Origin of the sequence: Vibrio bivalvicida (assembly GCF_001399455.2) — a bacterium.
Classification (GTDB): Bacteria; Pseudomonadota; Gammaproteobacteria; order Enterobacterales; family Vibrionaceae; genus Vibrio; species Vibrio bivalvicida.
Genome location: NZ_LLEI02000026.1, coordinates 1 through 56,630, shown reverse-complemented (window position 1 = coordinate 56,630; position 56,630 = coordinate 1). Strand labels below are relative to the sequence as shown.

The 56,630-nt window shown below is 45.3% G+C and carries 46 protein-coding genes and 6 tRNA genes; 34 read left to right on the top strand and 18 right to left on the bottom strand.

Annotation, left to right across the window (positions count from 1 at the left end):
- Positions 1-56: 56 nt before the first annotated feature.
- Complete coding sequence (gene arcA / locus APB76_RS10040; RefSeq protein WP_049844379.1) at positions 57-1,277, bottom strand: arginine deiminase; 1,221 nt, start codon at positions 1,275-1,277, stop codon at positions 57-59.
- Between the two features lie 565 nt (positions 1,278-1,842).
- Between arcA and rraB the strand changes: the two genes are divergently transcribed.
- Positions 1,843-2,253, top strand: a complete 411-nt coding sequence (gene rraB, locus APB76_RS10030; RefSeq protein WP_049844377.1) for a ribonuclease E inhibitor RraB — start codon at positions 1,843-1,845, stop codon at positions 2,251-2,253.
- A gap of 138 nt (positions 2,254-2,391) precedes the next feature.
- On the top strand, positions 2,392-3,192 hold the full coding sequence (locus APB76_RS10025; protein ID WP_054962775.1) for a glycosyl hydrolase 2 galactose-binding domain-containing protein: 801 nt from the start codon (positions 2,392-2,394) through the stop codon (positions 3,190-3,192).
- On the opposite strand, the gene APB76_RS10020 is transcribed toward APB76_RS10025, so the two are convergent.
- The 5 genes from APB76_RS10020 to argR form a co-directional block, all read right to left on the bottom strand.
- A complete protein-coding gene (locus APB76_RS10020; RefSeq protein ID WP_049844375.1) occupies positions 3,189-3,581 on the bottom strand; it encodes a DUF2061 domain-containing protein in 393 nt (130 codons plus the stop codon). The two genes, APB76_RS10025 and APB76_RS10020, sit on opposite strands and share 4 nt — an antisense overlap.
- 148 nt (positions 3,582-3,729) lie before the next feature.
- Positions 3,730-4,170: a universal stress protein gene (locus APB76_RS10015; protein ID WP_049844374.1), complete on the bottom strand. Its 441-nt coding sequence runs from the start codon at positions 4,168-4,170 to the stop codon at positions 3,730-3,732.
- A gap of 100 nt (positions 4,171-4,270) precedes the next feature.
- The gene (locus tag APB76_RS10010; protein ID WP_049844373.1) at positions 4,271-6,850 is read right to left on the bottom strand and encodes a TRAP transporter permease; all 2,580 of its coding nucleotides are present in this window, start codon (positions 6,848-6,850) and stop codon (positions 4,271-4,273) included.
- A gap of 225 nt (positions 6,851-7,075) precedes the next feature.
- Positions 7,076-8,044: a TAXI family TRAP transporter solute-binding subunit gene (locus tag APB76_RS10005; protein ID WP_049844372.1), complete on the bottom strand. Its 969-nt coding sequence runs from the start codon at positions 8,042-8,044 to the stop codon at positions 7,076-7,078.
- A gap of 331 nt (positions 8,045-8,375) precedes the next feature.
- Positions 8,376-8,846, bottom strand: coding sequence for a transcriptional regulator ArgR (gene argR, locus APB76_RS10000; protein ID WP_049844371.1), 471 nt, complete (start codon positions 8,844-8,846; stop codon positions 8,376-8,378).
- Between the two features lie 333 nt (positions 8,847-9,179).
- On the opposite strand from argR, the gene mdh reads away from it, so the two are divergent.
- A complete protein-coding gene (gene mdh / locus APB76_RS09995) occupies positions 9,180-10,112 on the top strand; it encodes a malate dehydrogenase (protein ID WP_049844370.1) in 933 nt (310 codons plus the stop codon).
- Positions 10,113-10,213: 101 nt separating this feature from the next.
- Positions 10,214-10,405 carry a hypothetical protein gene (locus APB76_RS09990; protein ID WP_049844369.1) on the top strand — a complete coding sequence of 64 codons (192 nt, stop codon included), beginning with the start codon at positions 10,214-10,216 and terminating at the stop codon, positions 10,403-10,405.
- A gap of 61 nt (positions 10,406-10,466) precedes the next feature.
- Here APB76_RS09990 and APB76_RS09985 read toward each other — a convergent pair whose 3' ends face one another.
- The 5 genes from APB76_RS09985 to APB76_RS09965 form a co-directional block, all read right to left on the bottom strand.
- A complete protein-coding gene (locus tag APB76_RS09985; protein WP_049844368.1) occupies positions 10,467-10,856 on the bottom strand; it encodes a RidA family protein in 390 nt (129 codons plus the stop codon).
- 140 nt (positions 10,857-10,996) lie between these two features.
- Complete coding sequence (gene pyrI, locus APB76_RS09980; protein ID WP_049844367.1) at positions 10,997-11,458, bottom strand: aspartate carbamoyltransferase regulatory subunit; 462 nt, start codon at positions 11,456-11,458, stop codon at positions 10,997-10,999.
- Positions 11,459-11,472: 14 nt separating this feature from the next.
- A complete protein-coding gene (pyrB, locus tag APB76_RS09975) occupies positions 11,473-12,402 on the bottom strand; it encodes an aspartate carbamoyltransferase (RefSeq protein ID WP_049844366.1) in 930 nt (309 codons plus the stop codon).
- A 249-nt stretch (positions 12,403-12,651) separates the two neighbouring features.
- A complete protein-coding gene (argF, locus tag APB76_RS09970) occupies positions 12,652-13,656 on the bottom strand; it encodes an ornithine carbamoyltransferase (protein ID WP_054962774.1) in 1,005 nt (334 codons plus the stop codon).
- Between the two features lie 119 nt (positions 13,657-13,775).
- Positions 13,776-15,152 (bottom strand): PhoH family protein, encoded by a 1,377-nt coding sequence (locus APB76_RS09965; RefSeq protein WP_049844364.1) that lies wholly within the window; start codon positions 15,150-15,152, stop codon positions 13,776-13,778.
- Between the two features lie 475 nt (positions 15,153-15,627).
- Between APB76_RS09965 and rapA the strand changes: the two genes are divergently transcribed.
- The 3 genes from rapA to APB76_RS09945 all read left to right on the top strand — a co-directional run bounded on the left by rapA (position 15,628) and on the right by APB76_RS09945 (position 20,409).
- Positions 15,628-18,537, top strand: coding sequence for an RNA polymerase-associated protein RapA (gene rapA / locus APB76_RS09955; protein ID WP_054962773.1), 2,910 nt, complete (start codon positions 15,628-15,630; stop codon positions 18,535-18,537).
- Positions 18,538-18,671: 134 nt separating this feature from the next.
- A complete protein-coding gene (gene rluA / locus APB76_RS09950) occupies positions 18,672-19,409 on the top strand; it encodes a bifunctional tRNA pseudouridine(32) synthase/23S rRNA pseudouridine(746) synthase RluA (protein ID WP_054962772.1) in 738 nt (245 codons plus the stop codon).
- Positions 19,410-19,446: 37 nt separating this feature from the next.
- Positions 19,447-20,409, top strand: coding sequence for a D-2-hydroxyacid dehydrogenase (locus APB76_RS09945; RefSeq protein WP_054962771.1), 963 nt, complete (start codon positions 19,447-19,449; stop codon positions 20,407-20,409).
- Here APB76_RS09945 and APB76_RS09940 read toward each other — a convergent pair.
- Positions 20,406-21,116 (bottom strand): substrate-binding periplasmic protein, encoded by a 711-nt coding sequence (locus APB76_RS09940; protein WP_237767899.1) that lies wholly within the window; start codon positions 21,114-21,116, stop codon positions 20,406-20,408. The genes APB76_RS09945 and APB76_RS09940 overlap by 4 nt on opposite strands.
- Positions 21,117-21,442: 326 nt before the next feature.
- On the opposite strand from APB76_RS09940, the gene APB76_RS09935 reads away from it, so the two are divergent.
- Together APB76_RS09935 and APB76_RS09930 are read left to right on the top strand one after the other, a co-directional pair.
- Positions 21,443-22,618: a YjgN family protein gene (locus APB76_RS09935; protein WP_054962769.1), complete on the top strand. Its 1,176-nt coding sequence runs from the start codon at positions 21,443-21,445 to the stop codon at positions 22,616-22,618.
- Positions 22,618-23,610: a M48 family metallopeptidase gene (locus tag APB76_RS09930; protein ID WP_054962768.1), complete on the top strand. Its 993-nt coding sequence runs from the start codon at positions 22,618-22,620 to the stop codon at positions 23,608-23,610. The genes APB76_RS09935 and APB76_RS09930 overlap by 1 nt, the downstream gene beginning before the upstream one ends.
- A 57-nt stretch (positions 23,611-23,667) precedes the next feature.
- Here APB76_RS09930 and APB76_RS09925 read toward each other — a convergent pair whose 3' ends face one another.
- The 3 genes from APB76_RS09925 to pepA form a co-directional block, all read right to left on the bottom strand.
- Positions 23,668-26,541 carry a valine--tRNA ligase gene (locus APB76_RS09925; RefSeq protein WP_054962767.1) on the bottom strand — a complete coding sequence of 958 codons (2,874 nt, stop codon included), beginning with the start codon at positions 26,539-26,541 and terminating at the stop codon, positions 23,668-23,670.
- A 99-nt stretch (positions 26,542-26,640) separates the two neighbouring features.
- On the bottom strand, positions 26,641-27,090 hold the full coding sequence (locus APB76_RS09920) for a DNA polymerase III subunit chi (RefSeq protein WP_049844356.1): 450 nt from the start codon (positions 27,088-27,090) through the stop codon (positions 26,641-26,643).
- A gap of 80 nt (positions 27,091-27,170) precedes the next feature.
- Positions 27,171-28,679 (bottom strand): leucyl aminopeptidase, encoded by a 1,509-nt coding sequence (pepA, locus tag APB76_RS09915; RefSeq protein ID WP_049844355.1) that lies wholly within the window; start codon positions 28,677-28,679, stop codon positions 27,171-27,173.
- 191 nt (positions 28,680-28,870) lie between these two features.
- Between pepA and lptF the strand changes: the two genes are divergently transcribed.
- Together lptF and lptG are read left to right on the top strand one after the other, a co-directional pair.
- Positions 28,871-29,974 carry an LPS export ABC transporter permease LptF gene (gene lptF / locus APB76_RS09910; protein WP_049844354.1) on the top strand — a complete coding sequence of 368 codons (1,104 nt, stop codon included), beginning with the start codon at positions 28,871-28,873 and terminating at the stop codon, positions 29,972-29,974.
- A gap of 3 nt (positions 29,975-29,977) precedes the next feature.
- The gene (lptG, locus tag APB76_RS09905; RefSeq protein WP_049844353.1) at positions 29,978-31,048 is read left to right on the top strand and encodes an LPS export ABC transporter permease LptG; all 1,071 of its coding nucleotides are present in this window, start codon (positions 29,978-29,980) and stop codon (positions 31,046-31,048) included.
- A 74-nt stretch (positions 31,049-31,122) separates the two neighbouring features.
- On the opposite strand, the gene mutS is transcribed toward lptG, so the two are convergent.
- Positions 31,123-33,660, bottom strand: a complete 2,538-nt coding sequence (gene mutS / locus APB76_RS09900; RefSeq protein WP_054962821.1) for a DNA mismatch repair protein MutS — start codon at positions 33,658-33,660, stop codon at positions 31,123-31,125.
- A gap of 127 nt (positions 33,661-33,787) precedes the next feature.
- On the opposite strand from mutS, the gene APB76_RS09895 reads away from it, so the two are divergent.
- The 20 genes from APB76_RS09895 (at position 33,788) to luxS (ending at position 52,395) form a co-directional block, all read left to right on the top strand.
- On the top strand, positions 33,788-34,282 hold the full coding sequence (locus APB76_RS09895; RefSeq protein ID WP_049844352.1) for a CinA family protein: 495 nt from the start codon (positions 33,788-33,790) through the stop codon (positions 34,280-34,282).
- A 191-nt stretch (positions 34,283-34,473) separates the two neighbouring features.
- Positions 34,474-35,520 carry a recombinase RecA gene (gene recA, locus APB76_RS09890; protein WP_049844351.1) on the top strand — a complete coding sequence of 349 codons (1,047 nt, stop codon included), beginning with the start codon at positions 34,474-34,476 and terminating at the stop codon, positions 35,518-35,520.
- A 73-nt stretch (positions 35,521-35,593) separates the two neighbouring features.
- Positions 35,594-36,058 carry a recombination regulator RecX gene (recX, locus tag APB76_RS09885; RefSeq protein ID WP_054962766.1) on the top strand — a complete coding sequence of 155 codons (465 nt, stop codon included), beginning with the start codon at positions 35,594-35,596 and terminating at the stop codon, positions 36,056-36,058.
- 142 nt (positions 36,059-36,200) lie between these two features.
- Positions 36,201-38,783 carry an alanine--tRNA ligase gene (gene alaS, locus APB76_RS09880; RefSeq protein ID WP_049844350.1) on the top strand — a complete coding sequence of 861 codons (2,583 nt, stop codon included), beginning with the start codon at positions 36,201-36,203 and terminating at the stop codon, positions 38,781-38,783.
- A gap of 196 nt (positions 38,784-38,979) precedes the next feature.
- Positions 38,980-40,167 (top strand): aspartate kinase, encoded by a 1,188-nt coding sequence (locus tag APB76_RS09875; protein ID WP_054962765.1) that lies wholly within the window; start codon positions 38,980-38,982, stop codon positions 40,165-40,167.
- A 92-nt stretch (positions 40,168-40,259) separates the two neighbouring features.
- On the top strand, positions 40,260-40,457 hold the full coding sequence (gene csrA, locus APB76_RS09870) for a carbon storage regulator CsrA (RefSeq protein WP_004415691.1): 198 nt from the start codon (positions 40,260-40,262) through the stop codon (positions 40,455-40,457).
- Positions 40,458-40,640: 183 nt separating this feature from the next.
- Positions 40,641-40,733 (top strand) — tRNA-Ser (locus APB76_RS09865).
- Positions 40,734-41,003: 270 nt separating this feature from the next.
- Positions 41,004-41,080 (top strand) — tRNA-Arg (locus APB76_RS09855).
- 64 nt (positions 41,081-41,144) lie between these two features.
- Positions 41,145-41,221 (top strand) — tRNA-Arg (locus tag APB76_RS09850).
- 64 nt (positions 41,222-41,285) lie between these two features.
- Positions 41,286-41,362: transfer RNA gene (locus APB76_RS09845), tRNA-Arg, on the top strand.
- A gap of 64 nt (positions 41,363-41,426) precedes the next feature.
- Positions 41,427-41,503, top strand: a tRNA-Arg gene (locus APB76_RS09840).
- Positions 41,504-41,952: 449 nt separating this feature from the next.
- Complete coding sequence (locus APB76_RS09835; RefSeq protein WP_004748148.1) at positions 41,953-42,210, top strand: oxaloacetate decarboxylase subunit gamma; 258 nt, start codon at positions 41,953-41,955, stop codon at positions 42,208-42,210.
- A gap of 31 nt (positions 42,211-42,241) precedes the next feature.
- Positions 42,242-44,029 carry a sodium-extruding oxaloacetate decarboxylase subunit alpha gene (oadA, locus tag APB76_RS09830; RefSeq protein ID WP_049844348.1) on the top strand — a complete coding sequence of 596 codons (1,788 nt, stop codon included), beginning with the start codon at positions 42,242-42,244 and terminating at the stop codon, positions 44,027-44,029.
- 9 nt (positions 44,030-44,038) lie between these two features.
- Positions 44,039-45,169 (top strand): sodium ion-translocating decarboxylase subunit beta, encoded by a 1,131-nt coding sequence (locus tag APB76_RS09825; protein WP_049844347.1) that lies wholly within the window; start codon positions 44,039-44,041, stop codon positions 45,167-45,169.
- Between the two features lie 123 nt (positions 45,170-45,292).
- Entirely contained in the window at positions 45,293-46,243 is a 951-nt protein-coding gene (locus APB76_RS09820; protein WP_054963608.1) for an NADP-dependent oxidoreductase, read from the top strand.
- Positions 46,237-46,698: a YqaA family protein gene (locus APB76_RS09815; RefSeq protein ID WP_049844345.1), complete on the top strand. Its 462-nt coding sequence runs from the start codon at positions 46,237-46,239 to the stop codon at positions 46,696-46,698. The genes APB76_RS09820 and APB76_RS09815 overlap by 7 nt, the downstream gene beginning before the upstream one ends.
- Before the next feature lie 9 nt (positions 46,699-46,707).
- Positions 46,708-49,566, top strand: coding sequence for a M16 family metallopeptidase (locus APB76_RS09810; protein WP_049844344.1), 2,859 nt, complete (start codon positions 46,708-46,710; stop codon positions 49,564-49,566).
- A 108-nt stretch (positions 49,567-49,674) separates the two neighbouring features.
- Complete coding sequence (gshA, locus tag APB76_RS09805) at positions 49,675-51,243, top strand: glutamate--cysteine ligase (RefSeq protein ID WP_049844343.1); 1,569 nt, start codon at positions 49,675-49,677, stop codon at positions 51,241-51,243.
- 9 nt (positions 51,244-51,252) lie between these two features.
- Positions 51,253-51,852 (top strand): transglycosylase SLT domain-containing protein, encoded by a 600-nt coding sequence (locus tag APB76_RS09800; protein WP_049844342.1) that lies wholly within the window; start codon positions 51,253-51,255, stop codon positions 51,850-51,852.
- Positions 51,853-51,876: 24 nt separating this feature from the next.
- On the top strand, positions 51,877-52,395 hold the full coding sequence (gene luxS, locus APB76_RS09795; protein ID WP_049844341.1) for an S-ribosylhomocysteine lyase: 519 nt from the start codon (positions 51,877-51,879) through the stop codon (positions 52,393-52,395).
- A 60-nt stretch (positions 52,396-52,455) separates the two neighbouring features.
- On the opposite strand, the gene APB76_RS09790 is transcribed toward luxS, so the two are convergent.
- Complete coding sequence (locus tag APB76_RS09790) at positions 52,456-52,932, bottom strand: RDD family protein (protein ID WP_049844340.1); 477 nt, start codon at positions 52,930-52,932, stop codon at positions 52,456-52,458.
- 131 nt (positions 52,933-53,063) lie between these two features.
- A complete protein-coding gene (locus tag APB76_RS22570) occupies positions 53,064-53,813 on the bottom strand; it encodes a substrate-binding periplasmic protein (protein WP_054963607.1) in 750 nt (249 codons plus the stop codon).
- 218 nt (positions 53,814-54,031) lie between these two features.
- Between APB76_RS22570 and APB76_RS09780 the strand changes: the two genes are divergently transcribed.
- From APB76_RS09780 to APB76_RS09770, 3 genes are all read left to right on the top strand, one after another.
- Positions 54,032-54,116 (top strand) — tRNA-Leu (locus APB76_RS09780).
- 350 nt (positions 54,117-54,466) lie between these two features.
- Positions 54,467-54,874 carry a VOC family protein gene (locus APB76_RS09775; protein ID WP_049844338.1) on the top strand — a complete coding sequence of 136 codons (408 nt, stop codon included), beginning with the start codon at positions 54,467-54,469 and terminating at the stop codon, positions 54,872-54,874.
- Positions 54,875-54,994: 120 nt separating this feature from the next.
- Positions 54,995-56,257: an HD-GYP domain-containing protein gene (locus APB76_RS09770; RefSeq protein WP_054963606.1), complete on the top strand. Its 1,263-nt coding sequence runs from the start codon at positions 54,995-54,997 to the stop codon at positions 56,255-56,257.
- The last annotated feature ends 373 nt before the right edge of the window (positions 56,258-56,630 follow it).

Here is a 56,630-nt window from a genome sequence, read left to right as displayed (position 1 = left end):
TTCTCGCTTCTCGCTTCTCGCTTCTCGCTTCTCGCTTCTCGCTTCTCGCTTCTCGCTTAGATGCCATCTCTTTCAATAGGGCAGCTCATACAACGAGCGCCACCACGGCCACGGCCTAATTCATTGCCTGGAATGGTAAGAACCTTGATGCCCGCTTGGTCATACTTCTCGTTAGTATAGACATTACGCTCGTAACCAATCACAACGCCCGGTTTCACCGTTAGCACGTTGTTAGCATCGTTCCATTGTTCACGTTCCGCTTCGTAGCTGTCACCACCAGTGGTAATTATCTTGAGGTAATCCAAGCCCAATGCTTCTTCAATCGCGTGAATAAAGCTAGGTACTTGTTCGACCTTCATTTCGCCGTCGTTTTTAGGTGTCAGACGCCAAGTGTTGAGATCTTTACGCATGATTTCTGGGTAAACCGAGAAGGTATCGATATCCATGTGCGTCATCACGGTATCTAAATGCATACAGGAACGGTGTTTAGGTAGTTCGATGGCAATAACTTGCTTCGCCTGACCGTGTTTAAATAGTTTTGCAGCAAGGTTTTCGACACCTTGAGCAGTTGTCCGCTCTGACATACCAATAAGCACAGCACCTTTACCAATAACCAGTACGTCACCGCCTTCAATGTTGGCGTTGTCGTAGTGCAGGTCTTCATCACCGAAGTACTTAATAAAGTCTTGACCTGCGAATACCGGATGCCAGCGATAAATAGCACGCAAGTGGTTGGTTTCACGTTGACGGGCTGGTTTCATCATAGGGTTGAGTGACACGCCACCATATACCCAACAGGATGTGTCGCGGGTAAACAGATGATTCGGTAGCGGTTCAATCACGAAATCCAGTGGACGATGCATACGTGGTAGCATAGAAGAAGATTGAATTGGTAACTCTGAATACGCCAAGCCACCGAGCAATACAGTGGCGAGATGCTCATTGTCCATCTCTGATAGGTAATGGCGCAAATCTTTGGCAAAAGTTGGACCATAGCGGAAATCTGAAATCTGGGTATTAAGAAGCCAAGTTTTCGCCTCGTCAACGGTAAGGGTTTCGACAAGTAGATCGTGAAGCAGTAATACCTCGACATCTTGGCTACGCAGAGTATCGGCAAACTTGTCGTGTTCTTCACCCGCTGCCTCAACAGCCAATACATCATCAAACAACAGCTCATGACAGTTTGACGGGGTGAGGTGGGTGAGTGCTCGCTCTGGACGGTTTAACAGTACTCGTCTTAGTTGACCAACTTCAGAGCCTACGTACAACTTACTCATTTCGTATCCTTACAATTAGTTCCTGAGCGTATTTATGACAAGTTTGTTATAAAGATGCAAGTTAACATACTGGTTGGTAGTACTGTGTTTTGTTTATTTATTGGTTATATGTTTCACGCTTTCCTACTGGAGTGCCTGCTTGTGCTGTTTTGTGATTTCATAGAGTGCAAGGAAAGATGCGTTGCTATGCGATTACTAACGCTGGAAAGGATTGCTCTTTTCGAGGGTCCTAGAGCATAGCTATGCACAAATTGGAGTCTGTAAGGTTTATCGTTACCTATTTATTCATTTGGCCATTTGTCCAGTCTATGCATAGGCTAGAGATAAAAACGCAGTTCGCGTCATTTGCAAGGATGTTTAGAAATAGAGAGAAAGTTCTGAATTGTGACAATGATAAAAATTTGTTAATTCCTATAACTGTGAAGTGGATCTTAATTGATCTAACTTGAAGTGGTGAAGAAAGATCGGGATCGAACCATATTCTGGGTAGTAATTTCTCTGGATCCATGCGATATTTCGTCGCGGTATATAATGATCAATTTTGTCACTATCTGGAGCACGACTTATGTCTCACGAAGATGAATATCTATCTGTTGAAGCGTTAATTGAGATTCAAAAGGAAGATACTCGCGAAATCATCCAAGCTTTGTTAGAAGACGGCAGTGATCCAGATGCTTTGTATGAGATTGAGCACCATCTGTTTGCTGAAGATTTTGCTACGCTAGAAAAAGCTGTTGTTGAAGCCTTTAAGATGGGCTTTGAAGTACTTGAAGCAGAAGAAACAGAAGATGAAGATGGCAACAAGTTGCTTTGCTGTGATGCAACGATGGAATCTGCACTAAACCCAGAAGCGATTGATGCACAAGTTGAAAAGCTGGTACATCTTGCAGAGAAGTTCGACATCATTTATGACGGTTGGGGCACCTATTACGAAGGTGAAGATGCCTTGTACCCAGAAGAAGACGATGAAGAGTAAGTTCATCTACTGATAGAATCTTGAAAATACCAGCTAATCGGCTGGTATTTTTGTTTTTGCCTTAAACGAGATATATCTTTTCTTGCCGAGTTGGCATTATAATCGACTCAACTTTGATCCAGGACAAGATATAGATATATGGAACTCTCCCTTGCTGGCCTGTGGCAAGTCTCCCCCTTGACTGATTTATCCATCCCACAAGATGATGTGACATTTCCAGCACCAATAAGTCAGGTTTTGCCTGATTATCTATCTGAATCGGATATTGCCGAGCAAGAATGGCATTTAATGCATGATATCGAAGTCGATGAAGCAATGATGGCTTTTCCTGCGGTGGACTTAGTACTAGGTGGGGTAGATTATCACGCAGAAGTGCGCCTCAACGGTGTCGCGCTATTTGACTGTGATGGTACTCAAGCAGAATACAAGAAAGATATTCGTCCTTACCTACAACTTGGCCGTAATCGTTTTGAGATTCTCTTCTTAGAAGAAGAGGAAGATCTGCTATTTGAAGAAGATCAGTTGGGTCTGTGTCAGCTAGGTGAAGATGCGTATAAAAAATTCGACAATCGTTTGGGGGTTTGGAAAGAGCCCTACTTACAGTTTATCCGTCATATGCGATTGGAACATGTGACCACTGAGCAAATATGGCACCATGGTGGTGGATGTGAGTTTTTAGTTGGTTTGCACTACAAGACCTACTCATCGGGCTTAGTCTCTGCGTCAGTCAAGTTTAATGGCATGACTTACCATTTGCCTATTGATGTGCGAGACAACCGTGCCAGCGCCTTATTTCAAATTGAAGCACCAATCTATGCAGATAGTGACGCCCCCAATCTAGAAGACTTATACCTGCTCGAAGTTAATTTAGACGGTCAAACCCAGCGTTTCAACGTTGGGTTAAGTAAGGACATGTGCGTTACCCACTACCCGCTTTAAGCGTGAGCGCATCCCCAGTACTGGTTATCTTGCTGTTTACGCAGCCACATTTTCTCATGGAAGTAATAAGCAATGGTGTTAATGGTTGGCTCAATCGCCGCCATTATTCCACCAATCAACGCATCTCCAGTCATTAGGTAAACAACGCCAAAAGCAACACTGAAGTGAACAATGGCAAAGCTGGTGGTTTTAATTTTCGCCGAGCGAGATAAAGTCGCTAGCAATTTGTTTTTTGCCCATACGCGCTCGTGGAGATAAAAAGCGACGGTGTTGACTGAAGGTTCAATCATCGCAATTAGGCTACCAATCAGAATGTCACCTGTCAGTAGGTAAACGACGGTGAATGCAATGCTAAAGTGAATGGTTGCGAATGTGATTGTTTTCTTCATCTTAATAACCTGTATCTTGTCTTGCCATGAGGTTATTATTGATAATTATTCGTATTGATGAAAACGGCTTTTGTCGATATGATTGATAGGATATAGCTATTAAAAAGGCGCTCGTAATTGAGCGCCTTGGATTTCCGTTGTACTTTGGTTATGAACCTTGAGGCTTTACAACCAAGACATTGATAGGGGAGTTCTGCACCACTTTGCTTGCTACAGAACCAAGCACCACTTTGTCTATCTTCGAGCGTTTATGACTCGGCATAACGATAAGATCTGCGCCGAGCTTTTCAGCAAAGTCCAAAATGGTTGAATACGGCTTGCCTTCTGCAACATGAACCTTGTATACCACATCTTCATCAATGTGCTTAATAGCAAAGTCTTTTAATTGGCTTTCGACGTCTGCTTTCATTTTTAGTGCTGCGTCTTTTGGGAAATAAGTCGCAACCATCGACATGTGAATTCCTGGTAACACGTTAAGTAGGTGCACTTGTGCGTTTGAGTGCTTAGCGTGCCAGACCGCGAGTTCTACCGCCTTGTCAGAAAAGCCTTTGTCATTGAGATCGACTGGAACAAGAATTTGCTTATACATTGTTATTTCTCTTTGTCGTCACTTGCTGCGAACACACCAAGTGGAATTAATGCATCCTTAGTTTAATTGTAGCCCCACATTGACAGTGGGGCTGACTAAGTTACGCGCTCATCTGTTCCTTTCGAGCTCGTCGTTTCTGGTTAAGGCCAAGGCCAATCAACAGCATCAGCGCAGGGACAAATACCCATTCTTTCATCGGACGATCGGCTTCAACAACCACAGAACGAATCTCCCAGTCAAAATCGACACCAGCAGATTCGGCTGGGCTGCCAAATTCCACCATATCGACTAACATACGTCCGTTGGCGCTATTAAGCATCAGGCCCATAGAGGAAATACGTTCTTCGGCTGTTGTTGCTTTATCTTCAAACGGCAGACGAACCGTTTTAGAGACGTAGTCACCTTCAAGGTTTTCACCTGCTACTAGCAGTTCTATCTCTTCACCAACGTTTAGATCTTCGGCAATCTGTGCGATTTCAGTACCAGGGTATAGGACTTTTGCCGGATAGATTTGATCCCACCAGAAACCAGGGCGGAAGAAGGTAAAGGTCAAAGCAAGCAGCAGGAGCGTTTCCCACCATTTGTTTTTAGTAAACCACCAGCCTTGTGTTGCTGCAGAGAATATCAGCATTGCGATCACAGAAGATATGATCGTGAGCAACAAATGCCACCATGAATCGATACCCATCAACAGTAATTGGGTGTTGAAGATAAACATAAACGGCAAGATTGCGGTTCGAATATCGTAAGTGAAGCCTTGAATACCAGTCCGGATTGGGTCTGATTTAGCGATTGCCGCCGCTGCAAAGGCCGCAAGACCTACTGGAGGTGTATCATCGGCAAGAATACCGAAGTAGAACACAAATAGGTGGACGGCGATTAGCGGGATGATCAAACCACTTTGTGCACCTAAGGTGACGATTACCGGAGCCATCAGTGTTGAAACAACAATGTAGTTTGCTGTGGTAGGGAGTCCCATACCTAAGATCAGGCTGATCACAGCGGTGAACAATAGCATTAAGATGATGTTACCGCCGGAGATGAACTCAACAAAGTCGGTCATTACCAAGCCGATACCTGTCAGCGTCACGACACCGACAACTGTCCCTGCGGCGGCGGTAGCAACACCGATACCGATCATATTGCGCGCACCAGCAACAAGACTTTCTAATAGATCGACAAAGCCTTCTTTGGTCTGCTCGGCAATAGATCCTTGTTTAGACAATACGGCCATAAGAGGACGTTGGGTGATCAAGATAAAGATCATGAATACCGTTGCCCAGAAGGCGGATAAGCCTGGAGAGAAACGCTCTACTGTCAAACACCAGACCAGCACCACGATTGGTAGTAGGTAGTGCAAACCTGACTTAATCGTTGGACCCGGATCGGGTACTTCCGTCAGCTCTGCATCAATTTCAATTGCGCCTTCTTTAGCGTACTTGGCTGAAATGTTGACTAGAGCAACATAAGCCAGAAGTAGTGCGACAGTTACAATTGGAGTGGCCGCTTCACCGAATACATCTTTGGTCCAGCCAACACCGTAGTACACAGCAGCACTTATCACACACAAGCCAAGAATGGTGCCAGTGAAAGAGAGCAAGCTAGCCAGTAGCGTTGGGTTGTGGCGGCGAGGTAGGCCTGTCATGCCTGCTTTACACGCTTCTAAGTGGACGATGTAAATCAAAGCGATGTATGAGATCAGGGCTGGAAGAATCGCTGCCTTGATAACTTCGACATAAGAGATACCGACATATTCCACCATCAGAAAGGCTGCGGCGCCCATGATAGGCGGAGTTAGCTGACCGTTAGTAGAAGCTGCAACTTCTACTGCACCAGCTTTAGTGCCGGGGAAACCGACACGTTTCATCAGTGGAATGGTGAATGTGCCTGTGGTCACTACGTTAGCGATGGATGAACCAGAAACCAGTCCTGATAGGCCAGATGCGACCACGGCAGCTTTTGCAGGGCCGCCTTTCATATGACCGAGTAACGAGAAAGCCACTTTAATAAAGTATGCACCAGCTCCCGCACGTTCTAGCATGGCTCCGAACAGAACAAACAGAAATACGAATGACGTTGATACACCAAGTGCAACACCAAATACGCCTTCAGTGGTTAGCCATAAATGCGACATAGCTTTATTGAGGCTTGCCCCTTTGTGGGCTATGACGTCTGGCATGTATGGGCCGCCAAAAGTGTACAGTAAGAAGACTGCCGCGACAACCATCAGTGGTGGGCCTAAAGCCCGGCGTGTTGCTTCAAGGAGCAATAGCATACCCATTACAGCAATCACAATATCTGGCGTTGTAGGTGCACCGGAGCGACCAGCAAGCTCGGTGTAGAAAATGTAGATATATGCGGCAGAAAAACTTCCCGCTAACGCTAACAGCCAGTCAACGGCTGGGATGCGGTCTCTTGGCGAGTTTTTCATTGCTGGATAGGCAGTAAATGCTAGGAATACTGCAAACATTAGGTGAATTGAACGCGCTTCAGTATCGTTGAGTACGCCAAAGTTAAAAATGAACGGCAAAGGGGATGCGTACCAAAGTTGGAACAGTGACCAACATAGCGGCACAAACCATAAGATGCGACCAGGAAGCCCTGAAGGGGCACGTGCACCAGTATCGGATTGAGCTACCATTTCTTGCACATCTTGAGACGGAGTTGTTGTCTTCGACATGTACTTAATCCTTATTATAAATGGTCCATGTATTTATGATTATCAGAACCTTTATTTAGCATCTTTCAGTGTAGTGAAAAGATGAAATATTACTCAGTTGTGTGATTTTCTTAGGTGTAAAACGAGGGTGAGTTTCAAGAGTGTGAAACTCAAAATTTGAATGTAGCTTTAACCAGACAGCGACTACGAACCAAGGAGGCATGTGCCTCCTTGGCAAAAGAGGGTTTACTTAAGTAGACCGATCTCTTTGTAGTACTTCTCTGCACCTGGGTGTAGAGGGATAGAAAGACCAGCTTTCACCATGTCTTCTTTCTTCAAACTTGCAAACGCTGGGTGTAGGCGCTTGAAGGTATCGAAGTTTTCAAATACAGATTTAGCAACGTTGTACGCAACTTCGTCTGAAACGTCAGTGGTTGTCACCATAGTTGCTGCAACACCAAAGCTGTTTACGTCCTTGTCTGTACCGCGGTACATGCCGGCGGGTACTGTGCTGTATGCGTAGTAAGGATTGTTGGCAACAATTTCATCGATTTTCGCGCCCGTTGCTGAAACGAGTTTAGCGTCACATGAAGTGGTTGCTTCTTTGATAGATCCATTCGGATGGCCAACAACATAAACAAACGCATCAATCTTGTTATCACAAAGTGCTTGTGAACGCTCAGAACCTTTCAGCTCAGACGCTAGTTTAAAGTCATCGTTAGTCCAGCCCATTGCTTCCATTACAACGCCCATTGTTGCACGGTCACCAGAACCTGGGTTGCCGATGTTGACACGTTTACCCTTAAGGTCTGCAACGTTTTCAATCCCAGCGTCGCTGCGCGCGATGATGTTGAATGGTTCTGTGTGTAGAGAGAAGACTGCACGTAGTTTCTTGTACGGGCCTTGCTCAGCAAACTTACTTGTACCGTTGTAGCCGTGGTACTGCCAATCAGACTGAACGATACCGAAGTCTAGCTCGCCAGCGCGGATAGTGTTCACGTTGTAGATTGAACCACCAGTCGACTCGACAGAACAACGAATGTTGTGTTCTTTACGGCCTTTGTTTACTAGCTTACAGATTGCACCACCCGTAGGATAGTAAACACCAGTCACAGAACCCGTACCAATAGTGATGAACTCTTGAGCGTTAACTGCGCCAGCGCCCATTACAGCAGCTGCAATCGCACCAACCTTAATAAGTTTGTTCAATGCCATGAATGTCCCTTCCTTATTCATTATTAACCCCTAGCAAGTGTAGTTGCTAGGGGCGTTTCCTATTACTGGAAACGGCATCTTTTTCAATCCGTATGTTGAAAAAGTGGCTGAATAATAGCAAAAAATTGGCACATAATTACACGGATGTTAAAGAATATAGACAAAATGCCTGAATATTAACCCAATGCATCTGGAATATTTTCAAGGTAAACCTTATATAAATCATTGGCTTATATTGAGAGCTTAGCTAAGGGAAGATTTTTTTAAGATGTGATCTCAATCACGCCGCGAATTTGGCGGCGTGATTTGTATTTTGTCGATGTATATGAAACTAACCTGTGTACTCAAACAGGTCGCACACCGAGGCAAAAAGTTGCTCTGTGGTAATCGAAAGGGTTGGGGTGATAAAGATAGTATCGTCACCAGCTACGACGCCTAAGATACCTTCAGCTTTACCAAGAGAATCAAGTAGGCGGGCAATAAGTTGGGCAGCACCAGGACCGGTGTGAATGACGACCAACGCATTGTTGTGATCGATGTCTAGAACCAGTTCACGTAGCGAGCTAGACACAGTCGGTACGCCCAACTCGGCAGGAAGACAGTAAACCATCTCCATTTTGGCGTTGCGAGTACGCACAGCACCGAACTTGGTCAGCATACGAGAGACTTTCGATTGGTTGATGTTCTCAAACCCTTCGTTCTTCAGAGCTTCGACAATATCGCCTTGGGATCCAAAACGTTCTTCTTTGAGTAGGGACTTGAACGCACGAACGAGGTTATCTTGTTTTTCAGAATGGCGCATGGTTCTCTTTCTATGTTGGTTTTTATAAAAAGCAAGTGAATATTCTCGCATAGCTATGCAGATAGTGCCAATGTGAAGCCTGATTTCTGTCTAGTATATCACTGTAAATTTGGCAGAAATTATTGACAGAAATCTTGCTTAAACCTTTGTCATTAAAGGTGAAGGAGACGATAATAGCCTCGATGCATGTGGCACGTTTTTGTCGGATTGCGCAAGGTCGCAAAGCTGACGTTAATTGATTGTAATCAGGTTGTGATTACTATAGTTTGACCTAGTTGATTACAAATCGCTCTACAAAACATATATAAGAGAATCGTCTCAAGGAGAACTACGATGAAAGTAGCCGTTATTGGTGCCGCTGGTGGCATCGGTCAAGCCCTAGCCCTACTACTGAAAAACCGTCTTCCTGCTGGTTCAGATCTAGCCCTGTATGATATCGCACCTGTTACACCAGGGGTTGCTGCTGATCTAAGCCATATCCCAACGCCAGTATCAATTAAAGGTTATGCAGGTGAAGATCCAACACCAGCATTAGAAGGTGCTGATGTAGTGCTTATTTCTGCGGGTGTTGCGCGTAAGCCAGGTATGGATCGTGCGGATCTGTTCAACGTGAATGCGGGTATCGTTAAATCTCTAGCGCAAAGAATTGCGGATGTTTGTCCTAAAGCGCTTGTCGGTATCATCACAAACCCAGTGAACACCACTGTACCAATCGCAGCTGAAGTGCTTAAGCAGGCGGGTGTTTACGATAAGCGTCGTTTGTTTGGTGTAACGACTCTGGATGTGATTCGTTCTGAGACTTTCGTAGCTGATCTAAAAGACAAAGATCCTGGTGATGTTCGCGTTCCTGTTATCGGTGGTCACTCGGGTGTAACGATTCTTCCTCTGCTTTCTCAAGTTGAAGGTGTTGAGTTTAGTGATGAAGAAGTAGCAGCACTGACTAAGCGTATCCAAAACGCGGGTACTGAAGTGGTTGAAGCGAAAGCAGGCGGTGGCTCTGCGACTCTATCTATGGGTCAAGCTGCTTGTCGTTTCGGTCTTGCTCTGGTCAAGGCTCTTCAAGGTGAAGAGGTGATTGAATACGCTTATGTGGAAGGTGACGGTGAACATGCTCCATTCTTCGCTCAGCCAGTGAAGTTAGGTAAAGAAGGCGTTGAAGAAGTACTGAGCTACGGTGAGCTAAGTGACTTTGAAAAGTCGGCACTCGACGGCATGTTAGAAACACTGAACGGTGATATCCAAACAGGTGTTGATTTCGTTAAGTAGTCAAACCTAAGCTTAAACCGAAAGCCGACTTTTCTAAGTCGGCTTTTTTGATCCTTTTTACGCACCTAGATGTAAACTTAATAACAACGGAGGAACGTAAAATGGATATTAGTAAAATCGAGAAAGGCATGTTGGTTGAGTGTCAGCAAGGGATCGGAACTGTGCTTGAAGTTGATCAGGAACATGGAGCCGTGGTGATTGAAGAGCGGAATTCTCACCAAAAATTCGAGGTAGATATCAAGGATTTGATGGAAGATCCTCAACTTCATCAGGGATGCGATAAGTACTACTAGCGCTGAAAGTACCAACAAAAAAGCGAGCTAATCAGCTCGCTTTTTCAATCTATATGTCGGATTACTTGCGTACAGCAATCGCTTCGATTTCGATACCGACATCTTTAGGCAAGCGAGCAACTTCAACACATGAACGGGCAGGGTAGTTAGCTACCTTGTGCTCATCGAAGAACTGACCGTAAACCTCATTCACTGTGCCGAAATCGTTAAGGTCTTTAACGAATACCGTCATTTTTACGATATCTGTGACAGCTAGGCCAGAAGCCTCTACTACAGCTTTTACGTTGTCTAGAGACTGACGAGCTTGCTCTGCGATATCTGCAGATACTTCACCAGTAGCTGGGTTTACTGGGATTTGGCCAGAAGTCAGTACCATATTACCTAGGTCAACACCTTGTACGTATGGACCGATTGCTGCTGGAGCTGATTCTGTGTGAAGTACTTTAGTCATTATTATGTTCCATCTATTTTGGGGTGAACAGAATTTAGGGGATTCAGTGTGCCGCGAAATAGCGGTTGGGTAAAGTAAAAATCCTCGCCCTAAACGAGCGAGGATAGTCAATTTATGCTTATTGAGTAACCAGAGTTTGTTTAGCGCTCAGTGACGATTTCACGTGAGAAGACTTTCTCGCAGTATTTACATTTCAAGCGAATATCTTGTTTCTTCTCAAATACCTTAAAGCTACTTTCTACTGGCTCACCGTGGGTAATACAGTTGGTATTTGGGCATTCAAATACATTATTCACTTGTTCCGGTAGCTCAAGCGGCAGCTTCTTCACTACTTGGTAGTCTTCGATTTGATTGACCGTTGCGTGTGGTGCGTACAGAGCAAGCTTACTTGCTTGTTCCTCGCTGATAAACACGTTTTCAATCTTAAGCAGATCTTTGTGCCCTAGGGCTGATGAAGGTAGATTGAGACCGACTGTCACACGTTGTTGCGACTTATGCATTGAGAACAGCTTGAGAACCTTAATACCAATTTGTGCCGGAATGTGGTCGATTACGGTGCCGTTTTTAATTGCTTCAACCTGCAATTGAGTTTCTTTAGTCATGATGATTTCCTCGATTACAGTGTTTCGTTTAAGACAAGGGCAAGCAACGCTTGGCGAGCGTAAACGCCGTTTTCTGCCTGTTCAAAGTAGTAAGCATGCGATGTTTTATCGACATCAACTGTAATTTCGTCAACACGTGGCAGTGGATGAAGTACTTTCAGGTTGTCACGCGCGCCTTCTAATAGTGCGGCGGTTAGAATGTAAGCTGACTTGATATGAGCATACTCAGATTCGTCGAAGCGCTCTTTCTGTACGCGAGTCATGTAAAGCACGTCTAGCTCGGGAATCACGCTTTCCATATCGGTATGTAAACTGTATTCGATACCTGACTCATCTAACTCTTCACAGATGTAATCTGGCATCGCCAGCGCTTCTGGAGCGACAAAGAAGAAGCGAACATTATTAAATTTCGCTAGTGCTTGAGTTAGAGAGTGAACGGTGCGGCCGTATTTCAGGTCACCGACGAAAGCAACATTGAGCTTATCGAGACGGCCTTGCGTCTCAGCTATTGAGAATAAGTCGAGTAGCGTTTGGGTTGGGTGTTGGTTTGCGCCATCGCCACCATTGATGACTGGGACACCGTTGGAGAACTCAGACGCTAGTCGTGCGGCACCTTCTTGAGGGTGGCGCATAACGAACGCATCAACATAAGAAGAGATTACCTGCACTGAATCTGCCAACGTTTCCCCTTTTTTAGCCAGCGAGGTGTTACCGCCATTATCGAAACCAATCACATCACCACCGATACGCTGAATGGCAGTTTCGAAAGACAAACGAGTACGGGTAGATGGCTCGAAGAAGCAACTTGCAACGACTTTATTTTTAATCAACTCTGGCTGAGGCTTAGCCTTTAATTCTCCCGCCGTTTTGACAATCAATTCTAGCTCTTCACGAGAAAGCTCAGGAATCGAGATAATATGCTTGTTATAAAGCGTGTTTGTCATAGTCATCTTCCCAGTCATGAATTTGAGGCACAAAAAAGCCCCCCATTACGGGAGGCTTTAGAAATCGGTAGAAATAGAAAAACCAGCGCCGATAAGCATTTTGGCTTACCTAATGTAATACGCTTTTTAGAGCACGAATTACGTGGCATTGTTTTACTACCTCCAGACAAATTGCCGAGCATTATACGCCGAAGATTTGTTAACGCAAGCGATTACATCGAGGGTTTTGTTGTCACTTGTTTGCTAAGTTCAAGCGCCGAGTGTGGCAACCATCACAGCTTTAATTGTATGCATGCGATTTTCCGCTTCATCGAAGACAATAGAGTGCTCTGACTCAAATACCTCTTCGCTGACTTCTAGGCCATTCATGCCGTATTTATCAGCGACCTGCTTACCTATTACTGTCTCGTCATTATGGAAAGCAGGAAGGCAGTGCATAAATTTAACCAGCGGGTTGCCCGTTTTGCTAATCATATCCATGTTGACTTGATACGGAGTCATCTTGGCGACGCGCTCATCCCAAGCTTCGGGTGCTTCGCCCATTGATACCCAAACATCGGTATAGAGGTAATCACAACCTTTAACGCCTTCTTCGACATTTTCAGTGAGAGCGATTTTAGCGCCAGTGTGTTGTGCTATCTCCCGGCAGGTTGCAACCAGCTCCTGTTCTGGCCAAAAATCTTTTGGTGCGACTAAGCGAATGTCCATGCCCATCTTAGCTGCGCCAACTAGTAAAGAGTTACCCATGTTATTACGCGCATCACCTAAGTAGGCAAACTTAATTTCATGCAGGTATTTACCGCGACCGTGCTCAAGCATAGTGAGGAAATCAGCAAGGATCTGGGTTGGATGAAACTCATCGGTGAGGCCGTTCCATACAGGTACACCTGCATGAGCGCCAAGTTCTTCAACAATTGACTGACCAAAACCACGATACTCGATCCCATCGTACATACGACCTAAAACACGCGCAGTGTCTTTCATTGACTCTTTGTGTCCGATCTGAGAACCCGACGGGCCGATATAAGAAACTTGTGCTCCTTGATCAAATGCCGCAACCTCAAAAGCACAGCGAGTACGCGTAGAGGCTTTCTCAAAGATCAAAGCGATGTTTTTGCCGACTAGTTTTTTTTGCTCAGTTCCAGCGTATTTGGCTTTCTTCAAATCAGCCGATAGATCGAGCAAAAACTGGATCTCTTTAGGGGAGAAATCGAGTAGCTTAAGGAAGTTTCGGTTACGTAGATTAAAAGCCATGCTCCAGTCCTTGAATGTTCATTCATTATTATGGCCTTAGTTAATCATACTTAACCACTGCTTGTGAATAATTATTTAAATAAAATGCCGAGATATGAATTATATCTCGGCAAGTGTGACTATAAATTCTCTTCGGCATATTCCGCTAGGCGGCTGCGAACCACACCATTGAGGTGAATGTTGGCACTACCTTCGAAGTTTTTGAAGCGTTCAACCATGTAGGTTAGGCCTGATGTCACAGGGGTTAAGTAGTGTGAATCTATCTGAGCTAAGTTACCTGAGCATACGATCTTGGTTCCTTCACCACAGCGTGTGATGATAGTCTTGATTTGTGATGCGGTCAGGTTTTGACATTCATCGAGCAACACAAACGCATTTTGGATCGAACGTCCGCGCATAAAGTTGATCGACTTAAACTGAATGTTGGCTTTATCACAGATGTATTTTAGCGAGCCTTCAGTACAATGATCATTCTTATGTAACGCCTCTAAGGTGTCGGTGACGGCAGCAAGCCAAGGCAGCATCTTCTCTTCTTCGCTACCGGGCAGAAAGCCAATCGACTCACCAATATCTGGCGTGTTACGTGTCACGATGATCTTATCAAACATGCCTTGCTCAATAGTCTGCTCAAGAGCAGAAGCCAGAGCGAGAAGAGTTTTACCACTACCAGCTGCTCCGGTAAGGATCACCAAGTCGATGTCGGGATCGAGTAAGGCATCAAGCGCCATGCCTTGGTAGATGTTTTTCGGTGTAATATCCCATGCGCGACGGTGCATCATTCGTTCACGGCTGAGATCTTTAATCGTGACAGTATCGTCTTCGATCTCTTCGACACGCCCGGCAAAGTCGCTTTCCTCATCAATCACATATTGATTGATGTAAGTGGGTTCGAATGGCTCTCTATCAAGGGTGTGGTATGTTCGACCTGCGAGGTTCTTACTCTCTACATTGTGGATATTGCTCCAGAACTCTCCCTCGATTTGTTGAAAACCTTTGGTGAGATATTGAACATCATCAATCAATTGGTCGGTTCGGTAATCTTCAACAAAACGAACGCCGGCTCCCTTGGCACGAAGACGCATGTTGATGTCTTTGGTGACCAAGATGACTTCACGCGGAGCGCGTTTGTTCTGTAAATAAAGCACACCGTTGAGAATACGATTATCACCCGCTTTGTCGGCAAAGGCCTTAACGGTTTCTTGCAGTTCAAAGTCAGCCAGAATCGCGATATGACCTGTTCCCTCTTTGTCTTTGTTGATAGGGATGCCTTCAGAAATTTCATCTGGTGTGGCGTCTTTAAACATGGCTTCGAGTGCTCGTATTGCCACACGGGCATCGCGAGCAACATCGCGTTTACTGTCTTTGATCCTGTCGAGCTCTTCGAGGACAGTCATCGGGATGACGACATCGTGTTCTTTAAATGAGTAGATGGCTAGTGGTTCGTGTAGCAGAATATTGGTGTCGAGGACAAAAAGCTTCCGGTCTGTGTCACCCATAAGCGTCTCCTTGCCGCGCTGCGGCTTGCTTACCCTTCATACTTTTGCATGAAGTGGTCTACCTGCGGTTGCTTGCAGTAATGTAGCCTGGCAATCAGAATACGCTGATGGTTTGACTACAAAAACTGCAAACCCGTGTTGATCGTCATCCTATCAAATGCATCTCTCGTGCCAGTCAGAAACTTGACGCGAAATGATGTACTTTCATCAATAAGTATAATCTCGTTTTTCAACACTCCTGTTTAGAAGTGCCACTGATTTCTTACACTTTGATGTCATCCTCAAGTTGGATAAAAAATTGTTGGTTTTTGAGGCCTTTGTACGTGACCAATGTCACAGCTTCGAGTAAGATTAGCGACCTTTTTCCGCGCAACGGCTGACACCATTGTTTCCTCGTCAGTTGCCTTTCAAGTTGCGTAAGAGTTACTAAAATAAATAGACCCATTTTTGAATTAATAGATGAGGTAGTCGATTCATGACATTTGCTTTGGGCCAGCGCTGGATCAGCGATACGGAAAGCGACCTAGGTTTAGGAACCGTTGTAGCATTGGATGCTCGTACTGTGACATTAATGTTTGCAGCTTCTGAAGAGAACCGAGTTTACGCTCGAAATGATGCGCCCGTAACCAGAGTAACCTTCAATATTGGTGATGTGATTGATAGCCAGGAAGGGTGGTCTGTTAAAGTTGAGCAAGTGGTCGAAGACCAAGGGTTATTTAGCTACGTTGGTGTGCGTGAAGACAGCGGCGAAGAAGGCGTGATTTTACGTGAAATCATGCTCAGCAACCAGATTCGCTTTAACAAGCCTCAAGATAAGTTGTATGCCGGTCAGATCGACCGCATGGATAACTTTGTGCTCCGTTATCGTGCATTGATGAACCAATATCAGCAGCATAAAAGCCCAATGCGTGGTTTATGTGGCATGCGTGCGGGTTTGATTCCTCACCAGCTTTACATCGCACACGAAGTGGGTCGTCGCCACGCCCCTCGTGTTCTGCTCGCAGATGAAGTTGGTCTAGGTAAAACCATTGAAGCCGGTATGATCATTCATCAGCAAGTATTGGCTGGTCGTGCTGAGCGTATTCTGATTGTGGTACCAGAAACGTTGCAGCATCAGTGGTTGGTAGAGATGATGCGTCGTTTCAACTTGCACTTTTCTATCTTTGATGAGGAGCGCTGCATCGAAGCATTTGCCGACTCAGATAACCCTTTTGATACGCAGCAATATGTACTGTGTTCACTCGATTTTCTGCGTAAGAGCCGCAAGCGCTTTGAACAAGCCCTAGAAGGTGAGTGGGACCTATTGGTCGTCGATGAAGCGCATCACCTAGAGTGGAGCCCTGAGAAACCGAGCCGAGAATACCAAGTGGTGGAAGGGTTAGCGGAACGTACTCCAGGTGTTTTGCTGCTAACTGCAACACCAGAACAGCTAGGTCGTGAAAGTCATTTTGCCCGTCTACGTCTATTAGACTCTGACCGTTTCTTTGATTACCAAGAGTTTGTCAAAGAAGAAGAGCAGTACGCGCCAGTAGCCGACTCGGTCAGTGCGCTGTTCTCAGGTCAATTATTAGAGAATGAAGCAAAGAACCAAATCACAGAGCTGCTTTCAGAGCAGGATGTCGAGCCATTGTTCCGCATCATTGAAAGCGATTCAGATCAAGAAGCAAAAGCAACGGCACGCCAGGAATTGATCGATAACCTGATGGATCGGCATGGTACAGGTCGCGTTCTATTCAGAAATACTCGTGCGGCAATAAAAGGTTTCCCGCAGCGCTACGTCAACCTACTACCGATGCCAATCCCGCAGCAGTACAGCACGTCTATGCGCGTATCCGGCTTGATTGGTGGCAAGATTAGCCCTGAAGCTCGTGCACTGAAGAACCTATACCCAGAGGAAATCTTCCAAGAGTTCGAAGGCGATGATGCAAGTTGGTGGCAGTTCGATAGCCGCGTAAACTGGTTACTGGAAAAAATAACAGAGAAACGTAGCGAAAAAATTCTAGTTATCGCTTCTCGCGCCAGTACAGCGTTGCAACTTGAACAGGCGCTACGTGAGCGCGAAGGCATACGCGCCACTGTTTTTCATGAAGGCATGTCTATTCTTGAGCGTGACAAAGCGGCGGCTTATTTTGCTCAAGAAGAAGGTGGTGCGCAGGTTCTGATCTGTAGCGAAATTGGTTCAGAAGGTCGCAACTTCCAGTTTGCTAACCAACTTGTGATGTTCGATTTACCATTTAACCCTGACCTGCTTGAGCAGCGTATAGGCCGCTTAGACCGTATTGGTCAGAACCGCGATATTGATATTCATGTGCCTTATTTAGAAGGTACATCGCAGGCTATCTTGGCGCGTTGGTTTGAAGAGGGGCTCAATGCGTTTGCTGAAACCTGTCCAACGGGGCGTACAGTTTACGATAAATACTCTCAGCGTTTAATTGAGATGCTGGCTTCGGGTGACACCAGCGACCTTGACGAAGTGATCGCTGAGTCTGCAGCACTTAATAAAGAGCTGAAAGCACAACTTGAACAAGGCCGTGACCGTCTGCTTGAGATGCACTCGAATGGCGGCGAAAAAGCGCAGGCTATAGTGGATAAGATTGCTGCGACCGATGGTGACACTAATCTAGTCACTTTTGCTTTGAGCCTATTTGATACCATTGGCTTAGACCAAGATGACAAAGGTGAAAACGCTCTAGTGGTCACCCCATCGGAGCATATGCTAGTACCAAGCTACCCTGGTCTGCCGTATGAAGGTGCAACGATTACCTTTGATCGTGAAACGGCTCTGTCGCGTGAAGATATGAACTTTATCAGTTGGGAACATCCAATGATTCAGGGGGGGATCGACTTGCTAATGAGCGAGGGTGTGGGTACAACCGCGGTTTCACTCCTTAAAAACAAAGCACTACCCGTTGGGACTATGCTGCTTGAGTTGGTGTACAAGGTTGATGCACAAGCACCAAAGCGCAGTGGTATCAGCCGTTTCTTACCTACGACGCCAATCCGAATGATGCTTGATGGTAAAGGCAATGACCTATCTTCTCAGGTAGAGTTTGAGAGTTTCAACCGTCAGTTGAGCCCAGTCGGTCGCCATATTGCGACCAAGCTCGTTGCTTCAGTTCAGGCGCAAGTTCACCAGTTAGTTGAGGCTGGCGAAAAGCTTATCGTCGACAAAGTTGAGGCGATTCGCAATCAGGCGCAACAAGAGATGCAAGCAAGCTTGAATAGCGAGCTAGAGCGTCTGCAAGCGTTGAAGGCGGTCAATCCTAATATCCGTGATGAAGAGATTGAAGCGATTGATGAGCAGATTAAACTGCTGACAGGTTATATCAGCGAAGCTCAGTATCAGCTAGATTCTTTACGCATGATTGTTGTAAGTCATAACTGATTTTCGTCATATACATCATTGCTGAATCAAGGAGCGAGATGTCAGGAATCTTTCCAGTGGGCAGAGATTCCTGGCTGCACTCCTACATCGATAGTGGGAATGATGCTTCTGTTTTTTAGGAAAGAGATTCTTTCATGGCAATGACTGAATACAACCCACCGCAAGATCCTTGGGTTGATGTGGTGTTCGAAGATGAACATATCTTGGTGGCTAATAAACCATCGGGACTCTTGTCTGTGCCAGGGCGTTTAGCAGAACATTACGATAGCTTGTGGTCTCGTTTGGTGGATATCTACCCCGAGATCCAAGTGGTGCATCGCCTCGATATGGACACTTCAGGTCTGATGCTTTTTGCAAAACACAAAGAAGCTGAACGCTCGCTTAAGAAACAATTTCAGTATCGGTTGACGCACAAAGTGTATTACGCGCGTGTTTGGGGTCATGTCGAGCAGTCAGAGGGAGAAATTGACCTGCCTTTAATTTGTGACTGGGAAAAACGCCCTAGACAAAAAGTTTGCTTTGAAGACGGCAAGCCATCAAAGACTTTGTATCAAGTGGTAAAACATGAAGAAAAAACCACGATTGTCAGGTTGCTACCGATTACTGGTCGATCCCATCAGCTTCGAGTTCATATGCAAGCGTTGGGTCACCCCATCGTTGGTGATGAGTTTTACTCGCACGCTGAAGCGTTCGCTTATTCTTCGCGCTTGGAATTGCATGCGACAGAACTCAGTTTTTATCACCCTGATACCGAGTTACTACAAACTCGCTTTGTACCGTGTGATTTCTATCTTGAAGCAGAAGCGATGATCTTTAACTATTTTTCACTTGTGCGAGAATTACCAGACTACAAATTGCTGCCACGCCCATAATAATTCAAGGATAGATTCGGCAGCGCAAGGAGATCTTATGTCGCTGCCAACTATTGTTTTTCTAGATCGTGCTACGATCCCAACTCAAATTGAATTGCCTCATCTACCTTTCGATCATCAGTGGATCGAGTATGATTTCACCGCACCAGAATTAGTTGTCGAGAGGGCCAAAGATGCCCAAATCGTCATTACGAATAAAGTCGTCTTGGATCGAGATGTCTTAGCTCAGTTACCTAATCTAAAGCTTGTTGCAGTCTCAGCCACAGGTTTCAACAACGTCGATACGCTTAGCTGTCAAGAACGCGGGATCGCAGTGACTAATGTTCAAGGCTATGCAACGCAATCTGTACCAGAACATGTTATAGCTATGATGTTCGCATTAAAGCGCAACTTAAAAGGCTATCACAACGATATCGCTGCCGGAGAGTGGCAGCGTAACAAACAGTTTTGCTTCTTCACTCACCCAATTAGCGATACTGCGGGCTCGGCAATGGGTGTGATTGGCGCCGGTGCGTTGGGTCAAGCAACAGCAGCCTTAGCTAAGGCATTGGGCATGCATGTATTGTTTGCTGAGCATAAAGGTGCGAAGAAGTGTCGCGAGGGTTATTTGCCTTTTGAGCAGGTCTTAGCTGTTTCTGATGTACTTACTCTGCATTGCCCACTTAACGAGCAGACAGAGCACCTTATTGGTCGACAAGAACTGTCATCGATGAAACCTTCAAGTATAGTCATCAATACCGGACGTGGCGGCTTGGTCGATGAAGAAGCACTTATCGATGCACTCAAGCATGGCGTAATAAGAGGTGCGGGTTTTGATGTGTTTACTGATGAGCCTGCGGATGAGTCCAACTCTTTGATTGCTAACATGCATTTGCCAAATCTACTTCTTACACCACATGTCGCTTGGGGCAGTGACTCATCGATTCAAAAACTGGCCGAGATTCTGATCGACAACATCGTCGCCTTTGTTAAAGGTAGACAGCAGAACCGCGTAGTCTAGTTCTCAAGCTTTTTGGGTAATGCCTTAAGTTGTGCTAAGCCTTGATTGAATACTTCCATTAAGGCTTGCGCTTTTGGGTGGGCTTTAGAAAACATCAAATAGCTGTCGTTAGTGAGAAAAGGTTTTGGGTGATAAGTGATTAACTTTTGTGTTTCAAGCGGCAGTTGGCTAAGCGCGTACATGCCAATATGTTTCTCTTCCGGAACTAATTCCACTCTACGGTATTTGAGCAGCTGAAAAGCTTTTTCTGGGCTCTCGACACGGTTCATGCTGATACGCTTATGTTCTAGCATTTGGTCTAACTCGGCACCATAACTATAACCTAAACCACCACCAAGCTGTTTTCCTTCTATATCAGCCAATGATTGCCAGTCAAAGGGTATCTCTTGTAAGTGGAAAAATACGAATTGCTCCTGAGCAACGGGATCGCTGTACTTAAAGAACTCCGTTCGTTCTTCGGCATACATCCAAACTGCGGTGGCGACATACTCTCCTTCGCTGGCCTTTTTATAAGCCCTTTTCCAAGGGTAAAAGTGAAACTCTACTTGGTACCCTTGGTTGGCGAAGGCTTGCTGAATGGTATCACCTACGTGACCGTAGTTTTCAAGCGTTTCACCAATAAAGGGAGCCCAGTTTCCTGCTGCAATTTGTATTACTTCTGGTGAGCTTTTGGCATTTGCGTCAAAACACCAAAAGCATTGAAGTATAAAAAAACTGAGTAAAGTTTTTACCAAGGCACTCGTTTCCTGTCTGACTATCTTCTTTAATTCTAGAAGAGCTGGATTTTTATAAGTATTTAAAGCTACCACAAAGCCAATAAAAGACAGTAAACGAACCCAAATAGTTGAGTCATAAGTCAATATAGCTATGCAGGCTGAGTAGTATGTAAAATTTATGTATTAATCTGTATTGCTATATGTGATGAATATCAATTAGTTGCATTTTGTTGGCTCTAAGGAATAGACGTTGAGAATGAAATGTAAGAGATTGTTTAGCTTATATAATTAGCTAACAACGTCAGGATATTAACAATATGGAAGAAAAACGTATCACTAACCCGGTTGAGTTTCAGGGAAAAGGGGGAGAGTTCTTCGGCATTTGGATAGTCAATGTTCTACTTTCTATTATAACATTGGGTATTTACTCAGCTTGGGCGAAGGTCCGAACAAAACGTTATTTCTACGGTAATACCTATATTAATGGTGATAACTTTGAATATCACGCCCAGCCGATGCAGATCCTCAAAGGACGTCTTGTCGCAATCGCGGTGCTGATCGCTTGGGGTGTGGCAAACGCCTTTTTCCCTGCTGTGAGTGCTGCTCTCCTTCTGGCTTTTTATGCTGCTCTTCCTTGGTTGTTATGGAGCAACGCTCGCTTTGATGCCGCGATGACAAGTTACCGCAATGTTCATTTCTCTTTTGATTCGTCTTTGAAAGAAGCGTATTTGTCGCTAATGGGGCGGGGCTTGGGTGCTTTGCTGGCCATGGCTGCTTATGTTGCGGTGATAGTCGCTGTGTCTAGTATCTCTAAAGTTGCCGCTACGGTATTGGGGATCGCGTCTTTGGTTTTCATGGCTGCGGTGTATGCATGGGTCGTGGTTGGCGCGCATAAGTATTTTGCTAACGGGTATCGATATGGAGATTGGAAGTTTAGTGCCGAACTGGAAACTGGCTTCTTTATTAAAACATACCTCAAAGCGATGGGATTAGGTATTGCCTTGACTATTGTCCTTGTTATTGCAATGTCTTTAACGGCATTCAATGGTTTTGATTTTTCGGCAATTCAGAATGGCGATTACAGTTCTTTGATGGGCACTTCTCAGTTTTCGGTATTCATTATTGGTTACCTAGGGCTCATCACTTTGACTATTGGTCTGACAGCGTACACAACGACACGAGTACGCAACTACGTCTTTGATCAGTTACAAGCTAAGTTAGATCAAGAGTCAGACAATTCCTACACTTTCAAATCGTCATTTACCGCAAGAGGGTATACAGGGCTGGTAATTACTAACTTTTTACTCCAGGTCGTCACGTTAAGTATTGCCAGACCATGGGTGATGATCCGCACTACGCGTTACGTTGCCGACAACACAGCCGTATTTGGTGATATGAGTGTACTAAAGGCGACAGACCAAGATTCAAATGTAAAATCTGCTGTATCGGATGAAGTAGCTCAAGCCTTTGATCTAGGAATTGGAATTAACTAATGCTGTTTGATGGGGTAGCGTTTCCACCCCGTAGCTCAGAGCGCCATCCTGCTCAACTGGATGTGACACAAGCTAACGCGTTAAGCTTGCGCGTTGACGGTAAAATCATCAGTTGTGATCAACAGTACGCCGACATCAGCGTTCCTGTTGGTAATCTTCCGGTGCGATTTAAGTTTCCCGATGGCTGGGTATTTGTTGTTGAAAGAACAGCAGAAGTCAGTCATTGGCTAGAGTGTAATCGTAGAAGCAGTAAGGTTGATAAGATAGAAGCCAACTGGATCGCGTGGTTGTTGTCGGCGTTTGTATGCATCGGTGTGGTGCTGGGCAGTTATTTCTATGTGCTGCCATGGGCCAGCGATAAGGTCGCAAAAACGATCCCTGACTATGTTGCCGTGGCGCTGGGCGATAAGATTCTCGAGAGCTTTGACAATAGCTGGCAAGAGAGTGAATTAAGCCCACAAGCGCAGCAAGAGATTCGCCAGCGTGTCACTCAACATGTCGCGCACCTCGAAGCGGTATCATATCCGGTTGAGGTGGTATTTCGTTCCTCAGAACTTGGTGCTAATGCTTTTGCGTTACCGGGCGGTAAAATAGTCTTACTCGATGATCTGGTCGCTTTAGCTGAGAATAAGCAGCAACTCGACAGCATTATTCTTCACGAGCTTGGTCATATTCATCATCGCCATATGATCAAGAAGTTGGTGCATTCTAGTTTACTTTCGGTTGGTGTTGCACTGTTAACTGGGGAAGGCTCAGGAGTGGTAGATAACTTAGCTGGTTTGGGGGTCTTCTTTATTTCTAATGGTCACTCTCGCGAGGCTGAACTGGAAGCTGACGCTTACGCTAGGCAAGCCATGCTGACTTTGTATGGTAGCAGTGAGCCTATGGCGGAAATGTTTGAACTTTTCAAACAGCAAGAAGTATTGGAACCACCAGAGTGGATGAGCACTCACCCCGACTTCGAGCAGCGTATCCAAGCTGCGCGTGAATAACAGAGACAAAAAAGGCAGCGAACTCGCTGCCTTTTTTTGTCAGTAATGCTGGCTTATTTACAGCGCAGCAATTGTAGTCTTCTGCTCTTCAAGTTTAGCTAGAGTTTCTTTGTAACCTTCTAGCTTCTCGCGCTCTTTTGCTACCACAGCTTCAGGAGCTTTAGCAACGAAACCTTCGTTACCTAGTTTGCCTTCGATGCGCTTTATTTCACCGTGAGTTTTCTTTATTTCGCCATCTAGACGAGCAAGCTCAGCGTCTTTATCGATCAGACCTGCCATTGGGATCATCAGTTCAGACTGACCCACTAGCTTAGTCGCACATGCTGGAGTCTCAGCACCATCAGCAAGAATCGTTAGGCTATCTAGCTTAGCAAGAGAGTTCAGAACAACCTTGTTTGCTTCGATACGCGCCGCGTCTTTCTCGCTAGCAACCTTGATCATCACTTCTAGGCCTTTGCTAGGCGCAATGTCGTATTCTGCACGTAGGTTACGGATAGCCGTGATGAAAGTCTTAACCCACTCGATGTCTTCTACGATCTCAGCGTTGAAGTTCTCTTCGTTAAACTGAGGAAGCGCTTGAGTCATGATAGTGTCGCCTTCAACACCGTCTACTAGTGGCTTAACGCTCTGCCAGATAGATTCAGTGATGTAAGGAAGCACTGGGTGAGCAAGACGTAGCGTCTTCTCTAGCACAGTGATCAGCATGTAGCGAGTCGCTTGTTGCTGAGCTTCTGTACCTTTCCAAAGGACGGGTTTAGTTAGTTCTAGGTACCAGTCACAGAATTGGTTCCAGATGAATTCGTAAAGCGTGTTCGCAGCCATGTCTAGACGGTAGTTGTCTAGGTGAGCGTTAAACTCTTTCGCTGCTAGTTCAAACTGAGATTCAATCCATTTGTCCGCTAGAGAGAATTCCATGTTTGCACGTTCTTCAGCCGACAGTGACATGCCACAATCGTGCTCTTCTGTATTCATCAGTACGTAACGGCTTGCGTTCCATAGCTTGTTACAGAAGTTTCGGTAACCCTCTAGACGTTTCATATCCCAGTTGATGTCACGGCCTGTCGAAGCCATAGCAGCAAGTGTGAAACGCAGTGCGTCAGTACCGTATGGTTCGATACCGTTTTCGAAAGTCTTACGTGTGTTCTTTTCGATCTTCTTCGCTAGCTGAGGCTGCATCATATTGCCACAACGCTTCTCTACTAGAGACTCAAGGTCGATACCATCGATCATGTCGATAGGGTCAAGTACGTTACCTTTAGACTTAGACATCTTGTCGCCGTTTTCGTCACGGATTAGGCCCGTTACGTAAACTGTCTTGAATGGTACTTGAGCTTTACCATTGTCATCTTTGTTGAAGTGCATAGTCATCATGATCATACGCGCAACCCAGAAGAAGATAATGTCGAAGCCCGTTACTAGCACGTCTGAAGGGTGGAATGTCTTCAGATCTTCAGTTTGCTCAGGCCATCCCTGAGTACCAAACGTCCATAGCGCAGAAGAGAACCATGTATCGAGTACATCGTCGTCTTGGCGAAGAACAACGACAGGTGCAAGGTTGTTGTTTGCACGTACTTCTTCTTCAGTACGACCTACATAAACATTGCCGTCGTTGTCGTACCAAGCAGGGATACGGTGACCCCACCAAAGCTGACGAGAGATACACCAGTCTTGAATGTCACGCATCCAAGAGAAGTACATGTTTTCGTATTGCTTAGGAACGAACTGGATCTCACCATCTTCAACCGCTTTAACAGCAGGTTCAGCAAGAGGTGCAGCACGTACGTACCATTGGTCAGTTAGCATTGGTTCGATAACTACGCCACCACGGTCACCGTAAGGTACTGTTAGGTCGTGATCTTTGATTTCATCAAGAAGACCTAGTTCTTCAAACTCAGCAACGATCGCTTTACGAGCAGCGAAACGCTCCATACCGTGGTATTTAGCTGGTAGCTCAGTAGAGTAAACATCGCTTGCTTCACCGTTAGTGGTGAATACTTCAGCCGCATCACGGATGTCTGCGTTGAACGTTAGGATGTTGATCATTGGTAGGTTGTTGCGCTTACCAACTTCGTAGTCATTGAAATCGTGCGCAGGGGTGATCTTCACACAACCTGTGCCTTTTTCCATATCTGCGTGCTCATCGCCTACGATAGGGATCAGACGGTTAACGACAGGAAGTAGGATCTCTTTACCGATAAGATCTTTGTAGCGAGGATCTTCTGGGTTTACAGCAACACCTGTGTCACCAAGCATGGTCTCAGGACGTGTTGTCGCAACAACAATGTAGTCTTTACCTTCCGCTGTCTTTACGCCGTTTGCTAGCGGGTAGCGGAAGTGCCACATGTGGCCTTTTTTGTCTTTGTTTTCAACTTCAAGATCAGAAATTGCAGTGTGCAGTTTAGGATCCCAGTTAACCAGACGTTTACCACGATAGATTAGGTCGTCTTCGTATAGACGTACGAAGACTTCTTGAACTGCGTTAGATAGGCCGTCATCCATTGTGAAGCGCTCACGGTCCCAATCTACAGATGCGCCTAGACGACGAAGCTGCTTAGTGATTGTACCGCCAGATTCGCCTTTCCATTCCCAGATTTTATCGATGAAAGCATCACGGCCGTAATCGTGTTTCGTTTTGCCTTCTTCAGCTGCAATTTTACGCTCTACAACCATCTGAGTAGCGATACCAGCGTGGTCAGTACCTACTTGCCAAAGGGTGTTTTTGCCCTTCATACGCTCAGCACGGATTAAAGTATCCATGATTGTATCTTGGAACGCGTGGCCCATATGTAGGCTACCAGTGACGTTCGGCGGCGGGATCATGATGCTGTAAGCTTCTTTAGTCGTGTCACCGTGTGGCTTAAAGTAGCCTTTCTCTTCCCAAGCTTGGTATAAAGCTTGCTCGATTGAAGTTGGGTTGTATGTTTTTTCCATAGCTATAGATATTCTGCAGATAGGTCTGGTTTAATTCTAAGTCAATCTTTATAAGTGAGGCATCTCTAATAAGATCGCCTTAACTATAAGGATTGACCGCTAGTTGTGTTTGATCTCGATCGTTTGTAGCTGATAACCAGCTTGGCGGTAGATTTTATATCTTTCTCGCGCCAGTTGCTTGGCTTTTTCTTCGCAAGGGACGAAGTCTACCACCTCAGCAAACTTGTTCGCAAAGGTTGTCTCATTTTCCGCTAAATTTATTATCAACTGCCTATTCCAAGATGGTTTAACCCCTTGGTAGCCAATTTCGATGTTGGTTCCATATCTTGGTCCTTCACCAACAAGATTATGAGCAACAAACTGTTTGGCGTCGACTTGCCAGAAAAACTCCGCAATTTGCTCAGCATGCGATTTATCGCTGCAATTGAGATAAACTTTAGCGCCTTGCTTGGCGAAGTGGTGTGCAAGAAATAACACATATAAGCCAAACCCTTCCGCATCCGCTTGAGGTGAGTCTGGGTTAATAATGTAAAATGTTGCGTTCGCCATAACTGCTCGCCTTTAGTCGAAACGACAGAGACTAGAAAATACAAAAAAGGGCCTAGCGGCCCTTTTTAAGACGGTGAGGATTATTCCTCTGTCTCTTGGCCACTGCGGTTTAGCAGGAACTGGACAAGCATTGAGACCGGGCGGCCAGTCGAGCCTTTCGCTGCACCTGATTTCCACGCAGTACCTGCGATATCGACGTGCGCCCAGTGATACTTTTTGGCGAACTTGGATAAGAAGCAACCTGCAGTGATAGTGCCACCTGGGCGACCACCAATGTTTGCCATATCAGCAAATGGGCTCTTCAACTGTTCGTGGTACTCGTCTGCCATAGGTAGACGCCATGCGCGGTCGCTTGCTTGCTCCGACGCATTGACAAGTTCGTGAGAAAGTGGGTTGTGGTTTGAGATAACGCCACTGATGTGATGACCTAGTGCAATAACACATGCACCAGTTAAGGTCGCAACGTCTACCACGCACTCAGGCTCGTAACGCTCAACGTAAGTTAGTGCATCACATAATACTAGGCGGCCTTCAGCATCGGTGTTAAGCACTTCTACTGTTTGACCAGACATCGTTGTCAGGATGTCACCTGGGCGGTAAGCATTGCTGCCTGGCATGTTTTCACAACCCGCAAGGATCGCGACGACGTTGATAGGTAGGTTGAGTTTAGCTAGTGCTTTCATGGTTCCGAATACAGATGCCGCACCACACATGTCGTACTTCATCTCATCCATACCTTCACCAGGCTTGAGTGAGATACCGCCTGAATCGAAAGTTAGCCCCTTACCAACCAGTACAATTGGTTTCGCTTCTGAGTCTGGGTTGCCCTTGTACTCCATGACAGACATCATAGATTCGTTCTTAGAGCCACGACCTACCGCTAGGTAAGAGGTCATGCCCAGCTTTTCCATCTCTTGCTCACCAATGATCTTGGTCGTTACTGTTTCGTAGTCGTCAGCTAGACGACGAGCTTGCGAAGCAAGGTAAGCAGGGTTGGCGATGTTCGGTGGCATGTTGCCAAGATCTTTTGATGCTTTAACACCAGAAGAGATGGCTAGACCGTGTGCGATCGCTTTCTCACCTAGGTTTAGCTCACGACGTGTTGGGACGTTAAACACAAGTTTACGTAGTGGTCGACGAGTCTCTGGCTTTTGGCTCTTGAATTGGTCGAAGGTGTACAGACCATCTTTTGTTGCTTCAACAGCTTGACGAACTTTCCAGTAAGTATCGCGCCCTTTAACGTGCAGCTCAGTGAGGAAACACACGGCTTCCATAGAACCTGTCTCGTTCAAAGTATTGATGGTTTTCTGGATGATCTCTTTGTACTGACGTTCACCCAATTCACGCTCTTTACCACAACCTACGAGTAAAACGCGCTCAGATAGGACGCCTGGTACTTGATGAAGCAGTAGCATCTGCCCCGGTTTTCCTTCTAGATCACCACGGCGAAGTAGTGAACTAATATAGCCATCGCTGATTTTATCTAGCTGCTCGGCAACTGGAGAAAGGCGACGTGGCTCGAACACGCCTACAACGATACATGCGCTGCGCTGTTTCTCTGGACTGCCACTTTTTACACTGAACTCCATGCGTACTCCTACATCCTGAAGACAAATAGAACTAAATGTTAGATAATGCAGTCTTACTTGTTGATTCCTTACTCGGAACTATCCTTAAATAAGCGCATTAACAGTTAGCCAAAAATTTAAAAAATAAAAGGTTCAACGGGAAATTATAGTGATTCAATTAAAAAAACAAGTTTTGTATAGGTAATTTCAGCGTGATTATTGTTAGATATTTGATCCGCGAGACACTCAAAAGCCAATTAGCGATATTTTTTATCCTGTTTTTAGTGTTCCTTAGCCAAAAATTGATCAAAGTTTTGGCCGATGCTACGGATGGAGACATTCCCGCCAGTTTGGTCATGCACTATGTTGCTTTAAGCATGCCTTCGATGGGACTGTTGATGTTGCCGTTGAGTCTTTTCTTAGGGATCTTGTTAACTTTCGGCCGTTTGTACGCTGAAAGTGAAATAACCGTGATGAATGCAACGGGGATCGGTAATAAGTTCTTGATCCGAGCTGCCTTGTACCTTGCCGTAATTACCGGTGTTGTCGCGGGCTTTAACTCATTCGTTTTTGCTCCTTATAGCCAAGACCAACTGGTTAAACTGCAAGAAGAAGTGGAAGCTGAGAACAGCGTCGACTTGCTTAAAAAAGGCCACTTCCAAGGTACACCAGACGGTTCTTCCGTAGTCTTCATTGACGATATTGACGGTAAGAAGCTCAAGCATGTATTTGTTGCTCAAATGCGTCCACGTGACTCGATTTTACCGAGCGTTTCTTTCTCTCAATCAGGTGAAGTGAAAGAGTTGAGCGATGGTCGACAAGTGATTCGTATGTATGATGGCACTCGCTATGAAGGGGTTCCAACACGTGTTGATTATATGGTGACCGATTTCGACCAGTACGAAGGACTGATTGGTCAGCGTGATGTGAAACCAAAAGGTCGTGACTGGGAAGCTATTTCAACTCTCAAACTACTAAAGAACTCAGATCCTCGCGCCCAAGCCGAAGTTCAATGGCGTATCTCACTGGTGATTTGTATTCCACTGTTGACTATGTTGGTAGTACCGCTTTCGGCAGTTAACCCACGTCAGGGGCGATTTGCAAAAATGGGCCCTGCGATATTGATCTATCTTGCTTACTTCTTGGCGATTAGTGCCACTAAGTCAGCGATAGAAGACGGTTCTATTCCGACCTTCATTGGGATGTGGCCTATTAATGCCGCGCTACTATTGACTGCAATTGGTATTAACTCAATGGACAGTATTCCTGTTCGTCGCTTCAAAGACAAACTAAGACAAAGAAAAAAGGCAGCGTAAGTCGTGTTTAAGATTCTCGATCTCTACATAGGTAGAACTATTATCGCCACGTCATCTTTGGTGCTGGCAACCTTTGTCGGCCTCTCTGCCATCATTAAATACGTCGAACAGTTGCGTAAGGTGGGTGAGGGTACTTATGACTTGTTGCAGGCTTTGCTGTTTGTTTTGCTAAGTATTCCACGTGATATTGAGATGTTTTTCCCAATGGCGGCACTGCTTGGAGCCTTGATCGGTCTTGGCATGCTAGCTTCTAGCTCTGAGCTGGTAGTTATGCAAGCGGCAGGTTTCTCGAAGTTAGACATTGGTTTATCGGTACTGAAAACCGCAATTCCACTAATGATTATGGTGACCTTGCTCGGTCAATGGGGAGCCCCTCAAGCTCAGAAAGCGGCACGTGACTTACGTGCATTTGCGACCTCTGGCGGGGCGATTATGTCAGTGCGAACTGGGGTTTGGGCACGTGATGCCAATGACTTTATCTTTATCGGTAAGGTCGAAGACGACAAGATCTATGGCATGAACATGTGGCGTTACGACGAAAACAAGCGCTTGGAAAGTGTGGTTTATGCAGCAGAAGTGGAGTATGTGTCTGATAACACTTGGATGATGAAAGACGTCCAAGTGACAGAAATGGTTGATGAGGTAGAAATCTCTAAGCAAAGTCTACCAAAATATAGTTGGACGACCTCTTTGGCTCCAGACAAACTTGCGGTGGTCACCGTTAAACCAGAAGAGCTATCACTCGGAGGTTTGTACGATTACGTCACCTACCTGAAAGCGTCTGAGCAAGATCCGTCACGCTATGAACTGGCTTTTTGGCGTAAAGTAACTCAGCCATTTTCAATTGCAGTGATGATGTTGATGGCGTTGTCATTTATCTTTGGTCCACTGCGCAGTGTGACCATGGGGGCACGTATTCTATCGGGCGTTGTAGCTGGGTTTACTTTCTATATTTCGAGTGAGTTCTTTGGCCCACTCAGTTTGGTCTATAACATCCCGCCAGTGTTTGGTGCTGTGATGCCAAGTATCGTGTTTTTAACTGTTGCATTGATGCTATTACGCAGGAAGCTTTAAGCTTAAGACTTTTACAATAAAGAAAACGGCAGCCAATCCAATTGGCTGCCGTTTTGTTTTTATGGCATTAGTTATTACATCAATTTTTTCAGTCGATAAAGTTCTTCTAGTGCCTGCCTTGGTGTTAGGTCATCAGGGTCTATTGCAGAAAGCGCTTCTTCAACCTCACTTGGCTCTGGGATCAGGCTAAGTTGGTTGGCGATGTCTACTGCGCTTGAACGAGGTGAACCTTCACCTTCTTGGCCCAATTGTTCCAGCTGTGTCAGCTTAGCGCGCGCGTTTTTAATCACACTCTTAGGTACACCCGCTAAACCTGCAACGGCAAGACCGTAAGACTTACTTGCAGCCCCTTCTTGGACTGCGTGCATGAAGGCAATGCTGTCACCATGTTCGACCGCATCTAGGTGAACGTTTGCTAAGTGTGGGATCTGGTTGGGTAGCTCGGTCAACTCAAAGTAGTGGGTGGCAAACAAGGTCATTGAACCAAGCTCTTTAGCTAGCCACTCGGCACTGGCCCAAGCGAGAGAAAGGCCGTCATAAGTACTGGTGCCACGACCGATTTCATCCATCAGTACCAAGCTGTTGGCTGTTGCGTTATGTAGAATGTTAGCCGTTTCTGTCATCTCAACCATAAAGGTAGAGCGTCCAGAGGCGAGATCGTCAGAAGCACCAATACGGGTAAAAATGCGATCTATCGAGCCTATTTGAGCCGATTCGGCAGGCACATAAGAACCTATGTGTGCCATCAGCGCAATCAACGCAGTTTGGCGCATATATGTTGATTTACCGCCCATGTTCGGACCAGTAATGATCAACATTTTACGTTGCGGGTTTAGCTCAATTGGGTTGGCAATAAATGGGTCATCCATAACTTGCTCAACCACAGGGTGACGACCTGCTTGAATATGGATGCCCGCTTCTTTAGCCAAAGTTGGACGACAGTAATCTAGGCTGTCTGCACGTTCCGCTAAGTTTTGCAGTACATCGATTTGCGACACCGCAGAAGCGACGTTTTGCATTTGTTCTAGGTGAGGCATTAAGAGATCAAATAGCTCTTCCCATAGTTGCTTTTCCAGAGCGAGTGCTTTCGATTTAGAGTTAAGCACTTTATCTTCATGCTCTTTGAGCTCAGGAATAATGTAACGCTCGGCGTTTTTTAGTGTCTGACGGCGAACATAATGAGGAGGAACGAGATGGCTTTGACCACGGCTGACTTGGATAAAGAAGCCATGTACATTGTTGTAGCCCACTTTTAGGCTGTCGATACCGTGTCGTTCACGCTCGTCCTGCTCCATTTGTTCGAGGTACTCGGTGGCACCGTCAGCCAATTTACGCCACTCATCGAGCTCTGAGTTATAGCCTTCGGCAATCACCCCTCCATCGCGGATGACGACAGGTGGATTGTCTTTAATTGCTCGTTCTAACAGCTCGCACACTTCATCCATTGGTGCTGCATATTGCGCCAGTTTCACTAAGTATGGGTGGGCTAGTGATCCCATTGACTCTGCCAGCTCAGGCAGTTGCTGCATGGCAAAACGAAGGCGAGCCATATCTCGTGGCCTCGCACTGCGCAGAGCTAAGCGAGCCAGAATACGTTCAATGTCACCAACCTGCTTAAGTACAGGGTGAAGGTCGGCGAACAGAGACATCTCTTTCAGCTCAGAAATTGCATCTAAACGATGATTTAGAGTATCGATATCGCGCATTGGTTGGTGTAACCAACGCTTTAGCATGCGACTGCCCATTGCAGTGGCTGTGTGATCGAGCACTTCAGCTAAAGTGTTGTCGGTCCCACCGGCAAGATTATGAGTAATTTCCAAGTTGCGTCGCGTCGCTGCATCCAAAATGACAGAGTGATCTTGTCTGTCAAAAGTGAGTGAGCGAATGTGTGGTAGTGCGGTACGTTGGGTATCTTTGACATATTGGATCAAACAACCTGCCGCGCATAGACCTAGGTTGGCATGCTCAACCCCAAAGCCAACTAAATCGCGAGTACCAAACTGTTGGTTTAATTGCTGCTTAGCGGTATCGAGTTCGAACTCCCAAACTGGGCGACGGCGGTTACCATTGCGAGAAGACATTAGATGGACAGGTTCAAAGTCTTCCGGGAACAGCAGTTCACGTGGTGAGGTGCGTTGTAACTCTGCAGCCATCGCTTCTTCGGTTTGCGGCTCCATCAATTGGAATCGACCTGAAGTGACATCTAAGGTGGCATAACCAAATTTGCCGTCGTGATAATAGATAGCGGCAATAAGGTTATCTAAACGCTCAGACAGTAGTGCTTCGTCGGTCACAGTACCTGGCGTAACAATGCGGATGACAGCACGCTCTACAGGCCCCTTACTTGTGGCTGGATCGCCGATCTGCTCACATATAGCAACAGATTCGCCGAGTTGAACCAGCTTTGCCAGATAACCTTCCACGGCATGAAATGGTACACCCGCCATAGGGATGGGTTCGCCAGCAGAAGCGCCTCGCTTAGTCAGTGAAATATCGAGTAGTTGAGATGCTCGCTTAGCATCATCGTAGAAAAGCTCGTAGAAATCCCCCATACGATAAAACAGCAAGATATCTGGGTTCTCAGCTTTGAGCTTGAGATATTGCTGCATCATGGGCGTGTGTTTTTGCTTTTCTTTTTCAGGTAACGCTTTCACAGTTGGGATCTTTCGTTTATTTCTATTGCGGCTTAGGATACGTCAATAGCCAAAGGGCGAAAAGGTGTAATAAGGGGTTTTAGACATGGAATCACAGCAAACTTTGTCACAGCAGCTAGGTGCGTTGCTAAATCATCATAAATTAGTTATGACTACTGCGGAATCTTGTACTGGTGGCGGTGTTTCTGCGGCAATTACCGACATTGCGGGCAGCTCAGCTTGGTTTGATCGTGCATTTATCACCTATAGCAATGAAGCCAAGATGGAGATGCTAGGTGTATCAGCAGCAACACTCGAGCAATTTGGTGCTGTCAGTGAACAGACAGTCGTTGAGATGGTTGAGGGCGCAATCCATAACTCAAATGCCAATATTGGTGTTTCAATTAGTGGCATCGCAGGCCCAGGTGGAGGCACAGAGTTAAAACCAGTAGGAACCGTTTGTTTTGCTTGGGCCGATTCAATTGGTTGGAAAAAAGTCGAAACACTGTGCTTATCAGGTGACCGCGCACAAGTTCGTCAACAGGCGGTTGAACATGCCTTAAAAGTACTGCACGCAGAATTGCTCGCAAGAGATATCTGAACAACCTAAAATTTTAAATACCTTTAAAATTAGGACGATATCACCAAAAGTTAAAAAAAAGCCATACAGGTATGGACACTGTATGAATCAACAGTATAATGACTTGCATTGATTGTTCAGTAACATGGCTGAACGGAAGAATTAGATTGATAATCATCAGCACGAAATAGATGAGTCATTTGGAGAAAGTGATGAACGAGAACAAACAGAAAGCACTTGCCGCTGCGCTAGGTCAGATTGAAAAGCAATTTGGTAAAGGTTCAATCATGCGCCTAGGTGATAACCGCGCAATGGATGTAGAAACAATCTCTACAGGTTCACTTTCTTTGGATATCGCATTAGGTGCTGGTGGTCTTCCGATGGGCCGTATCGTAGAAATCTACGGCCCAGAATCATCAGGTAAAACGACGCTAACACTTGAGTGTATTGCTGCAGCGCAAAAGCAAGGTAAAACTTGTGCCTTTATCGATGCGGAACACGCACTTGATCCAGTTTATGCTAAGAAGCTAGGTGTTGATATTGATGCTCTACTAGTTTCTCAGCCAGATACGGGTGAACAAGCTTTAGAGATTTGTGACGCATTAGCACGTTCAGGTGCTATCGACGTAATGGTTGTCGACTCGGTTGCAGCGCTTACTCCAAAAGCAGAAATTGAAGGTGAAATGGGCGATAGCCACATGGGTCTTCAAGCGCGTATGCTTTCTCAAGCTATGCGTAAGCTAACAGGTAACCTAAAGCAATCTAACTGTATGTGTATCTTCATCAACCAAATCCGTATGAAGATTGGAGTGATGTTTGGTAACCCTGAAACAACCACGGGTGGTAACGCACTTAAGTTCTACGCATCTGTTCGTCTTGATATTCGCCGCACTGGTTCTATCAAAGAAGGTGACGAAGTTGTCGGTAACGAAACTCGCATCAAGGTAGTTAAGAACAAGATCGCTGCACCGTTTAAACAAGCTGAAACGCAAATCCTGTATGGCCAAGGCTTTAACCGTGAAGGTGAGCTTATCGACCTCGGTGTTAAGAACAAGCTTATTGAGAAAGCAGGTGCTTGGTACAGCTACAACGGTGATAAGATTGGTCAAGGTAAAGCGAATGCAGGTAAGTTCCTACGTGAAAACCCTGAAGCAGCAAAGACTATCGATACTAAACTACGTGAATTGTTGCTTTCGCCAGCTGAAGTTCAGCCAGATGATGCTGAACTAGGCCAAATGCCAGAGCAAGAAGAACTGTAACACTACTTTTTGAATAGAAAGCCCTGCTTATGCGGGGCTTTGTCGTATTTAGAATATGAGAATTTAATCCGACATGTTTCAACGAAAACCCCCAACACTATCGAGTAAAGAAGCAGCGATTCAACTACTCAGTCGCCGCGATCATGGTGAGTATGAGATGTATCAGAAGCTCAGCTTGAAAGGTTACGAAGATGACGCTATTCAAGAGGCGATCAATTTTTGCTTAGATAATAATTATTTAGATGATCTTCGTTACGCTAAAAGCCAAGTGAGACAGCATGTCTATAAAGGACATGGTGAGCGCCGCATTCGCCAAGAGCTGAATCAAAAGCGAGTTGCAGAATCAGTGATTGAAAAAGCCATAGAAGAAGAGCCGCAAGATTGGTTTGAACTCGCTAAAAGTGCTGCAGAGAAGAAATTTAAAGGAATGCAAGCGAAAGACCAAAAAGAGTACGCCAAACAGGTGCGCTTTCTCCAGTATCGAGGCTATAGCTTTGAGCAAATCAGCTATGCACTCAGCTCAGAAAGCGAGGATTGAAAGTTAAAACTCCCTTCAATTTGACTATTTAGTTTCAATTCCTCAAGCGAAAAGCTCTTTTCTACAAGAAAACTAGTCGTAGCGCTAACCATGATCTACAATAGCGCAAAATTCTAACTCGACTATTTTCAGGAAGAGCTGCATGTACATGAGCACTGATGAGGTTCGTAACGCGTTCCTTAAGTTCTTTGAAAGCAAAGGACACCAAATCGTAGACAGTTCATCGTTGGTTCCGCATAACGATCCGACCCTGCTATTTACAAACGCAGGTATGAACCAATTTAAAGATTGCTTCTTAGGCGCCGAAAAACGTGCCTACACACGAGCAACTACGGCTCAGCGTTGTGTACGTGCGGGTGGTAAACATAACGACTTAGAGAACGTTGGCTTCACAGCTCGTCACCACACTTTCTTCGAAATGCTAGGTAACTTTAGCTTTGGTGATTACTTCAAAGAAGACGCGATTGCTTTTGCTTGGGAATTTCTAACGGAAACTCTACAACTACCAAAAGATCGTCTGTTGGTTACGGTATACGAGACAGATGACGAAGCATTCGATATCTGGAACAAGAAAGTAGGCGTGCCTGCTGATCGTATCGTACGCATCGGCGATAAAGAAGGCGGTAAGCAGTTCGAATCAGATAACTTCTGGACAATGGGTGACACAGGTCCTTGTGGTCCATGTACTGAGATTTTCTACGATCACGGTGAGCATATCTGGGGTGGTCGTCCTGGTACACCTGAAGAAGACGGTGACCGTTTCATTGAGATCTGGAACAACGTATTTATGCAGTTCAACCGTCATGCCGACGGCACAATGGAGCCACTACCTAAGCCTGCTGTTGATACAGGTATGGGTATTGAGCGCATTTCTGCAATCATGCAAGGCGTTCACTCAAACTACGAAATCGATGTATTTCAAAAGCTAATTAAAGCGACAGCAGAGATCGTTGGTCACGAAGACCTATCGAACCAATCGCTACGCGTGATTGCTGACCACATCCGCTCTTGTTCATTCCTTATCGCTGATGGTGTGATGCCTTCAAACGAAGGTCGCGGTTACGTCCTGCGTCGTATTATTCGTCGCGCAGTTCGTCACGGTAACAAGCTTGGTGCACAAGGCGTATTCTTCCACAAACTTGTGGGCGTACTTGCTGAAGTCATGGGTAGCGCTGCTGAAGAACTTAAGAAACAGCAAGAGCTTGTTGAGAAAGTACTTCGCATCGAAGAAGAGAACTTTGGTCGCACACTAGAGCGTGGCATGGTTATCCTTAATGAAGCACTAGATGCACTAGAAGGCAAAGAGCTGGACGGTGAAACAGTATTTAAGCTTTACGACACTTACGGCTTCCCTGCTGACCTAACTAACGATGTGGCTCGTGAGCGTGAATTTGCGATTGACGAAGCTGGTTTTGAGAAAGCGATGGAAGAGCAGCGTCAACGTGCTCGTGAAGCGGGTCAATTCGGTACTGACTACAACGCAACTATTAAGTCTGACGTAGACTCAGAGTTCTGTGGTTACGTAGGTACTCAAGGTAAGAGCAACGTAGCAGAAATTTTCGTTGAAGGTGATGCGGCTGAATCTCTATCGGCGGGTGATAAAGCAATCATCATCCTTGGTGAAACGCCATTTTACGCAGAATCAGGTGGTCAGTGTGGTGATGCTGGTGTGCTTAAAACTGAATCTGGTCTATTCAAAGTGGAAGATACTCAGAAGCTAGGTAATGCAATCGCGCACCACGGTGTTCTTACAGAAGGCGTTCTAGCGAAAGGTGATGAGGTAGAGGCGACTGTTGATGCTGAGCGTCGTGCATCGATCTCTCTCAACCACTCTGCAACTCACTTATTACACGCAGCGCTACGTTCAGTACTGGGTGAGCACGTTACGCAGAAAGGCTCGCTAGTTAAACCTGAAAACCTACGTTTCGATTTCTCACACCTAGAAGCGGTAACTCCAGCAGAGCTAAAAGAAGTTGAGCGCCTAGTGAATGCTCAAGTTCGTCGCAATCACGTTATTGAAACTAACGTAATGGACATCGAGTCAGCAAAGCAGAAAGGTGCAATGGCACTATTCGGCGAAAAGTATGATGATGAGGTTCGCGTTCTATCAATGGGTGAGTTCTCTACCGAACTTTGTGGTGGTATCCACGCATCAAACACGGGTGATATTGGCCTATTCAAGATCACTTCTGAAGGTGGTATCGCAGCAGGTATCCGCCGTATCGAAGCTGTAACAGGTGAAGCGGCACTAGATGCAATCGAAGCTCAACAAGCTAAGTTCGAAGAGAAGCTTGTTGAGTCGGCGCAAAAAGCTAAATCGCTAGAGAAAGAAATTCAGAAACTTAAAGACAAGATGGCTGCAGCGGAAAGCGCAAACATCATGGGTAAAGTTCAGGATATCAACGGTACTAAAGTATTGGTAGCGGCTCTAGAAGGCGCTGATAACAAGAACCTACGTACCATGGTTGATGACATCAAAAACCAAGTCGGTAGCGGCGTGATTCTGCTGGCTAACATCAACGACGATAAGATTGGCCTAATTGCTGGCGTGACTAAAGATCTTATTGGCAAAGTAAAAGCGGGCGACCTAGTTAAGATGGTCGCTGAGCAAGTTGGTGGTAAAGGTGGTGGTCGTCCAGATATGGCTCAAGCAGGTGGCACGGACGTTGCTGCTCTGCCTGATGCTATTCAGTCTGTGCAACCATGGCTAGAAGAACGTCTGTAATTAAAAATTGAACTATTATTACGCTCAATCAGTTATTTGATTGAGCGTAATTTTTTTCTGACAACCAAGTGCTTTAATTGATGCTCACAATGAACATCAAGTAAGTCACTTGGTTTTTGTTATAACTACCACAAGTAATATTCAACATATTGAATGTGGTTCGAATGAGACTTTGGTCTTGGGAAGGTGAAGACTGGTGAAAAAGCCCCTTATCGTGCAAAAGTTTGGCGGAACTTCTGTGGGTTCAATTGAAAGAATCCATAAGGTTGCTGAACACATCATAAAGGCGAAAAATGATGGTACTCAAGTTGTCGTAGTCGTATCGGCAATGTCTGGTGAAACAAACAGATTAATGGACTTGGCTAAGCAGGTAGACAGTGTACCTACTGCCCGAGAACTTGATGTTTTGCTCTCTGCTGGTGAACAGGTGTCGATGGCACTGCTTGCAATGGCTCTGAATAAACTTGGCTATGCGGCACGTTCACTTACCGGAGCACAAGCGAGCATTGTGACGGACAACCAACACAATGACGCAACGATTAAACATATTGAGATGACTGCGATAACTCAACTCCTTGAACAGGATCAAATAGTGATAGTCGCAGGTTTTCAAGGTGTGAATGATAACGGGGATATCACTACACTTGGTCGAGGAGGCTCTGATACCAGCGCAGTTACGCTGGCAGGTGCGCTCAATGCTGACGAATGCCAGATTTTTACTGATGTAGATGGCATCTATACTTGTGACCCGCGCGTGGTTTCTAATGCAAAGAAGCTTGATGTGATCGATTTCCCTTCGATGGAAGAGATGGCACGTAAAGGCGCTAAAGTTCTGCATCTACCTTCAGTCCAGTATGCATGGAAAAACAATGTACCTTTGCGGGTACTATCGACATTCGATGTCAACGCTGGCAGCTTGGTTAAAGGTGAAGAGTGCCAGTCTGCGGTGTGTGGCGTCGCTATTCAACGCGATATGTGTTTGATCAGAATTGAAAAAGATGCCTTAGCCAGTATGAAAAAACAGTGCCAGATGCTAGGCGCCACAATTTGGAATGTGATCGAGCATGCAGAATGGATAGGTGTAGTGATAAAACACGACGCTTATGCAAAACTGGAACTGGTTTTCGGTGACAAAATCCGTAATAGTGACTCAGTAAGCTTACTAACAGCAGTTGGTCTACATGTCGAAGGACTGGTTGAAAGATCATACGCGTTGTTGACGGAGCAGGGGATTGAGGTTGAGCACTACGCAGTTAATCCACAATCTTTGATGCTTGTCCTGTTACCAGAATGTGTCGACAAAGCGGCTAACATACTGCATGATGCTTACATAACTTCTGCGGAGGCAGTCGACTGCCGACAAAAACATGCCTTTTTAGGCTAGATTCGAGCCACAATAGAGTTTACGAAAATATAACTTTTGTTGGATAATAGCCGCGTAGCAAGATAAATCAGAGATTACTCAAGGAGCACAGAATGCTAATTTTAACTCGCCGCGTTGGCGAAACTCTCATGATCGGTGATGAAGTAACAGTAACTGTACTAGGTGTTAAAGGTAACCAAGTACGTATTGGTGTAAATGCACCTAAAGAAGTGTCTGTTCACCGTGAAGAAATCTACATGCGCATTCAGGCAGAAAAAGGTAATGGTAACGTTGCATCAGGCAACTACTAATTACACGAAGAGGCTGACATTTTGTCAGCCTTTTTTGTGCGGCAAAGGCAACTAAACATAGGAAAAAGAGCGAATTAACATCGCTTTGATTAAATAGCCAACGGTTGAATGACTTTTTGCTATTTTTGCCAAGAAAATGTTTGACATATTTTTGGTAAATCGTAATATGTGCCTCCGCAAGACGGTGAGGTGGCCGAGAGGCTGAAGGCGCTCCCCTGCTAAGGGAGTATACGGTTTGTAGCCGTATCGAGGGTTCGAATCCCTCCCTCACCGCCATTCTTGCTTCTTCCTCGGAAGAATTGTTCTTCGGAACAGCTTTAAAACAACTTTCTTTAGCAAGAAAGCATAGCGCGTCCTTAGCTCAGCTGGATAGAGTACCTGGCTACGAACCAGGCGGTCGGAGGTTCGTCCTTAGCTCAGCTGGATAGAGTACCTGGCTACGAACCAGGCGGTCGGAGGTTCGAATCCTCCAGGACGCGCCACTCTTTAGGGTTTCTTTTTATCAAAGTCATCCTGATATTGACTTGGAGTTGATATCAAAATCGCGCGTCCTTAGCTCAGCTGGATAGAGTACCTGGCTACGAACCAGGCGGTCGGAGGTTCGAATCCTCCAGGACGCGCCACTCTTTAGGGTTTCTTTTTATCAAAGTCATCCTGATATTGACTTGGAGTTGATATCAAAATCGCGCGTCCTTAGCTCAGCTGGATAGAGTACCTGGCTACGAACCAGGCGGTCGGAGGTTCGAATCCTCCAGGACGCGCCACTCTTTAGGGTTTCTTTTTATCAAAGTCATCCTGATATTGACTTAGAGTTGATATCAAAATCGCGCGTCCTTAGCTCAGCTGGATAGAGTACCTGGCTACGAACCAGGCGGTCGGAGGTTCGAATCCTCCAGGACGCGCCACTCTTTAGGGTTTCTTTTTACGAAAGTCATCCTGATATTGACTTAGAGTTGATATCAAAATTGCGCGTCCTTAGCTCAGCTGGATAGAGTACCTGGCTACGAACCAGGCGGTCGGAGGTTCGAATCCTCCAGGACGCGCCACTTATTTTAAAGCCCTGCTAGAAATAGCAGGGCTTTTTTTGTTAACGCCGTTGTAACATTATTGAAACAATGATTTTACAAGTTATTGTTTATTAAACTCTTTTCTTATTTCTTTTAAGCCTATCGCAGTAATGCCCTATGTTTTGGCATAACGTCATAAAACACGCAGTTATTTATGCTTATATGCAGATGTATTGCAGATTTATGTGATTTGTGTGACGAATAATTCCCTAGATTTGTGCAATATCCTCAATAGCACCTTAAACAAAATTGACAAAGTTTAACCAATCGAGATAATCCTAGACCTCTTGTCAGGATTTTACTGCATGTTCAGGCAACAAGAGTGCTAGCAAGATGCTGGCTAAATTTAGCGTTGAGCAATGAAAAACACGATGTTTTTAGCGATATAGCTAATGCTGTTGTCAGGATGACAAAGAAAGGATGCAAAAATGGATAATATTGGAAGCCTGCTAGTAGATGCTGCAACCCTGATGCTTACAGGGATGGCTGTAGTATTTATATTCCTCACTATTCTCGTCTATCTCGTTCGGTTGATGTCAAAACTGGTACCACAAGAAGTACCTGAACCGATCGCGACACCTATTCAAAATAACAAAGTACAATCACCATCTTCTGCTGTTAGCCCGAAGGTAGTTGCGGCGATCTCCGCAGCGGTACATCAGTATCGTACCTCTACCGCTAAGTAGCATTTGACAGGATTAAAAGGAGTTAATGAGCATGTCTAAACCACTAGCTTTAACGGACGTGGTCCTTCGTGACGCCCATCAATCGCTGTTTGCGACTCGTATGCGTCTAGAGGATATGTTACCTATCGCAGAGGAACTGGATAAAGTCGGTTACTGGTCTCTAGAAACATGGGGCGGTGCGACGTTTGATGCTTGTATTCGATTCTTAGGGGAAGACCCATGGGAACGTTTACGTGCGTTGAAAAAAGCGATGCCAAATACACCAATGCAAATGCTGCTACGCGGCCAGAATTTACTGGGTTACCGCCACTACGCAGATGATGTGGTTGAAAAGTTTGTCGAACGCGCTCATGCCAACGGTATGGATGTCTTCCGTATCTTTGATGCGATGAACGACGTGCGTAACTTCGAGAAGGCAGTAAAAGCTGCGGTCGATGTTGGCGCGCATGCACAAGGTACGCTTTCTTATACCACTAGCCCTGTGCACAATACCGACACTTGGGTGGATCTTGCTAAGCGTCTTGAGGATCTTGGCTGTCATTCATTGTGTATCAAAGATATGTCAGGGTTGCTTAAGCCATATGAAGCGGAAGAGCTAATTACTCGCATCAAATCTTCTACTGATATTCCTTTAGCGCTTCATTGCCATGCAACAACGGGTCTATCAACGGCTACTGCTGTAAAAGCGGTAGAAGCTGGGGTAGATATCCTTGATACCGCTATCTCATCAATGAGCTGTACTTATGGTCATACACCAACAGAGACAGTGGTTGCAATGCTTCAAGGCACTGAGCGTGACACTAACCTTAACCTCGATCAAATTGAGCCTATTGCTGCATACTTCCGCGATGTACGTAAGAAGTATGCCAAATTTGAAGGTCAACTTAAGGGTGTTGATTCTCGTATTCTGATTGCTCAAGTACCAGGTGGTATGTTAACCAATATGGAAGGCCAGCTCAAAGAGCAAGGTGCGGCAGATAAGTTAGATGAGGTATTAGAAGAGATCCCACGTGTACGCAAAGATCTTGGTTACATCCCGCTAGTGACACCAACATCTCAAATTGTTGGTACTCAAGCGGTGATCAATGTATTGACTGGAGAGCGCTATAAGAGCATTACCAAGGAAACTGCCGGTGTGCTTAAAGGTGAGTATGGTGCTGCGCCTGCTGAAGTGGATGCTGAGCTGCAAGCCAAAGTGCTTGAAGGCGGTGAGGCGATTACTTGTCGCCCGGCTGATTTGCTACAGTCAGAAATGGATTCATTGACCGAAGAGCTGTTAACGAGAGCCAAAGAAGACGGTATTTCACTAGCAGAAGATACGGTGGATGATGTGCTAACTTATGCGCTATTCCCTCAGGTAGGTCTGAAGTTCCTTAAGAACCGCCGTAACCCTGAAGTATTTGAACCTGCTCCTTGGTTAGAAGAGGCGCCGATTGTACCTCAAGCTCAACCCGCTCAAGGTGGCATCGAAACTTACAGTGTTAAAGTTGATGGTCAGGTTTATGATGTTGAAGTTGGTCCGCAAGGTCAGCTAACGTCTGTAGCTCCGGCTAGTACAGCTTCGCAACAAGCTGCCACGCCTGCTCCAGCAGCGCCTGCGGGTAACAGTGAAACTGTCCCAGCGCCATTGGCGGGCAACATCTTTAAGGTAAATGTCCAAAGTGGTACTCAAGTTGCCGAAGGCGACGTATTGCTGATTCTCGAAGCCATGAAGATGGAAACCGAAGTACGTGCGGCGCGCGGTGGCATTATTCAAGATCTCCACGTCAAGGAAGGCGATTCTGTGACGGTTGGCGCTCCACTACTGAGCTTAGCGTAAGGGAGTACCATGGAAGGATTAATGACCTTATGGTCAGAAACAGGGATTGCTAACTTTGAGTTTGGCCAAATCTGTATGATCTTGGTCGGTTGTACTCTGCTGTTTTTGGCTATTCGTAAAGGCTTTGAGCCACTGCTTCTACTGCCAATTGGTTTTGGGGCTATTTTAGCTAATATTCCTAATGCCGGCTTTACTGAAGAAGGTGGTTTACTTTACTACGTCTATTACGTAGGAATTGAGTCTGGTATTTTCCCACTGCTTATCTTTATGGGTGTGGGTGCAATGACAGACTTTGGGGCGCTGATCGCTAACCCTAAAACCCTATGGTTAGGTGCTGCTGCTCAGTTTGGTATATTCGCGACACTGTTTGGCGCAATCTTACTTAACTATGTGCCAGGTATGGAATTTAGTATGGCAGATGCAGCATCGATTGCGATTATCGGTGGTGCAGATGGCCCAACCGCTATCTTCTTGGCAAGTCAGTTATCTCCAGACTTGCTAGGCGCCATTGCTGTTGCTGCCTATAGTTACATGGCATTAGTGCCTATTATTCAACCGCCAATTATGAAGGCACTGACTTCGCCTGAAGAGCGCAAAATTCAGATGGCGCAATTACGTCATGTGGGTAAAGCCGAGAAGGTCCTCTTCCCACTGGCCGTGTTGCTGATGACCATTCTGTTTTTGCCAGCAGCGACACCTTTGGTAGGTATGTTCTGTCTTGGTAACCTGATGCGTGAGGCGGGTGTTGTCGATCGTTTATCTAAAACAGCGCAAAATGAGCTAATCAACATTGTGACCATCTTCCTCGGACTAGGTGTTGGTTCAAAGCTTCAAGCTGAAGAGTTCCTCAACGTAGAAACTTTAGGTATTTTGTCATTGGGAGCAGTAGCATTTAGTATTGGTACGGCAGGTGGCGTGCTAATGGCTAAACTGCTTAATAAGCTTTCTAAAGAAGACATTAACCCACTGATTGGAGCTGCGGGAGTTTCAGCAGTGCCGATGGCAGCTCGTGTAGTGAATAAGGTCGGTTTAGATTCTAACCCGCAAAACTTCCTACTAATGCACGCAATGGGACCTAACGTAGCTGGGGTACTAGGCTCGGCAGTAGCAGCAGGTATTTTATTAGCGCTGGTTGGCTAGTTTAACTTTTAGGTTAGTAATTAGTTAATTTGAGAGCAAGTGGTTAACTTGCTGCCAATAAATGGTATATATTCAAAGGGATGCTTTCGCATCCCTTTTTTGTACCGATAGGGAAATGAAGAAATGGAAAACAAACAAATCGCAATCTCTCAATTTGGTGATCCAGACGTTCTCGTTATTCAGACTTCACCAATTCCACAGCCACAAGCAGGTGAAGTGCTAGTTAAAGTGCACTTTTCTGGAGTAAACCCTATCGATGTAAAGACGCGGGCTGGATTGGGTTGGGCAGCATCAGAAAATAAAGATAACCTTCCTTGGGTTCCGGGTTACGATATCTCTGGTCAAGTGATCTCTTTAGGCGAACAAACTGAGCGGTTCTCGATTGGTGATAACGTGGCGGGTTTTGTTGGTTTCCCTCTCTCTGGAGGTGGCTACAGCCAATATATCTGTGTCCCTGAAAGCGCGCTGAGCCTAGTTCCGGACTCAGTAACCTTAGAAGCCGCTGCAGCTTTACCACTTGCGGGGCAGACAGCGGTTCAAGCTTTGGATAAAGCGGGTGTACATGAAAGCGATAGAGTGCTTATTTTAGCAGGAGCCGGTGGCGTCGGGCATTTAGCGATTCAAGTGGCTGTTGCAGCCAAAGCAGAGGTCTTTACTACTTGTAGCGAGGCAAATTTAGACTATATGGCGACCTTAGGTGCCCACGCGGTAAATTACCAATTTGCACCTGTTTCCGAGCGAGTAGAAGAGGCTGACGTATTGATCGATTTGGTTGGCGGTGATGCGGCGCTCGATGCACTGAAATGCTTAAAAGATGGTGCTAAAGTAGTGACTGTACCGACACTCAGTGCAGAGCTTATCTGTGAAAAGGCCAAGCTACTTGGTTTTGAAGCAACGGGCATGCTGGTTGATCCTAATCCAGAGCAACTTGATGCTTTACTTTATATGGTCAGCGTAGGCTTAGTTAAGACAGAGATTCAGCAAGTGTACCCAATGTCTCAAGTGGCTGAAGCGCACAAACAAATTGAAACGGGTCATACCAGAGGCAAGATCTTGCTTGATATGCAGTGTTAGAAGCGTTTAATAGCGCTTTTGAATCTTTCGCATTATGGTTTTCTGATTCGGCACTGTGGGTACTGTTTCTTAGCGGTTTCCTCAGTGCCACTTTACTGCCTGGTGGTTCAGAAGCTGGCTTGATTGCCACATTAAGCCTCAATCAGTTTTCAGCTCCCTTAATCATTCTTGTCGCCACTTTGGGTAATACGCTCGGTGGCTTGACTAATTTTTGGCTAGGTTTATGGTTACCAAACCGAACTCAAAATGAAAAACATGGTCATAAAGCTTTATTATGGCTCAATAAATACGGCTATTGGTCGCTTCTTTTTAGTTGGTTACCGATAATCGGTGACCCTTTATGTTTAGCCGCAGGTTGGCTTCGAATGCGTTTTTGGCCATGTTTCTGGCTTATATTGATTGGCAAAGCACTTCGATACTCATTACTTGCAGCAATTTTTTACGGATTTTTCTAAGGGGATGTCATGAGAAAGATTTGGCTTGGTGCTATTTCTCTTGTCGCACTTTATGGTTGTAGCTCCAACAACCTTTCTTCTGTTTCATTTTTATCTTCACTGCCACAAGGCGTTACTCTCGTTGAAGAAGTGCCAGCTCAACCTAGTAAGGCAACAATCCCATACTCAAAATATCAGCTAGATAATGGTCTAACGGTGATTCTATCGCCAGACAATTCCGATCCACTGGTTCACCTTGACGTGACCTACCATGTTGGCTCCGCCCGTGAAGAGATTGGTAAGTCGGGTTTTGCTCACTTCTTTGAGCATATGATGTTCCAAGGCAGTGAGAATGTCGGAGATCAGCAGCATTTCAAGATTATTACCGAGGCAGGCGGAACTCTAAACGGCACGACTAACCGGGATCGTACCAACTATTTTGAAACCGTACCATCGAATCAGCTAGAGAAAATGCTCTGGCTAGAGTCGGACCGCATGGGCTTTCTACTTGATGCAGTCTCACAGCGTAAGTTTGAAATTCAGCGCGATACAGTGAAAAACGAACGTGCGCAGAATTATGACAATCGTCCTTATGGATTGATGTGGGAGCGCATGGGTGAAGCTATGTACCCAGAAGGCCACCCCTATTCTTGGCAAACTATAGGTTATGTTGAAGATTTAGATAGGGTAGATGTGAACGATCTTAAAGCTTTCTTTCTTCGTTGGTACGGTCCAAACAATGCGGTGCTGACTATTGGTGGTGACATTGACGTTGAGCAGACCTTAGAGTGGGTAAGCAAATATTTTGGTTCTATTCCTGCTGGGCCTGAAGTTGATCGGGCACCTAAGCAACCAGCAAAACTGACAGAAGATCGTTACATCACACTAGAAGATCGTATTCAGCAACCGATGTTGATGATTGGCTGGCCGACGAAATACAACGGAGCTGAGGAGCAGGCGTCGATCAATGCGCTGGCTAACGTGTTAGGCAGCGGGGCAAACAGCCTGCTTTATCAAAAGCTAGTGAAAACCCAAAAGGCAGTAGATGCCGGGGCTTTCCAAGATTGTGCAGAGCTTGCCTGTACCTTCTATGTGTACGCAATGGCACCATCAGGAGAAAAAGGAGCGCTTAAGCCCCTGTATCAGGAGTTGATGCAAACTCTGGATGAATTTGAAGCGAAAGGTGTCGATGAGGCGCGACTAGAGCAAATCACTGGAATGGCAGAAGCTAATGCAGTATTTGCGTTGCAAAGCGTTCGTGGCAAGGTCACTCAACTTGCCTCCAACGAAACCTTCTTCGATACGCCTGATCGGATTCAAACTCAATTAGAGCAGATTCGAGCGGTTACGCCAGAGTCTGTCATGGCGGCATATAAAACTTATGTAAACGGTCACCATAAGGTCGCATTAAGTGTTGTTCCACGTGGCAAACTTGAACTTGCTGCCGCGCCTGATACCTTCGTCACGCCACCAAGGGTTTTGCCTGAGTACCAAAGAGTCACTGACAGCCACTTAGCCTATCGCCGCGCGACGGACACTTTCGACCGTTCGGTGATGCCTGAAGTCGCTCAAGGGGTGAAAGCTCAAATGCCAGACCTGTATCACCTTTACTTCGATAATGGCGCTGAGCTACTTGGTACGGTCAGCTCCGAAACGCCAACCGTTCAATTGGAGATTAGCTTCCCTGCCGGAGAACGCTATGTAGTGAAAGGTAAAGAGGGACTAGCCAACTTAACTGCTGCGATGATGCAAGAGGCGACACTCGACTCTAGCTTGGAAGAGCTGCAAGCTAGGTTAGATACCTTGGGTAGTACGGTTTCTATTGATGCGGGTAACTATACCACGGGTATTTCCGTCTCCAGTTTGGAAAAGAACCTTACCGAAACGCTTAAGATCGTCGAGGAAGTGTTATTCAAACCGGCTTTCCGGCAAGAGGACTTCGACCGCTTGAAGAAACAGATGTTAGAAGGTTTGGTTTATCAACATCAAAAGCCTAGTTGGATGGCGTCTCAGGCAACACGACAAGTATTGTTTTCTGGGTCGATTTATCAGCGCTCAAATGACGGGACAGAGGCGTCAGTATCTAGTTTGACCTTAGATGATGTTAAGGAATTCTATCATCAGCACTACACGCCACAAGGTGCACAGATTGTGGTGGTTGGTGATATCAATAAGCGCCAGGTCAAAAAGGAGCTCGCTTTTATCGACAACTGGCAAGGTGAGTTCGCCCCTCTACTCCGGCCTCAATTGGTGAAACCACTCGAACAACAAAAAATCTACTTGATTGATAAGCCTGGGGCTCCGCAAAGTGTGGTTCGTATGGTTCGTCAAGGTCTACCATTTGATGCGACGGGTGAAGTGTATCTAACCCAGCTAGCGAACTTCAATTTAGCCGGTAACTTCAATAGCCGTATAAACCAGAATTTGCGCGAAGATAAAGGCTACACTTATGGAGCTAGTGGGTATCTTGCTGCAAACCGAGAAGTTGGGGCGATAATTTTTTCTGCCCAAGTTCGAGCTGATTCGACCGTTCCTTCGATTGTCGAGATGAGAAAAGAACTCGCAACTTACGCCGAAAGTGGTATGACCGATGATGAAATGAAATTTTTGCGCTTAGCTGTCGGTCAACAAGATGCATTAAAGTATGAAACGCCTTCACAGAAAACTGGATTACTTAGTAGTATTCTTGCGTATAGCTTAGAGGAAGATTACCTCCAGCAGAGGAACGAGATTGTCGAGACCGTCAATCAGAAGACGTTGAATGGGTTAGCACACAAGTGGTTTAGCCCTGAAGACTACCAAATTATCGTGGTAGGTGATGCGAAAACGTTAAAGTCTCAGTTAGAAAGTTTACAGATTCCGATAGAAGAGCTTGAAATCATCCGATAGAGTACACATAACATAGTGCATAGCTAAAGGGTGACTGTAGTCACCCTTAATAATTTGTTTAGCCAGTTTGGTATCACAACCAAACCATTGATATAAGCGACCTTCATTTTGACTGAATTTGCTGCGCGACTGGAGCGAGTTGCACAAAACCCAGAAGTATTTAAGAGTTTCGGACGGGGTGTAGAGCGTGAGACGCTGCGATACCACCAAGATGGGCACCTAGCAACGACCCCTCACCCAAGTGAGCTTGGTTCGGCTTACGCTAATAATTGGATTACCACTGATTTTTCGGAGTCATTGTTAGAGTTTATTACTCCTGTCTCAAGTAGTATCTCGACGTTAACTGCTCAGCTCGAGGATATTCATCATTTTACTCAGACTAAGTTGGGTGCAGAAAAAATGTGGCCGCTTTCAATGCCTTGTTATGTTGGCAGCGAAGATGATATCAACCTCGCTCAGTATGGCTCATCGAATTCTGGCAAAATGAAAACGCTGTATCGAGAAGGCCTCAAACATCGCTACGGCAGCTTGATGCAAATTATCTCGGGTGTTCATTTTAACTTTTCATTCCCTGACTCTTTTTGGGAGCAGTTATATGGAGAACAGAGTGATGAGCAGAGACAAGACAGTAAGTCAGAAGCTTACTTTGGCCTGATCCGTAACTACTACCGTTTTGGCTGGTTAATTCCTTACTTCTTTGGTGCGTCGCCAGCTCTGTGTGGCTCATTTATCCAAGGTCGAGAGACAAAACTACCATTTGAAAGCATTGGTGGCACTCTGTATTTGCCGCATGCAACTTCGTTACGATTGAGTGACCTCGGTTATACCAATAGTGCACAAAGCGCGCTTAAGATCGGTTTTAACAGCTTAGATGAATACCTAGAAGGTTTGAATAAAGCGATTCGAACGCCTTCTCCAGAGTTTGCAGAGATTGGCATAAAAGTTGGTGATGAGTACCGCCAGCTCAACAGTAATGTGCTGCAAATAGAAAATGAACTTTATGCGCCAATTCGTCCTAAACGTGTGGCAGAGGCAGGTGAAAAACCTTCTGAAGCTCTTGCGCGTGGTGGTGTCGAGTACATAGAAGTACGCTCTCTCGATGTGAACCCTTACAGTGCGATAGGCATCAGTGAAGATCAGGTACGCTTTTTAGATCTGTTCTTAACTTGGTCTGCGCTAACAGAATCCGAACCAATGGATCATTGTGAACAGGCGTGTTGGCGCGAGAACTGGAACAAGGTGATTATCGAAGGGCGCAGATATGGTTTAGAGCTGCAAATCGGCTGTAAAGGCGAGATCCTTACTTTGCAAGATTGGGCAAAGCGTGTATTTGTTGAACTCACTCAAATTGCCGAAAAAATGGATGCTGTAAATGGAGGCGAGGAGTATCAAGCTGTTTGTTATAAGTTACTCGCGTGGATTGATCATCCAGAGCAAACTATTTCGGGCCAGTTACTTGAAGATACCAAGCGTTTCGGGGGCTTAGGTAAAGTCGGTTGTGAAATTGGAAAAGAGTATCGCCAGCAGCATTTAGGTCATTGCTACCGTATTTATAGTGAATCTGAAATGGAGCTTGAGGTTGAGCGCTCTCGTATTGCTCAGTCTGAAGCAGAGGCGATGGATAAACAAAGCTTTGATGATTTTCTTCAAGAGTACTTTGCCTACTTAAAAGCATAAGGAAACCAAGTGATAAGGATATTTGTTGTCATACTTAGTTTTGCAGTGCTAGGCGGTTGTGCCACCGCACCACCTAAAAATCAGTCTAACTTGTGTGAGATATTCCGCGAAAAACCAGACTGGTATGACGATGCTCTAGATATGCAAGAAGAGTGGGGAACACCGATCCAAGTCTCAATGGCGTTTATAAAGCAAGAAAGCAGCTTTAGGCACGACGCCAGACCACCGAAGGATTATTTGTTAGGCATTATTCCTTGGGGGCGCGTGAGTAGTGCCTATGGTTACGCTCAGGCGCAAGATCCTGCTTGGGAAGACTTCCAGAAAGCAACCAATCACGGCGGTTCGAGAACAGATTTTGCTGATGCGCTGATGTTTGTTGGCTGGTATACCGATGCTACTCAAAAACAGCTTGGGGTATCTAAGTGGGATGCTTACAATCAGTATTTGGCATACCACGAAGGGCGCGGGGGCTTTAAAAGAAAAAGCTACCAGGGTAAACCTTCATTGGTAAAAGTTGCTCGCAAAGTAGAGCAGCAAGCAAAGGATTATGGTTGGCAACTTAAACAGTGCCGACAAGAATTAGAAGACAATAGAAGCTGGTTGTTTTAAGAGCAGTTAACATGGAGAAGTACAATGCCGTTACTTGATAGTTTTACCGTAGACCACACACGAATGAATGCGCCTGCAGTTCGCGTGGCAAAAACCATGACAACCCCAAAAGGTGATACCATCACGGTATTTGACCTACGCTTCACCGCACCAAATAAAGACATTTTGTCAGAAAGAGGCATTCACACGCTTGAGCACCTTTATGCGGGTTTTATGCGTAACCACCTTAATAGTGATGTGGTTGAAATTATTGACATCTCTCCAATGGGGTGCCGTACCGGATTCTACATGAGCTTGATTGGTACACCACAAGAGCAGCAAGTGGCTGATGCCTGGTTAGCAGCGATGAAAGATGTACTTAAGGTCGAGAGTCAAAACAAAATCCCAGAGTTGAATGAGTATCAATGTGGCACCGCAGCGATGCACTCTTTAGATGAAGCAAAGCAGATTGCTGAAGCGATTCTTGCTGCTGGAATTTCTGTAAACAAGAACGATGAGCTTGCTCTACCAGAAGAAATGCTAAAAGAACTTAAAATCGATTAGTCATGACTAAAATAGGAAAGGAAGGCCAAATGCCTTCCTTTTTTGCTTTCGAATGAGCGACTAGTTCGCTTTTGGTAGTACCACCACTTGGGTTTTGGCCCAAATATCGTGAAAGCCCCGTTTTTTCGGATCGATAGGAACGGTTAAGTTGGCAAGACCAAAGCCTGAAGTGCCGATGCGAATCAGTGCCTGAGTCACTGTAACCGGAGAACCATCATTACTGCGCATGTGCAGTTTCCAAGCTCGCATTCCTAGCGTTTGACCAGCACGAGTCCAAAAATAAACAAAGAAATAGATCCAAACAAACGCTAGGTAAGCGGTGTAAACTGGACTCCATAGTGGATGATGAGTCAGAAAGGCGCTGACATCTTCAAACTCACCCAAATGAAACAAACCCATCGCCATTAAGGCGTGCAAAATAGCAACCACGACACCCGCAGCCATCATTTCAACCGCAATAATAATTAGGCTATCGTATAAAAGCGCCCCTAAACGGCGAAATAGTCCCGCTGGTGGCAAAGAGTTTGTTGCAGACATAACACTCACTTACATAAACAAAATAAGTCGACAGAATATAGTGTCAAAAATGCCCTGAAAAGAGAGCTTGCGCACAGACTCTTCAATTGGTCGCACTTCAAGAGGCTTTAACGGAACATTCCAGCTAGCAGTTAGTAATGTTTCCTCTGTACTTCGATCACATCCTCCCTTACTGCACCAACGGTTTGCCATATTGTCTGCACGAGTTCTGGGTTATCTTTTGAAAATTGCAGGCCAAATATTAGGAAATAGTCTTTGGTTGTGATTGCAGGAAACACTTGTTCTATTTGATCAGACCAAGGCTTATCTTTAAGGTACTGCTGAGCCATAGTGTCTTGAATCGCAATGGCATCGATGCGTTTGGATCTCAACATATGGAATAACTGCTCGGTGTTTTTTGCTTCATGCACCAGAATATTGTTTTGTTTGAGCTGCTCTGTAATAGAAAAACCTAGGTGAGCCGCTATCAGCTTGTCTTCTAACTTATCAAAATTAGACCCATTCCAATCTAATGAGTGCTGTTTTAGCTTATAGAAGTAGTAACCTAGCTTAGCGATGCGTTTTGTACTATCAAGAGTTCCATTCTGCATCGGATAATCAGCAAACCGAGCGCGATTAGCGTTGTAGGAAAAAATAAACCCTCCGTCTACTTCACCAGTGGCAATATAATCAAGCACTCTCTTTCCCGGTAAACGAAGGTAGTTTATCTCTATTTCTAGCTGGTTAGATGCCTGATTGAGTACATCTAATGCAAGACCGGGAGGTTCCGCAATATGAGTGCCGTTACCAATTTGGAAGGGGTAAGACTCTACATCTGAGTATGCGAGAGTTAACGTTGTCGCTATAGCCACCTTACTTAAGATGGTGGTTAGTACGAGCATGGTGAACAACCGATATATGTACGACCGCATATAAGATACCTCAATTTCGATTTGCTCTTCTGTCAGTATAGACAGTAGAACACCGAGTAATGATTTGCGTTCCGGGAACATCTCTTGTGGTGAAAATATCAGCAAACGATGGTTATCTAAGGTTTTTTCCTTGCAGAGCTTAAATGCATACGTATAATGCAAAGCATCAAAGGGTAAAGCCCAGAGATGCCGGTGTGGTGAAATTGGTATACACGACGGATTCAAAATCCGTTGCCTTCGGGCGTGGCGGTTCAAGTCCGCCCACCGGTACCATACATAGAAAGGTCGCTTTTACAGCGGCCTTTCGTCGTTTTAGTCATTGTAAAATACATAAAGGTAACGTCTAAGCGTTGCCTCCTTGGTGGTGGCAGGAATGCCTGTCCAGTCTGTCTATCTGTACCATATTTAGAAAGGTCGCTTTATATAGCGGCCTTTTGTCGTTTTAGCTGTATATAAATGCAAACAGTTCAGTGGTGATTTGTCTTCAGTCAGTCAACGTTGCCCAGACTTATGTGGTCAGATTCATTTAGAATCCAGTCAGTGTTGTTCTCCAAAAAAGCTAAAATTTTCGGCTAGTTAGAAAAAAACTGTCTATCTTTAAAATAACAACATGGAGATAAACAATGTATCAAGTTACCCCTTACTTATTTTTTGCTGGTCGTTGTGAAGAAGCACTCGACTTTTACCATAGGTGTTTTGCTGGTGTCGTTGTAACCAAGCAACTTTTCAAAGATGCTCCCCAGCAAATAGAGGGGGCGGATCCTAACTGGGTAATGCATGCAGAGTTTGAGGCATTCGGCCTGAAGCTGATGCTCTCTGATGGAATACTCGCACAAGAACGTAGCGGCAATAACATCGCTTTGGCAATTGTGTTAACCGATCTCGATGAGCAGGCGCGTATTTTTGACAAGTTGTCTCACGGTGGGCACATCATGATGCCACTTGCCGATGCGCCGTGGGGAGCCCGTTTTGGTAAAATTGAAGATAAGTTTGGAGTTCGTTGGATACTTAACTGTGATTTAGTCAGGTAACAAAAACACACAATCTGACGTGTTATTGATCTCTCACTTAACACTCACTAGTGGTGAATTCATATTGTCAATCAATTAAAATTATAAATTGGTTATAAATAGATAAGTTGTATATAGATCGTGGCCAGCATCAAAATAACAGTAGATAGATTACAGCCAGGGTTGCATATTCGGCTTCCAGTCAAGTGGAATGAGCATCCCTTCTTATTTAATAGCTTCAAGATAAAAGACGAAGACCAGATTCGCATGATCCGTCATTTGGGGATCAAACACGTCTTTATTAATACTGCGCAGAGTGATACTCAACCTTTACCCGTTGCTGAAGAAGATTCAAATGCAGATGTAGAAGAAGTGCTGCATGAAGAAATTGACCTTGAAGCGCAAAAACTTTGGAAAGAAAAGCAAGATAGAATTGAAAAACTGAATGCTTATCGCCGACGTGTCATCCATTGCGAGAAAGAGTTCGAACGTTCGCTATCTCGAATGAGGGCTGTGATGAATAAAATTCGTAACCGCCCAGAGCAGGCAGTTGATGAAGCCAGTCAGTTGGTCAACGATATAGTCGATAAATTGCTGAGTGATGATAATGTCACACTACATCTAATGAATGGAAAAAGTGAGTTTGAAGATATCTACTTCCATTCGCTCAACGTATCCGTAGTCGCCATGATGATTGCTAAGGCTAAAAAACTCAGCGCTGATCAGATAAAAGAAGTTGCTTTTGCCTCTTTATTTCATGATATGGGAAAAGTGAAGGTCCCTACTGCGATACTACGTAAGCCAACGCAGTTAACCGAGCCTGAAAAGAATTACCTCAAACTGCACACTAAGTATGGCCTAGAGATTGCTGCTAATATGGATAGCTTCCCGGAAACTGCGCGCACAGTCATCGCTCAGCATCATGAGCTAAATGATGGCTCAGGTTATCCCGAAGGTTTAAAAGAAAATCAGATAGACGAGCTTACCCAAATTGTTTCAGTGGCGAACGCTTATGACAATTTGTGCCATAGCAACATTCCTGCAGAACAAAAGATACCTTATGTTGCGTTATCTCACTTATTTAAGAACTGTAAGCATCAATATAATAGTGAGAATTTGAGCCTGTTGATTAAGTTTATGGGAATCTATCCACCAGGTACGGTAGTGCAGTTATCAAATGATATGGTCGGATTGGTGATTTCGGTAAATGCGCAAAATATTCTTCATCCTAACGTACTTATCTATGATCCGTCAGTACCTAGAACTCAAGCCCCAATCATTGATCTAGCAGAAAAAGAGATAAAGATAGTTAATGCTATCTTGCCGAGTAAATTACCTGACAAAGTGCGAGAGTATTTAAACCCACGTTCACGAATTTCCTATTTCTTTGATTCCGATGAGTAGTTATCCACAGGGATTTGTGGATAACATCTGACTACATTGAGAGTAAAGTGGGTGTAACTAAAGGTCTGGCTGATTAGTGTTCAGTCGGGCTTTTTTTATGAAAAAAACGTGTTTTTTCTCTTGCCTTAAAATTGGAACTCCCTATAATGCGCTTCCACTGACACGGCAGACGCCACAAGGCTTCAGCGATAGTCAGAGAGGTAAAAGCTTCTGAGAAAATAAATTTGAAAAAGTATTTGACTCTTCAAATTATCTCGCTAGAATTCACCTCCGCTTCGAGAGAAAGTTTCTCGAAAGCACTGCTCTTTAACAATATAAACCTATCAATCTGTGTGGGCACTCGTTGATGATAATCCAAATGGTTTCTTCGGAA

What these genes read in the sequence shown, in the direction of transcription:
- arcA (WP_049844379.1), bottom strand. Translation starts at nt 1,277, where the DNA reads ATGAGTAAGTTGTACGTAGGCTCTGAAGTTGGTCAACTAAGACGAGTA.
- rraB (WP_049844377.1), top strand. Translation starts at nt 1,843, where the DNA reads ATGTCTCACGAAGATGAATATCTATCTGTTGAAGCGTTAATTGAGATT.
- APB76_RS10025 (WP_054962775.1), top strand. Translation starts at nt 2,392, where the DNA reads ATGGAACTCTCCCTTGCTGGCCTGTGGCAAGTCTCCCCCTTGACTGAT.
- APB76_RS10020 (WP_049844375.1), bottom strand. Translation starts at nt 3,581, where the DNA reads ATGAAGAAAACAATCACATTCGCAACCATTCACTTTAGCATTGCATTC.
- APB76_RS10015 (WP_049844374.1), bottom strand. Translation starts at nt 4,170, where the DNA reads ATGTATAAGCAAATTCTTGTTCCAGTCGATCTCAATGACAAAGGCTTT.
- APB76_RS10010 (WP_049844373.1), bottom strand. Translation starts at nt 6,850, where the DNA reads ATGTCGAAGACAACAACTCCGTCTCAAGATGTGCAAGAAATGGTAGCT.
- APB76_RS10005 (WP_049844372.1), bottom strand. Translation starts at nt 8,044, where the DNA reads ATGGCATTGAACAAACTTATTAAGGTTGGTGCGATTGCAGCTGCTGTA.
- argR (WP_049844371.1), bottom strand. Translation starts at nt 8,846, where the DNA reads ATGCGCCATTCTGAAAAACAAGATAACCTCGTTCGTGCGTTCAAGTCC.
- mdh (WP_049844370.1), top strand. Translation starts at nt 9,180, where the DNA reads ATGAAAGTAGCCGTTATTGGTGCCGCTGGTGGCATCGGTCAAGCCCTA.
- APB76_RS09990 (WP_049844369.1), top strand. Translation starts at nt 10,214, where the DNA reads ATGGATATTAGTAAAATCGAGAAAGGCATGTTGGTTGAGTGTCAGCAA.
- APB76_RS09985 (WP_049844368.1), bottom strand. Translation starts at nt 10,856, where the DNA reads ATGACTAAAGTACTTCACACAGAATCAGCTCCAGCAGCAATCGGTCCA.
- pyrI (WP_049844367.1), bottom strand. Translation starts at nt 11,458, where the DNA reads ATGACTAAAGAAACTCAATTGCAGGTTGAAGCAATTAAAAACGGCACC.
- pyrB (WP_049844366.1), bottom strand. Translation starts at nt 12,402, where the DNA reads ATGACAAACACGCTTTATAACAAGCATATTATCTCGATTCCTGAGCTT.
- argF (WP_054962774.1), bottom strand. Translation starts at nt 13,656, where the DNA reads ATGGCTTTTAATCTACGTAACCGAAACTTCCTTAAGCTACTCGATTTC.
- APB76_RS09965 (WP_049844364.1), bottom strand. Translation starts at nt 15,152, where the DNA reads ATGGGTGACACAGACCGGAAGCTTTTTGTCCTCGACACCAATATTCTG.
- rapA (WP_054962773.1), top strand. Translation starts at nt 15,628, where the DNA reads ATGACATTTGCTTTGGGCCAGCGCTGGATCAGCGATACGGAAAGCGAC.
- rluA (WP_054962772.1), top strand. Translation starts at nt 18,672, where the DNA reads ATGGCAATGACTGAATACAACCCACCGCAAGATCCTTGGGTTGATGTG.
- APB76_RS09945 (WP_054962771.1), top strand. Translation starts at nt 19,447, where the DNA reads ATGTCGCTGCCAACTATTGTTTTTCTAGATCGTGCTACGATCCCAACT.
- APB76_RS09935 (WP_054962769.1), top strand. Translation starts at nt 21,443, where the DNA reads ATGGAAGAAAAACGTATCACTAACCCGGTTGAGTTTCAGGGAAAAGGG.
- APB76_RS09930 (WP_054962768.1), top strand. Translation starts at nt 22,618, where the DNA reads ATGCTGTTTGATGGGGTAGCGTTTCCACCCCGTAGCTCAGAGCGCCAT.
- APB76_RS09925 (WP_054962767.1), bottom strand. Translation starts at nt 26,541, where the DNA reads ATGGAAAAAACATACAACCCAACTTCAATCGAGCAAGCTTTATACCAA.
- APB76_RS09920 (WP_049844356.1), bottom strand. Translation starts at nt 27,090, where the DNA reads ATGGCGAACGCAACATTTTACATTATTAACCCAGACTCACCTCAAGCG.
- pepA (WP_049844355.1), bottom strand. Translation starts at nt 28,679, where the DNA reads ATGGAGTTCAGTGTAAAAAGTGGCAGTCCAGAGAAACAGCGCAGCGCA.
- mutS (WP_054962821.1), bottom strand. Translation starts at nt 33,660, where the DNA reads ATGATGCAGCAATATCTCAAGCTCAAAGCTGAGAACCCAGATATCTTG.
- APB76_RS09895 (WP_049844352.1), top strand. Translation starts at nt 33,788, where the DNA reads ATGGAATCACAGCAAACTTTGTCACAGCAGCTAGGTGCGTTGCTAAAT.
- recA (WP_049844351.1), top strand. Translation starts at nt 34,474, where the DNA reads ATGAACGAGAACAAACAGAAAGCACTTGCCGCTGCGCTAGGTCAGATT.
- recX (WP_054962766.1), top strand. Translation starts at nt 35,594, where the DNA reads ATGTTTCAACGAAAACCCCCAACACTATCGAGTAAAGAAGCAGCGATT.
- alaS (WP_049844350.1), top strand. Translation starts at nt 36,201, where the DNA reads ATGTACATGAGCACTGATGAGGTTCGTAACGCGTTCCTTAAGTTCTTT.
- csrA (WP_004415691.1), top strand. Translation starts at nt 40,260, where the DNA reads ATGCTAATTTTAACTCGCCGCGTTGGCGAAACTCTCATGATCGGTGAT.
- APB76_RS09835 (WP_004748148.1), top strand. Translation starts at nt 41,953, where the DNA reads ATGGATAATATTGGAAGCCTGCTAGTAGATGCTGCAACCCTGATGCTT.
- oadA (WP_049844348.1), top strand. Translation starts at nt 42,242, where the DNA reads ATGTCTAAACCACTAGCTTTAACGGACGTGGTCCTTCGTGACGCCCAT.
- APB76_RS09825 (WP_049844347.1), top strand. Translation starts at nt 44,039, where the DNA reads ATGGAAGGATTAATGACCTTATGGTCAGAAACAGGGATTGCTAACTTT.
- APB76_RS09820 (WP_054963608.1), top strand. Translation starts at nt 45,293, where the DNA reads ATGGAAAACAAACAAATCGCAATCTCTCAATTTGGTGATCCAGACGTT.
- APB76_RS09810 (WP_049844344.1), top strand. Translation starts at nt 46,708, where the DNA reads ATGAGAAAGATTTGGCTTGGTGCTATTTCTCTTGTCGCACTTTATGGT.
- luxS (WP_049844341.1), top strand. Translation starts at nt 51,877, where the DNA reads ATGCCGTTACTTGATAGTTTTACCGTAGACCACACACGAATGAATGCG.
- APB76_RS09790 (WP_049844340.1), bottom strand. Translation starts at nt 52,932, where the DNA reads ATGTCTGCAACAAACTCTTTGCCACCAGCGGGACTATTTCGCCGTTTA.
- APB76_RS22570 (WP_054963607.1), bottom strand. Translation starts at nt 53,813, where the DNA reads ATGCTCGTACTAACCACCATCTTAAGTAAGGTGGCTATAGCGACAACG.
- APB76_RS09775 (WP_049844338.1), top strand. Translation starts at nt 54,467, where the DNA reads ATGTATCAAGTTACCCCTTACTTATTTTTTGCTGGTCGTTGTGAAGAA.